Annotated in this window: 53 protein-coding genes (1 of these 53 cut by a window edge); 35 read left to right on the top strand and 18 right to left on the bottom strand. The window is 58.4% G+C overall.

The annotated features are described in order from the left end of the window. The 3 genes in view from ctaD to CWI66_RS09390 are tightly spaced (at most 27 nt apart) and all read left to right on the top strand, a layout consistent with a single transcriptional unit that may run on beyond the window. Positions 1-1,183, top strand: the 3' portion of a protein-coding gene (ctaD, locus tag CWI66_RS09400) for a cytochrome c oxidase subunit I (protein WP_081194352.1). 476 nt of this gene lie to the left of the window's left edge; 1,183 of the gene's 1,659 nt are visible here — the last part of the coding sequence; its start codon lies off the left edge, out of view; its stop codon occupies positions 1,181-1,183. Positions 1,184-1,210: 27 nt separating this feature from the next. Continuing rightward, the gene (locus CWI66_RS09395; protein ID WP_100731523.1) at positions 1,211-1,795 is read left to right on the top strand and encodes a cytochrome c oxidase assembly protein; all 585 of its coding nucleotides are present in this window, start codon (positions 1,211-1,213) and stop codon (positions 1,793-1,795) included. Further along, positions 1,792-2,652, top strand: coding sequence for a cytochrome c oxidase subunit 3 (locus CWI66_RS09390; RefSeq protein WP_016913953.1), 861 nt, complete (start codon positions 1,792-1,794; stop codon positions 2,650-2,652). The genes CWI66_RS09395 and CWI66_RS09390 overlap by 4 nt, the downstream gene beginning before the upstream one ends. A gap of 4 nt (positions 2,653-2,656) precedes the next feature. Here CWI66_RS09390 and CWI66_RS09385 read toward each other — a convergent pair whose 3' ends face one another. Next, complete coding sequence (locus CWI66_RS09385; protein WP_016913952.1) at positions 2,657-2,848, bottom strand: DUF2909 domain-containing protein; 192 nt, start codon at positions 2,846-2,848, stop codon at positions 2,657-2,659. Here CWI66_RS09385 and CWI66_RS09380 point away from each other — a divergent pair. From CWI66_RS09380 to CWI66_RS09320, 13 genes are all read left to right on the top strand, one after another. After that, positions 2,808-3,551, top strand: coding sequence for an SURF1 family protein (locus CWI66_RS09380; RefSeq protein ID WP_332868313.1), 744 nt, complete (start codon positions 2,808-2,810; stop codon positions 3,549-3,551). The two genes, CWI66_RS09385 and CWI66_RS09380, sit on opposite strands and share 41 nt — an antisense overlap. Positions 3,552-3,555: 4 nt before the next feature. Beyond that, positions 3,556-4,059: a hypothetical protein gene (locus CWI66_RS09375; RefSeq protein ID WP_016913950.1), complete on the top strand. Its 504-nt coding sequence runs from the start codon at positions 3,556-3,558 to the stop codon at positions 4,057-4,059. A gap of 37 nt (positions 4,060-4,096) precedes the next feature. Continuing rightward, entirely contained in the window at positions 4,097-5,149 is a 1,053-nt protein-coding gene (locus tag CWI66_RS09370) for a COX15/CtaA family protein (RefSeq protein WP_100731522.1), read from the top strand. A gap of 47 nt (positions 5,150-5,196) precedes the next feature. Next, positions 5,197-6,120: a heme o synthase gene (cyoE, locus tag CWI66_RS09365; protein ID WP_100731521.1), complete on the top strand. Its 924-nt coding sequence runs from the start codon at positions 5,197-5,199 to the stop codon at positions 6,118-6,120. 91 nt (positions 6,121-6,211) lie between these two features. Then, on the top strand, positions 6,212-6,679 hold the full coding sequence (locus CWI66_RS09360; protein WP_100731520.1) for a DUF2489 domain-containing protein: 468 nt from the start codon (positions 6,212-6,214) through the stop codon (positions 6,677-6,679). A gap of 244 nt (positions 6,680-6,923) precedes the next feature. Then, positions 6,924-7,793: an OmpA family protein gene (locus CWI66_RS09355; protein WP_100731519.1), complete on the top strand. Its 870-nt coding sequence runs from the start codon at positions 6,924-6,926 to the stop codon at positions 7,791-7,793. 206 nt (positions 7,794-7,999) lie between these two features. Continuing rightward, positions 8,000-9,922 (top strand): threonine--tRNA ligase, encoded by a 1,923-nt coding sequence (thrS, locus tag CWI66_RS09350; protein ID WP_100731518.1) that lies wholly within the window; start codon positions 8,000-8,002, stop codon positions 9,920-9,922. A gap of 12 nt (positions 9,923-9,934) precedes the next feature. After that, positions 9,935-10,474, top strand: coding sequence for a translation initiation factor IF-3 (infC, locus tag CWI66_RS09345; RefSeq protein ID WP_081135803.1), 540 nt, complete (start codon positions 9,935-9,937; stop codon positions 10,472-10,474). Positions 10,475-10,555: 81 nt separating this feature from the next. After that, on the top strand, positions 10,556-10,750 hold the full coding sequence (gene rpmI / locus CWI66_RS09340) for a 50S ribosomal protein L35 (protein WP_016913943.1): 195 nt from the start codon (positions 10,556-10,558) through the stop codon (positions 10,748-10,750). 53 nt (positions 10,751-10,803) lie between these two features. Next, the gene (gene rplT, locus CWI66_RS09335) at positions 10,804-11,157 is read left to right on the top strand and encodes a 50S ribosomal protein L20 (RefSeq protein WP_009097607.1); all 354 of its coding nucleotides are present in this window, start codon (positions 10,804-10,806) and stop codon (positions 11,155-11,157) included. Between the two features lie 157 nt (positions 11,158-11,314). Beyond that, on the top strand, positions 11,315-12,334 hold the full coding sequence (gene pheS, locus CWI66_RS09330; RefSeq protein ID WP_081135800.1) for a phenylalanine--tRNA ligase subunit alpha: 1,020 nt from the start codon (positions 11,315-11,317) through the stop codon (positions 12,332-12,334). Between the two features lie 26 nt (positions 12,335-12,360). Beyond that, complete coding sequence (pheT, locus tag CWI66_RS09325; protein WP_100731517.1) at positions 12,361-14,742, top strand: phenylalanine--tRNA ligase subunit beta; 2,382 nt, start codon at positions 12,361-12,363, stop codon at positions 14,740-14,742. Between the two features lie 79 nt (positions 14,743-14,821). Further along, positions 14,822-15,139, top strand: coding sequence for an integration host factor subunit alpha (locus tag CWI66_RS09320; RefSeq protein WP_081135795.1), 318 nt, complete (start codon positions 14,822-14,824; stop codon positions 15,137-15,139). Between the two features lie 69 nt (positions 15,140-15,208). On the opposite strand, the gene CWI66_RS09315 is transcribed toward CWI66_RS09320, so the two are convergent. Next, positions 15,209-15,415: a DUF2788 domain-containing protein gene (locus tag CWI66_RS09315; RefSeq protein ID WP_039181829.1), complete on the bottom strand. Its 207-nt coding sequence runs from the start codon at positions 15,413-15,415 to the stop codon at positions 15,209-15,211. Positions 15,416-15,555: 140 nt separating this feature from the next. On the opposite strand from CWI66_RS09315, the gene CWI66_RS09310 reads away from it, so the two are divergent. The 8 genes from CWI66_RS09310 to CWI66_RS09275 all read left to right on the top strand — a co-directional run bounded on the left by CWI66_RS09310 (position 15,556) and on the right by CWI66_RS09275 (position 24,941). Continuing rightward, entirely contained in the window at positions 15,556-16,017 is a 462-nt protein-coding gene (locus CWI66_RS09310) for a flavodoxin (protein ID WP_100731516.1), read from the top strand. Between the two features lie 2 nt (positions 16,018-16,019). After that, positions 16,020-16,388 (top strand): hypothetical protein, encoded by a 369-nt coding sequence (locus CWI66_RS09305; protein ID WP_016913937.1) that lies wholly within the window; start codon positions 16,020-16,022, stop codon positions 16,386-16,388. A 176-nt stretch (positions 16,389-16,564) separates the two neighbouring features. Further along, a complete protein-coding gene (tig, locus tag CWI66_RS09300) occupies positions 16,565-17,917 on the top strand; it encodes a trigger factor (protein WP_100731515.1) in 1,353 nt (450 codons plus the stop codon). 67 nt (positions 17,918-17,984) lie between these two features. After that, positions 17,985-18,602, top strand: a complete 618-nt coding sequence (gene clpP, locus CWI66_RS09295) for an ATP-dependent Clp endopeptidase proteolytic subunit ClpP (RefSeq protein WP_016913935.1) — start codon at positions 17,985-17,987, stop codon at positions 18,600-18,602. A gap of 73 nt (positions 18,603-18,675) precedes the next feature. After that, the gene (gene clpX, locus CWI66_RS09290) at positions 18,676-19,956 is read left to right on the top strand and encodes an ATP-dependent Clp protease ATP-binding subunit ClpX (RefSeq protein WP_016913934.1); all 1,281 of its coding nucleotides are present in this window, start codon (positions 18,676-18,678) and stop codon (positions 19,954-19,956) included. A gap of 164 nt (positions 19,957-20,120) precedes the next feature. Beyond that, positions 20,121-22,547 carry an endopeptidase La gene (gene lon, locus CWI66_RS09285; RefSeq protein WP_016913933.1) on the top strand — a complete coding sequence of 809 codons (2,427 nt, stop codon included), beginning with the start codon at positions 20,121-20,123 and terminating at the stop codon, positions 22,545-22,547. Positions 22,548-22,739: 192 nt separating this feature from the next. Then, the gene (locus CWI66_RS09280) at positions 22,740-23,012 is read left to right on the top strand and encodes an HU family DNA-binding protein (RefSeq protein WP_009724302.1); all 273 of its coding nucleotides are present in this window, start codon (positions 22,740-22,742) and stop codon (positions 23,010-23,012) included. Between the two features lie 111 nt (positions 23,013-23,123). Further along, the gene (locus CWI66_RS09275) at positions 23,124-24,941 is read left to right on the top strand and encodes a SurA N-terminal domain-containing protein (RefSeq protein ID WP_100731514.1); all 1,818 of its coding nucleotides are present in this window, start codon (positions 23,124-23,126) and stop codon (positions 24,939-24,941) included. A 50-nt stretch (positions 24,942-24,991) separates the two neighbouring features. Here CWI66_RS09275 and CWI66_RS09270 read toward each other — a convergent pair whose 3' ends face one another. After that, the gene (locus tag CWI66_RS09270) at positions 24,992-25,783 is read right to left on the bottom strand and encodes a UDP-2,3-diacylglucosamine diphosphatase (protein ID WP_100731513.1); all 792 of its coding nucleotides are present in this window, start codon (positions 25,781-25,783) and stop codon (positions 24,992-24,994) included. Positions 25,784-25,797: 14 nt separating this feature from the next. Then, positions 25,798-26,298 (bottom strand): peptidylprolyl isomerase, encoded by a 501-nt coding sequence (locus CWI66_RS09265; protein ID WP_016913930.1) that lies wholly within the window; start codon positions 26,296-26,298, stop codon positions 25,798-25,800. 156 nt (positions 26,299-26,454) lie between these two features. On the opposite strand from CWI66_RS09265, the gene CWI66_RS09260 reads away from it, so the two are divergent. The 9 genes from CWI66_RS09260 to CWI66_RS09220 all read left to right on the top strand — a co-directional run bounded on the left by CWI66_RS09260 (position 26,455) and on the right by CWI66_RS09220 (position 38,221). Beyond that, complete coding sequence (locus CWI66_RS09260) at positions 26,455-28,134, top strand: glutamine--tRNA ligase/YqeY domain fusion protein (protein ID WP_100731512.1); 1,680 nt, start codon at positions 26,455-26,457, stop codon at positions 28,132-28,134. 11 nt (positions 28,135-28,145) lie between these two features. Beyond that, a complete protein-coding gene (gene cysS / locus CWI66_RS09255) occupies positions 28,146-29,531 on the top strand; it encodes a cysteine--tRNA ligase (protein ID WP_016913928.1) in 1,386 nt (461 codons plus the stop codon). A 209-nt stretch (positions 29,532-29,740) separates the two neighbouring features. Then, on the top strand, positions 29,741-30,940 hold the full coding sequence (locus CWI66_RS09250; protein WP_016913926.1) for an ABC transporter permease: 1,200 nt from the start codon (positions 29,741-29,743) through the stop codon (positions 30,938-30,940). After that, complete coding sequence (locus tag CWI66_RS09245; protein ID WP_016913925.1) at positions 30,937-31,896, top strand: ABC transporter ATP-binding protein; 960 nt, start codon at positions 30,937-30,939, stop codon at positions 31,894-31,896. The genes CWI66_RS09250 and CWI66_RS09245 overlap by 4 nt, the downstream gene beginning before the upstream one ends. Further along, positions 31,896-32,705 (top strand): ABC transporter permease, encoded by an 810-nt coding sequence (locus CWI66_RS09240; protein WP_100731511.1) that lies wholly within the window; start codon positions 31,896-31,898, stop codon positions 32,703-32,705. The genes CWI66_RS09245 and CWI66_RS09240 overlap by 1 nt, the downstream gene beginning before the upstream one ends. Before the next feature lie 134 nt (positions 32,706-32,839). Next, positions 32,840-34,042: a thiamine pyrophosphate-dependent dehydrogenase E1 component subunit alpha gene (locus tag CWI66_RS09235; protein ID WP_100731510.1), complete on the top strand. Its 1,203-nt coding sequence runs from the start codon at positions 32,840-32,842 to the stop codon at positions 34,040-34,042. Between the two features lies 1 nt (position 34,043). Continuing rightward, on the top strand, positions 34,044-35,021 hold the full coding sequence (locus tag CWI66_RS09230) for an alpha-ketoacid dehydrogenase subunit beta (RefSeq protein ID WP_100731509.1): 978 nt from the start codon (positions 34,044-34,046) through the stop codon (positions 35,019-35,021). Positions 35,022-35,038: 17 nt separating this feature from the next. After that, the gene (locus CWI66_RS09225) at positions 35,039-36,340 is read left to right on the top strand and encodes a 2-oxo acid dehydrogenase subunit E2 (protein WP_100731508.1); all 1,302 of its coding nucleotides are present in this window, start codon (positions 35,039-35,041) and stop codon (positions 36,338-36,340) included. 18 nt (positions 36,341-36,358) lie between these two features. Continuing rightward, positions 36,359-38,221 carry a protein kinase domain-containing protein gene (locus CWI66_RS09220; RefSeq protein WP_100731507.1) on the top strand — a complete coding sequence of 621 codons (1,863 nt, stop codon included), beginning with the start codon at positions 36,359-36,361 and terminating at the stop codon, positions 38,219-38,221. On the opposite strand, the gene CWI66_RS09215 is transcribed toward CWI66_RS09220, so the two are convergent. From CWI66_RS09215 to CWI66_RS09200, 4 genes are read right to left on the bottom strand one after another with little or no spacing between them, the layout of a single operon-like run. Continuing rightward, positions 38,218-38,883, bottom strand: coding sequence for an ABC-type transport auxiliary lipoprotein family protein (locus CWI66_RS09215; protein ID WP_016913918.1), 666 nt, complete (start codon positions 38,881-38,883; stop codon positions 38,218-38,220). The two genes, CWI66_RS09220 and CWI66_RS09215, sit on opposite strands and share 4 nt — an antisense overlap. Further along, positions 38,880-39,821, bottom strand: coding sequence for an MlaD family protein (locus CWI66_RS09210; protein ID WP_100731506.1), 942 nt, complete (start codon positions 39,819-39,821; stop codon positions 38,880-38,882). Before CWI66_RS09210 ends, CWI66_RS09215 begins: the two co-directional genes overlap by 4 nt. Before the next feature lie 5 nt (positions 39,822-39,826). After that, the gene (locus tag CWI66_RS09205; protein ID WP_081194312.1) at positions 39,827-40,648 is read right to left on the bottom strand and encodes an ABC transporter ATP-binding protein; all 822 of its coding nucleotides are present in this window, start codon (positions 40,646-40,648) and stop codon (positions 39,827-39,829) included. Then, a complete protein-coding gene (locus CWI66_RS09200; RefSeq protein ID WP_100731505.1) occupies positions 40,642-41,754 on the bottom strand; it encodes an MlaE family ABC transporter permease in 1,113 nt (370 codons plus the stop codon). The genes CWI66_RS09205 and CWI66_RS09200 overlap by 7 nt, the downstream gene beginning before the upstream one ends. A 153-nt stretch (positions 41,755-41,907) precedes the next feature. On the opposite strand from CWI66_RS09200, the gene CWI66_RS09195 reads away from it, so the two are divergent. Beyond that, positions 41,908-42,906, top strand: coding sequence for an IS5 family transposase (locus tag CWI66_RS09195; protein ID WP_081193889.1), 999 nt, complete (start codon positions 41,908-41,910; stop codon positions 42,904-42,906). 125 nt (positions 42,907-43,031) lie between these two features. Here CWI66_RS09195 and CWI66_RS09190 read toward each other — a convergent pair whose 3' ends face one another. The 10 genes from CWI66_RS09190 to CWI66_RS09145 form a co-directional block, all read right to left on the bottom strand. Next, positions 43,032-44,381 carry an esterase/lipase family protein gene (locus CWI66_RS09190; protein WP_157808964.1) on the bottom strand — a complete coding sequence of 450 codons (1,350 nt, stop codon included), beginning with the start codon at positions 44,379-44,381 and terminating at the stop codon, positions 43,032-43,034. A 101-nt stretch (positions 44,382-44,482) separates the two neighbouring features. Continuing rightward, on the bottom strand, positions 44,483-45,700 hold the full coding sequence (gltS, locus tag CWI66_RS09185; RefSeq protein ID WP_100731503.1) for a sodium/glutamate symporter: 1,218 nt from the start codon (positions 45,698-45,700) through the stop codon (positions 44,483-44,485). Positions 45,701-45,743: 43 nt separating this feature from the next. Beyond that, positions 45,744-46,391 carry a TetR/AcrR family transcriptional regulator gene (locus CWI66_RS09180; RefSeq protein WP_100731502.1) on the bottom strand — a complete coding sequence of 216 codons (648 nt, stop codon included), beginning with the start codon at positions 46,389-46,391 and terminating at the stop codon, positions 45,744-45,746. Further along, positions 46,384-46,905: a universal stress protein gene (locus tag CWI66_RS09175; RefSeq protein WP_022521708.1), complete on the bottom strand. Its 522-nt coding sequence runs from the start codon at positions 46,903-46,905 to the stop codon at positions 46,384-46,386. Before CWI66_RS09175 ends, CWI66_RS09180 begins: the two co-directional genes overlap by 8 nt. Before the next feature lie 65 nt (positions 46,906-46,970). Next, the gene (locus CWI66_RS09170) at positions 46,971-49,181 is read right to left on the bottom strand and encodes a DUF3141 domain-containing protein (protein WP_100731501.1); all 2,211 of its coding nucleotides are present in this window, start codon (positions 49,179-49,181) and stop codon (positions 46,971-46,973) included. Positions 49,182-49,253: 72 nt separating this feature from the next. Then, positions 49,254-50,000, bottom strand: coding sequence for an acetoacetyl-CoA reductase (gene phbB / locus CWI66_RS09165; protein ID WP_100731500.1), 747 nt, complete (start codon positions 49,998-50,000; stop codon positions 49,254-49,256). 4 nt (positions 50,001-50,004) lie between these two features. Next, positions 50,005-50,322 (bottom strand): hypothetical protein, encoded by a 318-nt coding sequence (locus CWI66_RS09160; protein WP_100731499.1) that lies wholly within the window; start codon positions 50,320-50,322, stop codon positions 50,005-50,007. 44 nt (positions 50,323-50,366) lie between these two features. After that, positions 50,367-51,491 (bottom strand): ABC transporter permease, encoded by a 1,125-nt coding sequence (locus CWI66_RS09155; protein ID WP_100731498.1) that lies wholly within the window; start codon positions 51,489-51,491, stop codon positions 50,367-50,369. 1 nt (position 51,492) lies between these two features. Continuing rightward, a complete protein-coding gene (gene rbbA / locus CWI66_RS09150; protein WP_100731497.1) occupies positions 51,493-54,264 on the bottom strand; it encodes a ribosome-associated ATPase/putative transporter RbbA in 2,772 nt (923 codons plus the stop codon). Continuing rightward, positions 54,261-55,337: an HlyD family secretion protein gene (locus CWI66_RS09145; RefSeq protein WP_100731496.1), complete on the bottom strand. Its 1,077-nt coding sequence runs from the start codon at positions 55,335-55,337 to the stop codon at positions 54,261-54,263. The genes rbbA and CWI66_RS09145 overlap by 4 nt, the downstream gene beginning before the upstream one ends. Before the next feature lie 389 nt (positions 55,338-55,726). Between CWI66_RS09145 and CWI66_RS09140 the strand changes: the two genes are divergently transcribed. Next, positions 55,727-56,725, top strand: coding sequence for an IS5 family transposase (locus CWI66_RS09140; RefSeq protein ID WP_100731495.1), 999 nt, complete (start codon positions 55,727-55,729; stop codon positions 56,723-56,725). Positions 56,726-56,830 lie beyond the last annotated feature (105 nt).

Below are 56,830 nucleotides of genomic sequence, written 5' to 3'. Positions count from 1 at the left end.
TTTTGGCTGGACCTTCTATGCGCCCTTGTCCACCACCTATGCGCCGCCCTCCACGACCTTTTTCATTCTGGCGCTGCACATTGCCGGTATCAGCTCCATTCTGGGGGCGATCAACATCATCGCCACCATCCTCAACATGCGTGCCCCGGGGATGCGCATGATGGACATGCCGCTGTTCGTCTGGACATGGCTCATTACCGCTTTCCTGCTGATTGCCGTCATGCCCGTGCTGGCGGGGGTGATTACCATGATGCTCATGGATATCAACTTTGGGACCAGCTTCTTTGATGCTTCGGGGGGCGGTGATCCGGTGCTGTTCCAACACCTGTTCTGGTTCTTTGGGCACCCCGAGGTCTACATCATGATTCTGCCGGCCTTCGGTATCGTGTCGGCGATCATTCCTACCTTTGCGCGCAAACGTCTGTTTGGCTACGCCTCTATGGTGTATGCCACGGGGGCCATTGCACTGCTGTCGTTTTTGGTCTGGGCGCACCACATGTTCGTGGTGGGCTTGCCGCTGGCAGCCGAACTCTTCTTCATGTACACCACCATGCTGATCGCCGTGCCAACCGGCGTGAAGGTATTTAACTGGGTTACGACGCTATTTCGAGGCTCCATCAGCTTCGAACCCCCTATGCTGTTTGCCTTGGCATTCGTGGTGCTGTTCACCATCGGTGGTTTTTCCGGGCTGATGCTGGCCATTGCTCCTGCCGACTTTCAATACCATGACACGTATTTCGTGGTCGCTCATTTTCACTATGTGCTCGTGCCGGGGGCCATCTTTGCCATCATGGCAGGCGTGTACTACTGGCTGCCCAAATGGACCGGCCACTATCCCAACGAGCGTTTGGCTCAGTGCCATTTCTGGTGCTCGATCATTGGGGTCAACCTGACCTTTTTCCCCATGCATTTTGCCGGGTTGGCGGGCATGCCCAGACGGATTCCCGACTATGCGCTGCAGTTCGCCGACTTCAATCTTCTGTCTAGTATCGGCGCGTTCTTCTTCGGTTTCTCTCAACTGCTGTTCGTGCTGGTCGTCGTGCTGTGTGTCAGAGGCGGCAAAAAAGCACCGGCCAAGGCCTGGGAGGGGGCCGAGGATCTAGAGTGGAGCGTGCCCAGCCCAGCGCCACTGCATACCTTCGAAACGCCGCCTGTTTTCCATCGGCAACAGGCCCATGACTAATGGTTTGACAGGCGGGAGGGCTCGCGTATGGCGACCAGTAGTGAAAAGCAGGCGGTAGCGGTGAGGCGTACGGTCATTCGCAGCGTAGCGGCGCTGGTGGGGATGTTCGCCTTCGCCTTTGCGCTGGTGCCGCTTTACGACGTTTTCTGCCGTATCACCGGGCTGAATGGCAAGGTGGATACGACCGCCCAGGCCATCGTTCATGAGGAGGTGGATACGTCGCGCTTTATTACGGTGCAGTTCATCACCCGGGGGAGTGCGGGCTTGCCCTGGCAAATGAGCGTAGCCACGCGTCAAATGCGCGTACATCCCGGTCAAACCGCCGAGGTCGATTTTACCTTCACCAACAATAGCCAGTCCCAGAATTGGGGGCGGGCAGTGCCCAGCGTGTCGCCTTCCAATGCCACCACACACTTGCGCAAGGTCAGCTGTTTCTGTTTTCAAGAGCAGCAGTTGCAGGGGCAGGAGCGGTTGACCATCCCGTTGGTATTTCAACTGGCTCGGGACCTGCCGCCGGATATCAATACCATCACGCTGGTATATACCCTCTATCCCGTTCATCGCGTCGCACTGAGTGACGCCTATGAAAGCGTTCCAGGAGGCAGCATATGAGCAGTGGCAGCTATTACGTACCTGCGACCAGCCGATGGCCCGTATTGGGCTCGATTGCGCTAGGTGTGATGATGATCGGTGCCGGTATTCAACTGGTCTATGGCACCGGTATGCCGGTCTTGGCGGTTGGATTGGTGGCCGTAGTGGCGGTCATGGGGCTCTGGTTCCGCGATGTCGTACATGAGTCCATGGGCGGTTTGTACGACGCCCAGATGGACCGCTCGTTTCGCTGGGGCATGGGGTGGTTCATCTTTTCGGAAGTGATGTTCTTTGCAGCCTTTTTCGGCGCGCTTTTCTACATCCGCACCTTCGCGCTCCCCTGGCTGGGCGGCGAGGGCGCCAAAGGGGTATCGGCGCTGCTATGGCCGGGCTTCATTCCCGAGTGGCCGTTATTGAATCCTCCTGATGCTGCCGTGGCAGGGCCCCATAGCGTGCTGAGCCCGTGGCAGTTGCCGCTGGTCAATACCCTGCTGCTGATCACCTCTAGCATTACCCTGACCGTCGCTCATGAAGCGCTCAAGATGGGCTATCGATCAACATGCCGGAATTGGCTGGCGGCTACGGTGGGGTTGGGCATTTGCTTCATCGTCATCCAAGGGGTCGAGTATTACGAGGCCTACCATCATTACGGGATTACCCTGGAAGCCGGTATTTTCGGGGCGACCTTTTTTATTCTGACGGGCTTTCATGGCATCCACGTGATCATTGGCACGCTGATTCTGGCTATCATGCTGGTCAGAATCATCAAGGGCCATTTCGCCAATGAGCAGCATTTTGCTTTCGAGGCCTCCTGCTGGTACTGGCATTTTGTCGATGTCGTATGGGTGGGGCTGTTCATCTTTGTCTATGTACTGTAGGGCGTCAGCCCAGTTCGCCTGACCAGAAGCCAAAAATGAGCAATGCCATGAGCAGACAGCCCAGGCCGACACGCCACTTCAGCGAGGTCAGAAGGCGCCGTGAAGCGCCGTGGTCTCGCAATAGAAAGCCAGCACCTGCGGCTAGGCTGACCAACATGCCTATGAACACCAATGCGATCAGTAATTTGAGTGCCATGCGCCGACGCTCCCGTGTAACCTTGCGGTTGTTGGTATGGGGGTGTTTTTGGACCGTGGTGGTCGTTGCTGGTGTGCTATTAGGACTATGGCAGTGGGAGCGTGCTGCTGACAAGCAGCGATCGCTTGATCAGCGTGCCGCCGCGCCCTCCCTGATAGCACCGGTCAGTGAGCCGGCTGAGGGTGCCATGCTACGCTTGCAGGGCGAGTATCTGGCGGAGCATACGCTCTATCTCGATAACCGAATCGTCAATGGACGGCTGGGCGTTGCCGTGCTGACGCCTTTGCGTGACGAGCATGGTCAGCTCTGGCTGATTCAGCGGGGGTTTATGGAAACCGGCAGTAGTCGCGAGCCGCCGGTCTCCTCGACGCCAGCAGGCCAGGTGCAGGTCGTCGGAGAGTGGCAGAGAGCGCATTCGGATGGCCTCCTTTACGGCAACAACCTGGAAGGGGTGAGGCTGCAACGGTTAGATCTGGCTCCCTGGGCCTCGGCGCTTGGGGCGTTCCGTTTTGCCGGATGGGTGCATGCTCACGAGGGGGAGGGTGTCCTGATCCCCTGGTGGGAAGCCAATGTGGTGCCACCGGCGCGTCATCAGGCCTATGCGTTTCAGTGGTGGGGCCTAACGCTGGCGGCTCTGGTGGTGATGCTGATCGGCGGTCGCCGCCTCATGAACGACCCAAGGGTCGAGAGAATCAGGAGTTAACCCGATGTCATCCAGCGCAAAGCGTTTCCCTCGCTTTATCCTGGTGCTACTGTTCGTGGCGTTTGCCGCGCCGGTGGTGATCGCATGGATCATGGTGACATGGCGAATCGGTATACCCACCCACTACACCGCCTACGGGGATGTTTCCGTGACCGCGCCGCCGCTGGAAGAGTGGCCACTAACGTCTAGACTTGAGCCTGGTGAGCAGTGGATGCTGGTGTTCGAATGCGTGGAGCCCTGTGACGCAAGGCAGGATGAGCTATGGCGTCTGCACCGGGCTCTTGGGCGAGAAGCGGGTCGCCTGCAGCGCCTCAGGATCGGCGGTGACCTGCAGATGTTGCCTGGCGAGACCGCCACGGCCTGGCACCGCTTGCCCAACTGGCGTGGCGAACAGCGTGTCTGGGTGCTGGACCCCGCAGGCCGCCCTGCGCTGGCCTACCACGCAACGGCCCCCGCGTCGGATATGCTGAAAGATATTAGACACTTGTTCAAAGTGAACGCTTTGTAATTCTCTCCCGGCGACTGATCAGCCGTAAGGACACGTGATGATTCATTCCGATAAGCACCGTTTGCGCCTGCTGGTAGCGCTGAGCCTGGCCGGTACGCTGTTGACGGTGCTGGTCATTCTGGTGGGGGCCTGGACTCGGCTGGTGGATGCGGGGCTAGGGTGCCCCGACTGGCCTGGTTGCTACGGGCGGTTGTTGGTGCCGGATAGCGAACATGCCGCACTGCGCCATCCGGACGTGCCGCTTGACCCCTTCAAGGCCTGGGTCGAGATGGGGCACCGCTATGTCGCCAGCTTTCTCGGGCTGCTGGTGATCGGAACGCTACTCCTGGGGTGGCCATTGAGGCGCCGAGAAGGCTATCCCTGGAAGGTCAGCGTCGCGCTGCTGATCGTGATTCTCATACAAGGTGCGTTTGGCGCTTTTACCGTGACGTTGAAGCTCTGGCCGCAGGTGGTCACGCTACACTTGCTGGGCGGGCTCAGTGTGTTGATGCTGTTTTTTTGGCTTCATCTGCGCATTCGTCGGTCGGCGAAAGGGGTGTTGGTGCCCCCCAGAAAGTCAGGCCCGCTCTGGCTTCTGGCAGGCGCGGCGCTGGTACTGCAGCTGGCGCTGGGTGGCTGGGTCACCAGCAATTATGCCGGTATTGCTTGCCAGGGATTTCCCACCTGTAACACCCAGTGGTGGCCGGATATGGACCTGAGCGAAGGGTTTCATCTGACCCAGACCGTGGGCCCCAATTATTTACATGGTCAGCTGCATGCCGATGCGCGCACCGCCATTCATGTGGTGCACCGCTTGGGTGCCTTGCTGCTGGGTGTCGTGCTGCTGGCGCTCTGGTGGCGCTATCGCCGCCAAAGTGAGGTCGTGGGTGCCTTGTCCATGGTCGTGTTGCTGTACCTGCTACAGGCAGGGTTGGGCGTTGCCAATGTGCTGCTCTGGCTGCCGTTATGGCTAGCGCTGCTGCATACCGCGGGCGCCGTGCTGTTGTGCCTGGGGCTGGGGTGGGCCTGGTGGCGCTACCGTTATATGCCTGAACGATCACACGCAGTGCAGGCGCTCGACGGGAAAGCGTTATACGTGCAGGCCCGATAGTCCAATGATTGACCTTGAAAACAATAACAATCCATCAGGTGATCACTATGCGATACGCAACGCTGGATACCACGTTACCCACCATCCGTTGGGGAGTGTTGAAAGAGCTGGTGTTACTGTGCAAGCTCAACGTGGTGGTCGTCATGCTGGTATGCACGGCCGTTGGTATGGCCTTGGCTACGCCGGGGTTGCCGCCGTTGAAAGCCATGGTGTTCGGTCTGCTGGGCGTCGGATTGGCCTCCAGTGGGGCCGCCGCTTTCAACCATATCATCGACCGCCATCTGGACGCTGTGATGACGCGCACGTCACGCCGACCGTTAGCGGCGCACCGCCTGCCTGTCTGGATGGCCATGCTATGGGCCGTAGGGCTGTCGGTGGTGGGCGTGGGGCTACTGGCCTGGCAGGTGAACACGCTAGTGGCATTTTTGACACTGGCATCGCTGGTGGGCTACGCCGTGCTGTATACCGCGTACCTGAAACGTGCCACCCCACAGAATATCGTGATTGGAGGCGTCGCGGGGGCGGCGCCACCGCTGCTGGGCTGGGTGGCCGTAACGGGCAGCATTGCGACGGAGCCTTTGCTGCTGATGCTGATCATCTTCGTCTGGACGCCGCCGCATTTCTGGTCGCTGGCTATTCACAAGCGTGAAGACTACGCCTGCGCGGGTATTCCCATGTTGCCGGTCACCCATGGCGTGGCGTTTACGCGACTGCAGATTTGGCTTTACAGCTGGCTGACCGTGGCGGCGTCGCTTTTGCCGGTGGTGGTAGGCATGAGTGGCTGGGTGTATCTGGTGATCGTCATGGCGCTCAATGCACGATTCATCTACTGGGGCTGGCGCGTCTGGAGGGGCGATGATCAGGCAGTGCCACTGCTGGCCTTCTGGTTTTCCATTCGTTACCTACTGGGGCTGTTTGGTGCACTGCTACTGGACCATTATACTTTTCTGGCACCAGCAGTGTTTGGCTAGCGTGAGCGGATTAACGACAAAGTTGGTCTATGTTGTAGAAAGCAGTGTACAATTTCCGTTAAACTATTCTGGCTTGATATAAAGAGGCTTCATGAGCACTACCGTCGCACTATTGTTACTGGCCGTCGCGCTGGTGGTCATTGCCGGTTTGGGGGGGTATGCGTACTCCCTGCGCCAAGAGGTGAAACGTCGTGAAGCTTTTCGCCTTGAGGAGGAGCAGCGAGCCCAGCAGAACAGTCTGGAAAACCTGGATTACGTGGTGAGCGCGCTGGTGCAGGAGCAGGTGGATATCACCGAAGGCTCTTGGCGGTGTAAGGTATTGCTGGAGATCGTTGATCCCAGCCTTGCGGAGAGACCAGAGTTTCAGGCATTTGCAGAAGTCTATAACCGCACTCGGCACCTCAAGACCCACTCTGCACGCAAGCAATTGACCCCTCGGGAGCGAATGCGTGAAGACAAGGAGCGCCTCGAAGTCGAGGCGGAAATGCGTCCTGCCGTACTCGCCGCTGCCGCGGCTGTGATCCAGTGGCGCGCCAAAGGTTCCAAAGCGTTACACTGATTTTTAGTGTCATTGGTGTCAGCTTTGCTATGCTAAACACGTCGGTATTGGCAAGAAGTTGATATCACGGCATTGTTGCCTTCTAGCGCTGAAACGTTAATGATAGGCACCTCGTTCGATTTCATGATGCGCCAAGGCGCCCATCCTGAAGAAGAACAGCGAAAAATGGATGCTCTCGCTAAAAGAAGCATTAGATAGATTTGGTCACTGACCATATCAGCATTGGATCAAGAAGGAGTCTTGCATGAAAAAGTCAACAACTGGCTTGCTAATCGGTTCTGCCCTCGTAGTAGGCCTCTCTGGCTGTGCCAGCTCTGCCTCCCAGTCTTCTGGTCAGGCGAGTGCAAGCAGCGACCGTAGCTGGTACCAGCACCCCGCCGTATGTGGTATCGCCGGTGGCCTGATCGGTGGCAGCATTGGTTATGCTACTAGCGGCAGCTCGGACGAAGACGCTGGCGCGGCTACTGGCTTCGCGGCAGGCGCTGCCATTGGCGGTCTGCTGTGTGCCGATCATACTCCTGAGCCGGTTGCGCCGCAGTGCCCGAGCTACGGTGAAGTGCCTGCTGGCGTCGCGGTAGATGCTGAAGGCTGCCCGCTGGACTCCGACGGTGACGGCGTGCCGGACTACCGTGACCAGTGCCCGGGAACGCCTGCTGGTGTGGCGGTAGATGCCAATGGCTGCCCGCTGGACTCCGACGGTGACGGCGTGCCGGATTACCGTGACCAGTGCCCTGACACCCCGGCTGGCGTTGCCGTGAATGCTCTGGGTTGCCCGGAAAGCATGGTGCTGCGTGACGTCAACTTCGAGTTCGACTCCGCACAGCTCACTACCAATGCACAGCAAGTGCTGAATGGCGTTGCCGAGCGTCTGGTGAACAATCCTGACGTGCGTGTCAGCATCGAAGGTCACACCGATTCACGTGGTTCTGCTGAATACAACCAGAACCTGTCTCAGCGTCGTGCCGAATCCGTGGCTGCCTACCTTGCCCAGCGTGGCGTAGAAGCTAACCGCATGCGCGCGGTAGGTTACGGCGAAGAGCGTCCTGTTGCCACCAACGAGACTGACGAAGGTCGTGCACAGAACCGTCGCGTAGAACTGGATGAGTGGAATTAATCACTTGCCATCATGATGCTCCTTGACAGGCTGTACGCCTGACGCTGAAAGAGAGCAAAAGAACGGGAGGCCATGGGCCTCCCGTTTTATTTTACGAGATGCCAAAGTCTGTTAGGCTGTCGGCCGGTTTTGAGTCCGTTTTTCTACCGTTGATAGCGAAATGTGATCCCTGGTATGGATCACCACTGCGCTCAAGGAATATTTGAATGCCCATAGTGACACTGCCTGACGGCAGCCAGAGAACATTTGATAGCCCCCTTTCCATCATGCAGCTGGCAGAGTCCATTGGCCCTGGTTTGGCCAAGGCCTGCGTGGCGGGCAAGATTGATGGGGTGCTGGTGGATGCAGCGGATGTCATCGAGCAGGATGCCGATGTCTCCATCATCACGGCGCGTGACGACGAGGGGCTGGAGATCATTCGCCACTCGTGTGCACACCTGATTGGTCATGCCGTGAAGCAGCTCTACCCCAATGCCAAAATGGCGATTGGCCCGGTCATCGATGATGGGTTTTACTACGATATCGATTTTGGCCAATCCGTGACGCCCGAAGATCTGGAAGCGATCGAGAAGCGTATGCAGGCGTTGATCGATCAGGAGTACGACGTAGTGCGTGAATACGTCGATAGCGCCAAGGCCATGGCCACTTTCGAGCAGCGTGACGAGCCCTATAAGCAGGAAATCATCCGTGACATTCCTGACGGTGCCGCTATCCGCCTGTATCACCATGAAGAGTATACGGACATGTGTCGGGGGCCTCACGTCCCGAACACCCGGCATCTGAAAGCTTTCAAATTGACCAAGCTGGCAGGTGCCTACTGGCGGGGGGACGCTTCCAACCCGATGCTTACGCGTATTTACGGTACGGCCTGGGGTGATAAAAAGCAGCTCAAGGCTTACCTGAAGCGGCTGGAGGAAGCTGAGAAGCGTGACCACCGTAAATTGGCGCGTAAAATGGACCTCTTCCATCTCCAGGAAGAAGCCCCGGGCATGGTGTTCTGGCACCCCAATGGCTGGACCATGTATCAGGCGCTTGAAGAGTACATGCGTAATGTGCAGCGGGCGCATGGCTATCAGGAGATCAAGACACCCCAGGTGGTCGATCTTTCGCTGTGGAAAAAATCTGGCCACTGGGGGCACTACAGTGAGCTGATGTTCACCACCGAGTCCGAGAAGCGTGAGTACGCGGTCAAGCCGATGAACTGTCCTTGCCATGTGCAGGTGTTCAATCAGGGCCTGAAGAGCTACCGCGACCTGCCTTTGCGCCTGGCCGAGTTTGGCAGCTGCCATCGTAATGAACCCTCTGGGTCACTGCATGGTCTGATGCGCGTGCGCGGGTTTACCCAGGACGATGCACACATCTTCTGCACCGAGAAGCAGATTCAGGCAGAAGCCGAAGCGTTCATTGCGTTGACGTTGCAAGTCTACAAGACGCTGGGGTTCGATGACGTCGAGTTGAAGCTGTCCACGCGCCCTGAAGATTTCCTTGGTGAAGCAGAGATGTGGGATCGCGCCGAGCAGGGCCTGGAAGCTGCCTTGAATGCCACGGGGCTTGAGTGGGAGTTGCAGCCGGGTGAGGGGGCTTTTTATGGTCCCAAAATCGAGTTTGCGCTGCGCGACTGTCTGAACCGAGTATGGCAGTGCGGCACCCTGCAGCTGGACTTCAACCTGCCGGGCCGTTTGGGCGCCCAGTACGTGGATGAAGACGGGGCGCGCAAGACGCCGGTCATGCTGCACCGTGCCATTCTGGGCTCTTTCGAACGTTTCCTGGGTATTTTGATTGAGCACTACGCAGGTGCTATGCCATTATGGTTGGCCCCGCAGCAAGCGGTGTTGATGACGATTACCGATGCACAGCGCGATTTTGCTCTGGAAGTGGAGCGTCGGCTGCAAAAAAATGGCTTACGGGTCAAGGCGGACTTGAGGAACGAGAAGATCGGCTTTAAAATCCGTGAGCATACATTACAGAAAGTTCCCTATCTTCTGGTGGTAGGAGATAAGGAAGTAGAAGCTGACTCAGTGGCCGTGCGTACTCGCAGCGGCGAAAATCTCGGCACCATGACCATCGATGAGTTCATCGAAAAGTTCAGTGCAGAGAGAGCAGCCCTGGCGACATCGTCAATTGCCTAAGGAGACAGAGCAATCAAGCGAAGCAATCAGCGCGGGCGTCCACAAGATAAACGCCCACCAATGAACGAGCGGATCACCGAAGAAGAAGTACGTTTAATCGATGCCGAAGGCGAGCAGTTGGGTGTTGTGCCCACCTCCGAGGCTCTTGAGCGTGCAGAAGCGGCAGGTCTGGATCTAGTGCAAATTTCGAATGCCGACCCCATCGTCTGTAAGATCATGGATTACGGTAAATTCGTTTTTGAGACCAAGAAGCAGAAAGCGGCTCAAAAGAAAAAGCAGAAGCAAATCCAGGTCAAGGAAGTCAAATTCCGTCCTGGCACCGACGAGGGCGATTATCAGGTCAAGCTTAAAAACCTGATTCGCTTCCTGGAAGGTGGTGACAAAGGCAAGGTCACATTGCGCTTCCGTGGTCGTGAAATGGCGCATCAGGACATCGGCCGCAAGCTGATGGAGCGAATCGCGGCAGACCTGGAAGAGATCGGAGCGGTGGAGTCTTTCCCGAAAATGGAAGGCCGCCAGATGATCATGATCCTTGCCCCGAAAAAGAAGTGATCCAACGGCGTTGTTAACGGGCCAGCGCGTGTGCGCTGGTCGGCCCTGGGTTTTCTAAAAAATATCGAGCGGAGTTATCTCATGCCGAAAATCAAAAGCAACAGCGGCGCTGCCAAGCGCTTCAAAAAGACCGCTAACGGCTTCAAGCACAAGCAGTCTTTCCGTAGCCACATCTTGACCAAGAAGTCGACCAAGCGTAAGCGTCAGCTGCGTGGCATGAAGCAAGTACATGCTGCCGACAAAGCGCTGATTCAGCGCATGCTGCCGAACCTGTAAGGTCGAATTTTCTTATCTGAGCATTGCCTCAGTCATAAAGTCAGGAGTGTGTTATGACCCGTGTTAAGCGTGGCGTAGTTGCCCGTCGTCGCCATAAAAAAGTTCTGAAGCAGGCCAAAGGTTACTACGGTGCCCGTTCGCGTGTTTTCCGCGTAGCCAAGCAGGCTGTCATCAAGGCCGGTCAGTATGCCTACCGTGACCGTCGCAACCGCAAGCGCCAATTCCGCGCTCTGTGGATTCAGCGTATCAACGCTGGTGCACGTATCAACGGCATGTCTTACAGCCGCTTCGTCGGTGGCCTGAAGAAAGCCGGTATTGAAATTGACCGTAAAGTATTGGCCGACCTGGCTGTACACGAGAAAGCCGCTTTTGCTGCTATCGTGGAAAAAGCCAAGGCTGCCCAATAAGGCACTTCTCGCTGGGCTAGCCTGGCGTGAAATGCCCGTGGTCATTTCAGTGTGACCCATGCAGGGGAAGAGCAGCCGCTCTTCCCCTGTTTTTTTGTCACCTTCTACATGCCAGCCATCCCCGTGGATGGAGCCGCTTAATTCGGAGTGAAATCGGATGGACCACCTTCCTACTCTGGTGTCAGAGGCCCGCGAAGCTATCCAGGCTGCGCAGAGTGTCTCGGCGCTGGATGAGCTACGCGTTCGTTACCTGGGCAAGAAAGGCGAAGTAACCACCTTGCTAAAAGGGTTGGGTAAACTGTCGGCGGAAGAGCGCCCTGCCGCAGGTGAGCAGATCAATCAGGCCAAGCAGACCCTGTCGGCGGAAATCGACGCCAAACGCCAGCAGCTGGAAAATGCCGCCCTTGATGCGCGCCTGGCAGCAGAGCGCATCGATGTCACTCTGCCAGGGCGTGGGCAAGCCAGCGGGGGGCTGCATCCCGTGACGCGAACCCTGGAGCGTATCGAAGGGCTGTTTACCAGGATTGGCTACGATGTGGCGGTAGGGCCTGAAATCGAGGACGACTACCACAATTTCGAAGCGCTCAATATTCCTGCTCACCATCCTGCGCGGGGCATGGCGGATACGTTTTATTTCGATGCCACTCGGTTGTTGCGTACTCACACGTCGCCCGTGCAAGTGCGTACCATGAAGAGTAGCGAGCCGCCCATCCGGATCGTTTGTCCGGGGCGCGTTTATCGCAGCGATTCTGATCTGACCCACACGCCCATGTTCCACCAGGTAGAAGGGCTGCTGGTGGATGAAGGCGTCAGTTTTGCCGACTTGAAAGGCACCATCGAAGATTTTCTACAGGCGTTTTTCGAGCGTGACGACCTGTCGGTGCGCTTCCGTCCTTCCTATTTCCCTTTTACCGAGCCCTCGGCGGAAGTCGATATTCAGTGTGTGATGTGCAGCGGTGAAGGGTGTCGTGTCTGCTCTCACAGTGGCTGGCTGGAAGTCATGGGTTGCGGCATGGTGCATCCTGAGGTCTTTCGCCATTCGGGAATCGATACCGAGCGCTATACCGGATTTGCGTTCGGCATGGGCGCCGAGCGTCTGGCCATGTTGCGCTATGGGGTCAATGACCTACGCCTATTCTTCGAGAACGATTTGCGCTTCCTGCGCCAATTCACCTGATACTGCTGCTTACGACGGGAAAAATTATGAAGTTTTCAGAACAGTGGCTGCGTGAATGGGTCTCTCCGCAGTTGGATGCGCAAGCCATTGCCGATCAGATCACCATGGCAGGGCTTGAAGTCGACGCGGTCGAGGCCGTTGCTGCTGCTTTCAGTGGTGTCGTCGTTGCCGAAGTGCTGAGTAAAAAGAAGCACCCGGATGCCGATAAGCTGAATGTGTGCAGCGTGAATGATGGCACCGGTGCGCCTGTCCAGGTGGTGTGTGGTGCCGCCAACGTGGCAGTCGGTCAGAAAATTCCTTTTGCCCAGGTGGGCGGAGTGCTGCCGGGCGACTTCAAGATCAAGAAGGCCAAGCTGCGTGGTGTCGAATCCAACGGCATGATCTGCTCGGCGTCCGAGCTGGGGTTGGAGGAAGAGACCTCGCCAGGCATTCTGGTGCTCTCCGAGGCCGCGCCGGTCGGCGTCAGCTTCCGCGAGTACATGCAGCTGGACGACATGACCATCGAGGTCGATCTGACGCCTAACCGCGGTGACTGCCTGAGTATCAAAGGATTGGCGCGCGAGGTAGGGGTGTTGAATCGACTGCCTGTCAGCGGTCCGCAGATGACGCCGGTGCCCGCCACGATCGACGATACTTTCCCGGTGCGCGTGGATGCCGTAGAGCAGTGCCCCTGCTATCTGGGGCGTGTTATCAAGGGTGTCGATGTTCAGGTGGAGACGCCGCTATGGATGGTAGAGCGACTGCGTCGCAGTGGCGTGCGCTCGATCGATCCGGTCGTCGATGTCACCAACTACGTTATGCTAGAGCTGGGCCAGCCGCTGCATGCCTTTGACCGCGACAACCTTCATGGCGGGATTTGCGTGCGCATGGCGCAGCCATCCGAGCGACTGACCTTACTGGACGGGCAGGACGTAGCGCTGCGTCAGGATACGCTGTTGATTGCTGATGAGCGTGGGCCTCTGGCCATGGCCGGCGTCATGGGTGGGGAGAACTCTGGCGTCAACGAGCAGACGCACACTATTTTCCTGGAGTCGGCGTTTTTCGCGCCGTTGGCGATTGCTGGCAAGGCACGCTCTTATGGCCTCCATACGGATGCCTCGCACCGCTATGAGCGTGGGGTGGACCCTGAGCTGGCCAGCGTGGCCATCGAGCGGGCGACCCAGCTACTGCTGGAAATTTGCGGTGGCCAGGCAGGTCCGGTAACGGAGGCGGTTCACCAGCAGGCGTTGCCTGCAGCGAAGACCATCATGCTGCGTGAAGCGCGGCTCGAAGCGGCGCTTTCCAAGCAGCTGCCGGGCGATGAAGTGAGCGATATTCTCGAGCGCCTGGGGCTGCAAGTGGAGCGCTTGGCCGAGGGTTGGAAGGTCAAGGCAGCCAGCTGGCGTTTCGACATTGCCATCGAAGAAGACCTCATCGAAGAGGTCGCCCGTGTGCATGGTTACAACAATCTGCCCGTCCGCCGACCAGTCGCTCGCCTGGCGCTGCGTCCTGCCAGCGAGTCGACCCTGACGCTGGCGCGTCTGCGTAACCAGCTGGTGGCTCGTGGTTACCAGGAAGCGGTGACGTATAGCTTCGTGGCGCCAGACCTTCAGGCGGCACTGCTGCCCGACGCCGTATCACCCGTATTGGCCAACCCGATTTCGGCGGATCTTTCCGTCATGCGAGCCAGCCTGTTTCCGGGGCTGGTGAGGGCGCTGGAGCACAACCTCAATCGCCAGCAGTCGCGCGTTCGTCTCTTCGAGACGGGGCTGGTGTTCAATGGCCCGCTGGACGATCTTTCTCAAGTGCCCATGATGGGGGCGCTGGTGTGCGGTGGTCGTGAAGCAGAAGGCTGGAGTGGCGGTAAGGAAGCCGTCGACTTCTATGATCTCAAGGGTGACCTTGAGAGTGTGCTGGCACTCGGGGGGGCGGCAGAAGATTGGCGCTTCGAACCTGGCGAGCACTCGGCTTTGCATCCGGGGCAGACGGCCAGGGTGCTGCATAAAGGGAAGCCGGTTGGGTGGATTGGAACGCTGCATCCTCAGGTGCGTGCCAAATTGGGCCTGAAAGTGGATGCCGTGCTGTTTGAAGTACGGCTGGACGCCTTGAGTCAAGGTGCGATTCCCACCTTCGAACCGCTCTCCCGCTACCCGGAAGTTCGTCGCGACCTGGCGTTCACGGTCAAGGAAGAGACGCCCGTTCAGGCGCTGCTCGACTGTGCAAAGTCACAGGCGGGGGAAAGCTTGAAAGACATCAAGCTGTTTGATGTCTATGCTGGTAAGGGCGTTGCCGAAGGTTACAAGAGCATTGCGTTGGGCTTGACCTGGCAACACGCATCGCGCACGCTAAATGATGAAGAAATCAACCAGTTGGTTGATGCCATTGTGACTACCGTGCGTACCGAGCTGAACGCTGATCTGCGCGGTTGATGACGCCATGCCATGATATGACGCTTACCACGATCCTGGCAGTGCGTTTGCTACACCGTTTGCTACATGGAGGAGCCTTATGGGTGCGTTGACCAAAGCAGAGCTAGCAGAGCATTTACATAGCGAGCTGGCGCTGTCAAAACGAGAAGCAAAAGCGATGGTCGAAGCTTTTTTCGAAGAGATTCGCGCTTGCTTACGTGAAAACGAGCAAGTGAAGCTGTCAGGATTTGGTAATTTTGACCTGCGCGACAAGCGTGAGCGGCCGGGCCGTAACCCCAAGACCGGAGAGGAAATTCCGATTTCGGCGCGCCGGGTAGTGACCTTCAGGCCTGGTCAGAAGCTCAAGCAGCAGGTAGAGCGCTATGCGAGCGAAGGTGGTCTTGGTAGGCAGGATTAGCCTTCGCGACCCATGTCAAAAAGGAGTGCCGAGAAGCACTCCTTTTTTATGGCTGAACGATCATGGAGGCTACAGGCCTCGCCCTTCGATCAACCAGGTGATGATGACCTTGATGATGTAACCCATCATGCCTGCGCCGAGTACGACGAACAGCATGATCGTGCCGAATTTGCCTGCATTCGACTTTTTGGCCAAATCCCAAATGATGAAGCACATGAACACGATCAAGCCGCCGATCATGATAGGGGTGATCCATGTCTCAAAGGCTTGCTGCATAAGCGCTCCCGCAGATAGAAGATGTAAGAGTAGAAGGAAGAAGGGCGTGCGCAACGTGCGCGGCTTTTGCCAGTCGTGTTAATATTTGACCAAATTCATCAGGTATTTGTCGACTGAACATTGTGAACCGGGAGTAAGCAATGCCAAAGATGACGATTGTGGTGGGCACCATGTACGGCGGTGCCCTCGATGTGGCCGAACAGGTAAAGCCACTGTTCGAGCAGGCGGGATATGCCGTGACCGTGTCTGAACAGCCCTCGCTGTCCGACGTGAGTGGCGATGATGATCTGACGCTGTTTTGCCTGTCGACCACCGGTAGTGGCGACTTTCCTGGCAACATCGTACCGTTCGTGCGCAGCCTGAAAGACCAGTCACCTTCGCTCACCGGTCTTCGTTACGGACTGATCGCGCTCGGCGACAGCTCCTATGGAGATACGTTCTGCGGTGCTGGCCGTGTACTGGACGAGCTGCTGACATCGTTGGGCGCTCAGCGTCTCGGGGAGCGGTTGGAAGTCGATGCCATGGAGACCTTCATGGCCGATGATGCTGCAGTGCCGTGGGTAGAAGAGTGGATTGTGGCTCAGCAGTTGAAGGTAGTATAGCCATGCAGCCAGCGGTTCACTCTCCTGAACGAGTCAGTATTGCCTTGGGTCTATGCGTGGTCATGCTGTCTGCACTGCCGCGCTATCTGGCGGGCGGTCATGAGACTCGTCAAACGCTCATCGTCATGGCTTTGGTGCTGGTGGCAGGGGCAGCGGCGGTGCAGTGGAAGATGCTGCCTGTAGAGGCACGCCAGCGGCTGCCCGGGCTGCTCAAACGTCTGAGCGTCATGATGGTGTTGGGTGCCATCCTCATGGGAAGCTGGCACGCCCTGTTCACTGCGTGGATAAGCTGGCAAGAGTTCATTTCCCATGCGACCACCTGTGGCTTATTGCTGCACGCTGTCACGCTTTGGTGGCGCGCGCGGGATTGAGAGCCGTGAAAGGACCGGGTAATCGTCGGTTTTTGGCGCTCGAACCCTTGAAATTGCAGGGCTAGCCCCCATCTTGCGAGCATGGCGCTTGCCACCTTGCGTCAGGGTTCTTAAAATCGCCCTCTTGAATCAATGTTACATAATCAACCCAACGCCCAGCCGCTAGAGGACAATTCATGCAAGTTTCCGTCGAGACGACCTCCCAGATCGAACGCCGCATCACTATTCAAGTGCCGGCAGCAGAAATCGATGGGGCCGTCAGCGCTCGCTTGAAAGAGACGGCGAAAAACGTTCGCTTGAACGGTTTCCGCCAAGGCCGGGTGCCGATGGCCGTTGTTAACCAGCGTTACGGCGACAGCGTGCGCAACGAAGTGGTTGGCGAAGTCATGCGCGAGCGTTACGTGCGCGCCATTACCGAAGAAGGACTCAACCCTGCCGGTTTCCCGCAGATCGAGCCGAAGGTAAACCAGGCAGGCAAGGATCTAGAGTTCGTTGCCATCATGGAAATCTACCCGCAGGTCGAGCTGGCCTCCATCGAAGGCGCCGAGGTAGAGCGTCCGGTCGTTGCCGTCAATGACGCCGATGTCGACGAAATGATCGACACCCTGCGCAAGCAAAACGCTGCCTGGGAAGAAGTCGACGCCGCTGCTGCCTCTGGCGATCAGGTCACCATCGACTTCCAGGGCTTCCTGGGCGATGAGCCTTTCGAAGGCGGCAGTGCAGAAGGCCACGCGTTGGTCATCGGATCGAACAGCTTCATTCCTGGTTTCGAAGATCAGCTGATCGGTGCCAAGGCGGGTGACGAGAAGACGATTTCCGTGACTTTCCCTGCGGATTACCAGGCCGAGCATCTGGCTGGCCAGGAAGCGACTTTCAAGGTCACCGTCCACAAGGTCAGTAGCCAGAAGCTGCCGGAAGTGGATGCGGAGTTCATCGAGCGTTTTGGCGTTGAAGGCGGTGACGAAAGCCAGTTCCGCGCTGAAATCAAGAAGAATATGACCCGTGAAGCGGCACAGGCCGTGGATAACCGTGTCAAGCAGCAGGTGCTGGATGCGCTGAAGAAAGCCAACGACATCCCCGTGCCGAGCGCACTGGTGCAGCAGGAAACCGACGCCATGAAGCGTCAGGCAGCACAGCAGTTTGGTCTGGGTGAAGATTTCGACGTCAGCCAGCTGCCCAATGAACTGTTTGCCGATCAGGCCAAGAGCCGCGTGCAGGTTGGTTTGTTGCTGGCGGAAGTCATCAAGGTCAACGAGCTGGATGCCGATGATGATGCCATCAAGGCGAAGGTGGAAGAGCTGGCCGAGCAGTATCAGGACCCCTCTGAAGTCGTCGAGTACTACATGGGTAACGAGCAGCTCAAGACCCAGGTGAAATCGGCCATCCTCGAAGAGAAAGCGGTCGAGAAACTGCTGGAACAAGCGAACGTCAAAGACGTGGAAATGTCTTATCAGCAGGCACTGGCAGCTGCCCAGCAGCAGGCTGAGCAAGATGAGACCGCTGAAGAAGGCGAGCAGGCGGGCGCCTGATCTCATCGAGTCGCGCACCTGTTTTACAGGTGCGCTTTTCCCTTAACGGACGCAAGGAATCACCCGAATGAGTGAGTTTGATATTCAAAACGCCGGCGGTTTAGTGCCCATGGTGGTGGAGCAAAGCGCCAAAGGGGAAAGAGCCTACGACATCTACTCGCGCCTGTTGAAAGAGCGCGTCATTTTTCTGGTGGGTCCTGTGGAAGACTACATGGCCAACCTGGTGGTCGCTCAGCTGCTGTTTCTGGAGTCTGAGAACCCCGACAAGGATATTCATCTTTACATCAATTCCCCGGGTGGCTCGGTGACGGCAGGCATGTCGATTTATGACACCATGCAGTTCATCAAGCCCGACGTATCCACGGTGTGTATTGGCCAGGCGGCCAGCATGGGAGCGTTACTGCTGACGGCGGGCGCCGCAGGCAAGCGCTACTGCCTGCCTAACTCACGTGTCATGATTCACCAGCCGTTGGGCGGCTATCAGGGGCAGGCCTCGGATATCGAAATCCATACCCGTGAAATTCTCGGTATTCGTGAGAAGCTGAACCAGATTCTGGCCCATCATACGGGTCAGGATATCGAAACGGTGGCCCGTGATACCGACCGTGATAATTTCATGAGCGCCAATAAAGCAAAAGAGTATGGCTTGATTGACGCAGTGCTGGATAAGCGTCCTACATCCTGATAGCGTAGTAGGATTCTGCTTTTCTAAGAGCTTTTCAGGCGGCTCTGGCCGCCTTAGTGACAGAGGTACGCGAATGGCCGACGGCAAAGGCAAGGACGAAGGTGGCAAGCTGCTGTACTGCTCGTTTTGCGGTAAAAACCAGAACGAAGTACGCAAGCTGATTGCCGGCCCGTCCGTTTATATCTGCGATGAGTGTGTCGACTTATGTAATGACATCATTCGCGAGGAAGTTCTCGAAGCCGATGCCGAGAGCGATGAGGAGCGGTTACCCACGCCCCGCGAAATACGTCATACGTTGGACGACTACGTCATCGGACAAGACCGCGCCAAAATGGTGCTGTCCGTAGCGGTGTACAACCACTACAAGCGTCTCAAATCAGAGGTGCGTGAAGGCGATGTGGAGCTGGGTAAATCCAACATTCTCCTGATTGGTCCTACCGGTAGCGGCAAAACGCTGCTGGCTGAAACCATGGCTCGGCTACTGAATGTACCCTTCACCATTGCGGATGCCACCACGCTGACCGAAGCGGGTTATGTGGGTGAGGATGTCGAGAACATCATCCAGAAACTGCTTCAAAAGTGCGATTACGACGTAGAAAAGGCCGAGCGCGGCATTGTCTATATCGATGAAATCGACAAGATTTCTCGTAAGTCGGACAACCCTTCGATTACCCGTGACGTATCGGGTGAGGGTGTTCAGCAGGCGCTGCTCAAGCTCATCGAAGGGACCACGGCCTCCGTGCCTCCTCAGGGTGGGCGCAAGCACCCCCAACAGGAGTTCGTACAGGTCAATACGGCCAATATCCTGTTCATCGTCGGTGGCGCTTTTGCCGGTCTGGACAAGGTCATTCGTGATCGTGCTGAGAAAGGCGGTATCGGCTTCAATGCCAGCGTGAAAAGCAAAGAGTCCAGCCGTGGCGTTGGCGAGCTGTTGGCCGACGTCGAGCCCGAAGATCTGGTCAAGTTCGGCCTGATTCCCGAGTTCGTGGGTCGTTTGCCTGTCATTGCTACCCTGACCGAGCTGACCGAAGATGCCCTGGTACAGATCCTCACGGAGCCCAGGAATTCGCTGGTCAAGCAGTACGCTAAGCTGTTCGAGATGGAAGACGTGGAACTGGAGTTCAGGGATGAGGCACTGCGTGCCGTGGCTGCCAAGGCCATGGAGCGCAAGACCGGGGCGCGGGGCTTACGCTCGATCCTGGAGTCGGTGCTGCTGGATACCATGTATGAAATCCCTTCTCTGGAAGGCGTCAGCAAAGTGGTCATCGAAGCGTCTGTCATTGCCGGCGAGAGTGAGCCGCTGCTGGTCTATTCCCAGCAAGAGGCTGCCCGCGTTGACGGCACCGATGGCTAACCGCCCGAGGTTCCGCGCGGTCTGATGACCACCGCGTGCCAATCCAAGGGGTCGCCTAGGCGGCCCCTTGTTGTTCACACGTCTTGTATCATGAGCTGCTGGGCAAGGTATCTGGCTTGTTGAAAGCCGCTCGAGTACTCATCCGAAATTGAGGAACGTCTGCGATGCAGCAGAACGCCGATCAGACACAATGTCTACCCCTGTTGCCGTTGCGGGATGTGGTCGTGTACCCGCAGATGGTCATTCCGCTTTTCGTTGGTCGTGAGAAATCCATCCAGGCGCTTGAAGCGGCGATGGAAGCCGACAAACGCGTACTGTTGGTGGCTCAGCGTGAAGCCTCTCAAGATGAGCCGGACAATGCGGATCTGTATGCCATGGGAACCGTGGCAGACATCATGCAGCTTCTCAAACTGCCAGACGGTACGGTAAAAGTGTTGATCGAAGGCAGCTTTCGTGCCGATGTGGTCAGTATCGAGGAGAGTGACGCCGGTTATACCCAGGCGCATCTTTTGCCCCGGGACAGTGAGCCACTAACCAGTCGTGAACAAGAGGCGCTGGTGCGCGTGCTGCTCAATCAGTTCGAGCAGTACGTCAAGCTGTCCAAGAAAGTACCCAACGAGGTACTCAATTCATTATCAGGCATTGAAGATCCTAGCCGTTTGGTGGACACCATTTGTGCGCACTTGTCGCTGAAGATTGGCGACAAGCAGGATCTGCTCGAAATGGACCGCGTGCGTGATCGCATCGAGCACCTGATGGCGCTGATCGAGTCTGAAATCGACCTTCTGCAGGTCGAGAAGCGCATCCGCTCCCGGGTCAAGGAGCAAATGGAAAAGACCCAGCGCGAGTACTACCTGAACGAGCAGATGAAGGCCATCCAGAAAGAAATGGGTGAGCTGGATAACGTGCCCAACGAGGCCGATAAGTACGAGCGTGCCATCAAAGAGTCGGGCATGCCCAAGGAAGCCTCCGATAAGGCAACCCAAGAGCTGAACAAGCTCAAGATGATGTCGTCGAATTCTGCCGAAGCCACTGTGGTGCGCTCCTACCTGGATTGGCTGATTGCCGTTCCCTGGAAAAAGCGTACTCGCGTCAAGCATGACCTGGTGAAAGCCCAGGAAGTGCTGGATCAGGATCACCACGGTCTTGAAGAGGTCAAGGCGCGCATCCTCGAATACCTGGCGGTGCAAAAGCGGGTGCGCAAGATGCGTGGCCCGGTGCTGTGTCTGGTCGGCCCACCCGGGGTGGGCAAGACCTCGCTGGGTCAGTCCATCGCCAAGGCGACCAATCGCAAGTACGTGCGTCTGGCGCTGGGCGGCGTGAGAGACGAGTCTGAAATTCGCGGCCATCGCCGGACGTACATTGGCTCCTTGCCCGGAAAACTGATTCAGCGCATGAGCCGGGCAGGGGTCAAAAACCCGCTGTTCCTGCTGGACGAAGTAGACAAGCTGGGCATGGACCATCGCGGTGACCCGGCTTCCGCGCTGCTGGAGGTGCTGGACCCGGAGCAGAACAACAGCTTCAGTGATCACTATCTGGAGCTGGACTACGATCTTTCCGAGACGCTGTTCATCTGTACGGCCAACTCGATGAACATTCCTGGCCCGCTGCTGGATCGTATGGAGATCATTCGCCTGCCGGGCTACACGGAAGACGAGAAGCTGGCCATTGCCAAACGCTACCTGCTGCCCAAGCAGCTGGAGGCCAATGGCCTGAAGGACGAAGAGCTGGCGTTGGAAGATGATGCCTTGCTAGAGCTGGTGCGCTACTACACCCGCGAGGCGGGAGTGCGCGAGCTGGAGCGCCAAATCGCCAAGGTGTGCCGTAAAGTGCTACGTGAAAGGTTGGAAGCAGAGCGTACCTCGGGCGCCAAAGCGGGCAGCCAGCTGCAGGCGAAGCAGGTGCTTCTGGCTGACGATATCGAGACTTACGCTGGCGTGCGCCGCTACAGCTACGGCCTGGCAGAGCAAGAGGATCAGGTAGGTCGCGTCACTGGACTTGCCTGGACCTCGGTCGGTGGTGAGCTGCTCAATATCGAGTCCGTGGTGACCCCTGGTAAAGGGCGTCTGCACAAGACCGGCTCGCTGGGCGATGTCATGAAAGAGTCGGTCAGCGCAGCACAGACCGTGGTCAAATCACGGGCCGTTGCCTATGGCATCGACCCACAGCGCTTTGAAAATGAAGACCTGCATATCCATGTGCCAGAAGGTGCGACGCCCAAGGATGGACCTAGCGCAGGTATTGCCATGGTGACGGCCATCGTGTCGGCCTATTCCTTGCGTCCGGTTCGTTGCGACGTAGCCATGACCGGCGAGGTCAATCTGCGGGGTGAAGTGTTACCCATCGGTGGTCTGAAGGAGAAATTGCTGGCAGCCCGCCGCGGTGGTATAAAGACCGTCCTGATCCCTGAGGAAAATCGTCGAGATCTCAAGGAGGTGCCGGACAATATCAAGGGAGCGCTTGATATTCGTCCCGTACGATGGATAGATGACGTGCTGGCCGTCGCGTTAGCCGAAGCGGTGGAAGACAAGGCTGCGTTGAAAGCAGCAGATAAGTCGTTTAGTACCAATGCTGTTGCAAGCACCCATTAAGCGTTAAAGCAGCTGCTGCTTTAATTAACTTAATAAGTTTGCCCAATGCCTTGAGCGATGGGCATTTCACGGTGCGGTTGCTTGACAGGTGTTTCAAGGCATTGCTATAAAACGCAGCTATGCTTTGAGGTTGTTGCACTCGGTGACCGTGCCGTTCAGAGCCATTTTTTTGAAACAGTCAAGGGGTGAAGTGTGAATAAGTCCGAGCTGATTGAAGCTATTGCCGCATCTGCTGATATTCCGAAAGCAGCGGCAACCCGCGCATTGGATGCCATGGTGGAGTCTGTCACCGATAGCCTCAAAAAAGGCGAAAGCGTTTCTTTAGTAGGTTTTGGTACTTTCGCTATCAAAGAGCGTGCCGCACGTACGGGTCGCAACCCTCAGACGGGTCAGCCGATCGAAATCAGCGCTGCCAAGGTGCCCAGCTTCAAAGCCGGTAAAGCGCTGAAAGACGCCGTCAACTAATTGGCTCGCGTTTGCTGTAAGCTAATGGGCGCATCGCATCCGCGATGCGCCCATGTTCTTTTCTGGCCCATTGGTTTGGGCGATAAATGGCTTTGATGATCTGAGGCTAGCATGCTGCAAAGTATTCGAGATGGCTCCAGAAGCTGGGGTGCCAAGATAATCATTGGTGTCATGGTCGCGGCCATGGCGCTTTTTGGTGTGGAGTCGCTGTTCAGTGTCTTTGGTAGCGACCCCAATGAAGTGGCGAGCGTCAACGGCGAGCCCATCGTGCGGCAGCAGGTAGAGCTTGAGGTGCAGCGTGCGCTGCGCTCTGGGCAAGTGCCTCCTGAGCAGGAGCGGGCACTACGCAACGATATGCTCGACCAGCTCATCACCCAGTCCTTGCTGCGTCAGTATGCTGAGGAGGGCGGCTTTTATGTCTCCGATGCTCAGCTTGACCAGATGATCGTGACGCTGCCTGAGTTCCACGATCAGGATGGACGCTTCTCTGCAGAGGTATTCCGTAACCGCCTGGCAGGCGCGGGTTACACCCCGCTATCGTTCCGTGAAGAGCTGCGGGTGGATATCAAGCGTCAGCAACTGCAGCAGGGTCTAGCCTTCAGTGACTTCAGTCTGGCCAATGAAGAGCAGCGCCTGGCAGACCTGCAGGGCCAGCAGCGTGATTTCCGTTACGTGATGCTGGATGCCGATGATGCTGCTTTTGAGGTAGAGGTTACCGAAGAGCAGATGCAGGACTACTATGACGCCAATCAGCAACGTTTCGAGCGTCCTGAGCAGGTGCGCGTCGAGTATGTGATCATCGACCGTCAGGCCATGGCCGAAGATGTCGACGTGGACGAGAGCGAACTCCGCGCTGCCTGGAGTGAGCAGAATCGCGATGCCGACCGTCGTGTCTCCCATATCATGGTGACCTTTGGCTCCGAGCGTAGCCGTGATGAGGCCCAGCAGCTGGCCAGTGAGGCGCTGGCTGACCTGAACAGTGGTGAGAGTTTTGCCGACACTGCCGTGCGCTTTTCGGACGATACCGCCAGTGCCGAGCAGGGCGGTGACCTTGGGGTGATCAGTCGCGGCTTCTTTGGCGATGCTTTCGACGACGCTGCGTTTGCCCTTGGGGTCGGTGAAACGTCCCAGGTCGTCGAAATGGACGGTGCCTTCCATATTCTGCAGGTCACCGAGCTGGACGCCCCCTCTTTCGAAGAGCAGCGTGACCGTTTGGCCCAGGAAGTGGCGCTGCGCGAGGTCAACGATGACTTCAATCGCCAGGTACAGCGTCTGATCGATGAAAGCTTTGCCGCAGAAGATCTGCAATCCGTTGCGGACGATCTCGGCCTGACGCTTAACGAAAGTGACTGGCTGGCCCGTGGGGAAGGAGAGGGTGCGCTTTCCGAGCCGGGCGTACTGGATGAAGCGTTCAGTGCTGACGTGCTGGGTGAAGGTTACAACAGCGAAGTCATCGAGCTGGACAACGATCGTCGACTGGTGCTTCGCGTGGCCGAGCATCGTGACGCGACGCTCTTGCCGCTGGACGACGTGCGTGATCAGGTAGAGCAGGCTGTGGCAGCTCAGCAGCGTCAGCAGGCGTTGCAGGAAGAGGCCAATGAGATGATTGCGGCTCTGCGCGACGGTCAAGCCTTGGAGCTGGACTGGATGAGTGCGTCCAACATCACCCGTCAATCGGACAGCACTTTGCCACAAACGCTGATCCGTGAAGTGTTCCGTATGCCACACCCTGAAGAGGGCGACAGCGTTTACCGTGCCGTGGCCTTGCCTCAGGGCGTTGCCGTCGTTGCTCTGGACAGCGTCAGTGAAGGGCAGGCCGACGAACAGATGAATGCTTTCGTCGCGCAAATGGCCGAACAGCTGCGGGCTCAGGCGATCATTCAAGGGTTGATCGATGACCTGCGCAGTGATGCCAGGATAGAGCGCTAAAACGAAAAAGCCGATCCATGTGATCGGCTTTTTCATGACGGGGCCTGTGCTTAGTGCGATTCGCCGTCGAACCCGGGCGGGTTGGTCAGCGAGAACTGGCGCAGTACGGGCTCCGGGTGGCGCTCGCTCGAGTGCTCCACGACAATGTCCCAGCCGTGCGTCTCGTCCCAGTCGCCCAGCACGAAGCGCTTGGCAGGCACGTCTTCCACGGTGAGGTCATGGACCCTGGGGCGATGGGTGTGGCCATGGATCATGATGTTCACCCCATGGCGCTGCATCGTGGCCACGACTTCCTCGTGGGTCACATCCATGATGGCCTCGGCCTTGTTGGCGTTGGCATCCCCGGACTGCATGCGCAGGCTCTTGGCCAACTCGAGCCTCTGCTCCAGCGGCATGGCCAGGATCTGCGCCTGCCACTCAGGGTGGCGAGACTGGGCGCGAAACGCCATATAAGCTTCATCCCTGGTGCATAGGCTGTCGCCATGCAGAATGACCGCAGCCACGCCTTGTAGCTCCACTTGCTCACTGTCGGGCAGCAGGGTGGCCTGACAGGCGTTGATGAAGCGTTCGCCGATCAGGAAGTCTCGGTTACCGTGGATGAAAAAGATGGACGTGCCCGCATCGCTCAGTGCCCGCAGGCGCTTGATCACCTCATGGGCCACCCCGCTGAGGGGGTGAGGCGTATCCAGCAAATCGTCTCCGATCCAGGCGTCGAACAGGTCGCCCAGAATGTAAAGATCCTCGGCCCCTTTGGCGGTATGCTCCAGGTAACGATAAAACCCCTGATTGAGCTCAGGGGTGTCGTTACTCAAATGCATGTCAGCGTTCAGCAGCGTACGCATAAGACTCCCGACGGTTATTCCGCATCCTTCAGGTAGGCGCGCTCGATGACCACGTCCTCGGCGGGCACGTCTGCGTGCATGCCACGGCGCGTGGTGCTCACGGCCTTGATGGCGTTGACCACGTCCATGCCGTCCACTACTTCACCAAATACCGCGTAACCCCAGCCTTGCAGGCTTTTGCCGCTGTGGTTCAGGAAGCTGTTGTTACCGACATTGATGAAAAACTGGGCGGTGGCCGAGTGGGGGTCTTGGGTACGGGCCATGGCCAGCGTGCCGATGGTGTTCTGCAGACCGTTGTCGGCTTCGTTTTCGATGGGGTCGCGTGTCGGCTTCTGGTTGAACTCCTGGTCGAAGCCACCCCCTTGAATCATGAAACCATCGATGACCCGGTGGAACAGCGTGCCGTCGTAAAAGCCATCGCGCACGTACTGCTCGAAATTAGCTGCGGTGGCGGGCGCTTTTTCGTGATTGAGCGCAATAGTGATGTCACCGTGGTTCGTCTGTAATACGATCATGGATAAATTCCTGTTCAATAAAGGCGTTCGCCTTGGCGCTGTGCATCGGCGTCACGTTATAATAACGGTTTTGCTCGGCACCGCGAAGCGCTAACCCGTTTAGCATAGGCATCGGTTGCCCGGCACGCCATCCACGATGAGGTTATCAACACCACCATGACCAACGAGACCACCCCAGCGCCAAACTTCATTCGCAACCAAATACGCGACGAGATAGCGGGCGGCCAGGTCACCAAAATTGTGACGCGCTTCCCTCCGGAGCCCAACGGCTTCCTGCATATCGGCCATGCCAAGTCGATCTGCCTGAATTTCGGGCTCGCCGAGCAGTTGGGTGGTGAGTGTCATCTGCGGTTCGACGACACCAACCCGGCGAAGGAAGAGCAGGCGTATATCGATGCCATCAAGGAAGACGTCAGTTGGCTGGGCTTCGAGTGGGCAGGCCCCGTGCGCTTTGCCTCCGATTATTTCGAGCAGCTCTATGCCTGGGCGCAGCACCTGATCCGCGAAGGGAAAGCCTATGTCGACGACCTCTCTCCCGATGAGATTCGCGAGTATCGCGGCACCTTGACCGAACCCGGCAAACCCAGCCCTTACCGGGAGCGCAGTGTCGAAGAGAATCTCGATCTGCTGGAGCGTATGCGCCACGGCGAGTTTGCCGAAGGCGAGAAAGTGCTGCGCGCCAAAATCGACATGGCGTCGCCCAACATCAATCTTCGCGACCCCATTCTGTACCGTATTCGTCACGCCCATCATCACCAGACCGGTGACGCCTGGAAGATCTACCCTTCCTACGACTTCACCCACGGTCAGTCGGATGCCATCGAAGGGATCACCCACTCCATCTGTACCCTGGAGTTCGAAGACCATCGTCCGCTGTACGAATGGTTCCTGAACAATCTGCCGGTGCCCGCCAAACCCCGCCAGATCGAGTTTGCGCGGCTGAACCTTGACTACACGCTGACTTCCAAGCGCAAGCTCAAGCTGCTGGTGGATGAGCAGATCGTGGATGGCTGGGACGATCCGCGTATGCCGACCATCTCGGGCATGCGCCGCCGCGGCTATACCCCGGCTTCGATCCGCAAATTCTGTGAAATGATCGGCGTGACCCGTTCGGATGGCGGCCTGGTGGACATTGCCATGCTGACCCATGCCATTCGTTCGGATCTGGAAGACAACGCCCCCCGCGCCATGTGTGTGCTGAAGCCGTTGAAAGTGGTGTTGACCAACGTGCCGGAAGGCCACGAAGAGGTCTACGAAGTGCCGGGCCACCCCGCCCGTGACGACATGCCGATGCGCAAGGTGCCGTTTGGTCGCGAGCTGTATATCGACCAGGACGACTTCATGGAGGATGCGCCGAAGAAGTTCTTCCGCTTGGCCCCTGGCAAGGAAGTACGTCTGCGCAATAGCTACGTGATTCGCTGCGATGAAGTGGTCAAGAACGACGCGGGCGAGATCCAGGAGCTGCACTGCTCGGTGGACTTCGACACCTTGGGCAAAAATCCGGAAGGCCGCAAGGTCAAGGGTGTCATCCACTGGGTCAGCGCCACCCACGGTGTGCCGATGGAGGTGCGCCTCTACGACAACCTGTTCATGGTCGAGCAGCCGGATCGCGACAAGGATGTGGATTTCCTCGAGCACCTGAATCCCGAGTCGCTGGTCACCTGCCAGGCCATTGGTGAGCCAAGCCTGGCCAGCGCCGCGCCGGAAGATCGCTTCCAGTTCGAGCGGATGGGCTATTTCTGCGCCGACCGCCACGCCTCCAGTGCAGAGCACCTGGTGTTCAACCGCACCGTGGGTTTGAAAGATAGCTGGGCGAAAATCAAACAGAAGGGTTAAGGAAACGTCATATGCACATTTACAATACGCTGACACGCCGCAAAGAGCCTTTTAAGCCCCTTGTCGATGGCAAGGTAAGCATGTACGTCTGCGGCATGACGGTGTATGACTACTGTCACCTTGGCCACGCCAGGGTGATGGTGGCCTTTGACGTGATTACCCGCTACCTGCGTCACCGTGGCTACGACGTCACCTACGTGCGCAACATCACGGATATCGACGACAAGATCCTCAAGCGTGCCGAGGAGAACGGTGAGGCCATCAGCGCGCTCACCGAGCGCATGATCGCGGCGATGCATGAAGACGAGGCGCGGCTGAATGTGCTGCCCCCCAGCCAGGAGCCCCGTGCCACGGGACATATTGGCGACATCATCAGCATGATCGAAACGCTGGTGGAAAAAGGCTTTGCCTACGCCGCGGAAAACGGCGACGTCTACTATCGGGTGCGCAAGTTTGCCGATTACGGCAAGCTCAACAATCGCCAGCTGGATGACATGCGCTCTGGCGCGCGCGTGGAAGTGGACGTGCACAAGGAAGACCCGCTGGACTTCGTGCTCTGGAAAGCGGCCAAACCGGGAGAGGCCCATTGGCACTCCCCCTGGGGAGACGGCCGCCCAGGCTGGCATATCGAATGTTCGGCCATGTCCACCTGCTGCCTGGGGGATACCTTCGATATTCATGGCGGTGGGCCGGACCTGACCTTCCCCCATCACGAAAACGAGATTGCCCAGTCGGAAGCGGCTACGGGTAAGACCTACGTGAACACCTGGATGCATGCCGGTGCCGTGCGCGTCAATCAGGAAAAGATGTCGAAGTCGCTGGGCAACTTTTTCACCATTCGTGATGTGCTGGCGGAGCATGACCCGGAGGTCGTGCGCTATCTGCTGGTGGCCAGCCACTATCGCAGCCCGATCAACTACTCCGTGGATTCGCTGGTCGAGGCGCGCAAGTCGTTGACGCGCCTGTATACTGCCCTTGAAGGTGTCGAGGTGGCATCTGAGGGTGAGCAGGGGGCTTACGCCGAGCGTTTCACTGCTTCCATGGATGATGATTTCAATACCCCGGAAGCGCTGGCCGTACTGTTCGACCTGGCAAGAGATCTCAATCGTGCCAAGAGCGATCAGCCGGAAGCTGCGCCCCGCCTGGCCGCAGAGCTGCAGCGCCTGGCGGGAGTGCTGGGGCTATTGCAGCAGACGCCGCAGGCCTTCCTGAAAGGGGCGCAGCATTCGATGGCGCTGGGCGAAGACGAGATCGAAGCCAGAATTGCCGAGCGTCAGGCGGCCAAGGCCAACAAGGACTTCGCCCGCGCCGATGCCATTCGTGACGAGCTGGCAGCGCTAGGCATCGTGCTGAAAGACTCACGAGAAGGCACGACCTGGGTCATCGAAGCGCCTTGAGGATGCAGGAGATCAGACGCCGTTGAGGCGGCGTCTGACTTCAACGCAGTTGCCTCGTATACTGAAGCGACACCCTCAGGATGCTCACTCAAAGGATGACCCCATGCGCCTATTGCTAAACCCCCTGCTGACCGCCTGCCTGTCCACGGTAGTCGTTATCTGCCGACCCAGTGGCCCGCGAATATCTCGATAGCCTGGATGACTGATGAATGTCGTTGATCGACGCACTGCCATCGCCAGCGGCCATTCGGCGCCGCTGGCAACCTAATGTCGTACTGCTGTGCCTGAGTGCCGTCATGCTGGTGGCCGCCTGGTCTTTCCATCTGGTGACCGTGGCGCCCAATCGGATCGTCACGGGAACGGGGTTTGGGATGGTGGCAGCCATTGGCTGGCCCGGTGGCGCACTGGTATCGCTTCTGTTCATCGCCATGGCCGCCCTGGCCTGGCTGCCCAGCACGCGCCATTATCGGGCGCTGCTGGGGGTGATTACCCTGACGCTGCTGCTGATGCCGTTTGGCCTGATGGTCGCCGGGCACTGGCTGATACCCCCGGATGCGCCTCAGGCCAGGCTGGGCATCGGGACTGCCTACTGGACGGTGCTGTTCGTGCTGTTGCTGTGTCTGGTGGAAGTACGCCTGCGGCTTGGGCTATCCCGCTGGTGGACAGCGCTGCTGCTGCTCGGCATCGGCACCTTGTGGTGGCTGTGCGCTGCCTTCGGATTGCAGTCGCTGGCCCTGGTGCAGGAGTTTCAGGCCCGGGAGCGGCAGTTCTATCGTGCGTTGAGCCAGCATATCGTGCTGGTCAGCAGTGCCGTGAGCGTCAGCGTCGTGCTGGGCATGCTGCTGGCCATGCTGATGCGCCGCTACCGGCGCCTGCAAACCGTCGCCTTTGGGCTGCTCAATTTTCTGCAGACGATTCCCAGCCTGGCGCTGTTCGGTTTGCTGTTGGCCCCTCTGGCGTGGCTGGCGGCCAACGTGCCTGCCTTGGCAGCCATGGGCGTCAGTGGAATTGGCAATGCCCCGGCACTGATCGCCTTGATTGCTTACAGTCTGCTGCCCATGGTGCGTAATACTTACGTTGCCCTGGAGGAGGTCAGTGCAGAAACCCTGGAAGCGGCTAAGGCCATGGGAATGCGAAGCCCGCAGCGGTTCTGGCAGGTGCGACTACCGCTGGCGCTGCCGGTGTTGCTGGAAGGGGTAAGAGTCACCGCCGTGCAAGCCATCGGGCTTACGGCGGTGGCGGCGCTGATTGGTGCCGGAGGACTTGGCACCTTCATTTTTCAAGGGTTGGGGCAGGCGGCCATGGACATGGTGCTGCTGGGTGCGCTGCCAATCCTGGTGCTGGCGCTGATCGTGGATGCAGCATTAGGGGCGCTGGCGGAAGCGCTACGCCCCGGAGGACAGCAATGATCGAGCTTTCCCATGTCTCCAAGCAGTTTGGCGACGAAACGGCGGTGGATGATATTTCACTACGGGTGGCCAAGGGCAAGTTCTGTGCCCTGGTGGGCACCTCCGGATGCGGTAAGTCCACCACTCTGCGCATGATCAATCGGCTGATCGAGCACACCCGTGGCGACATCATTCTGGATGGCCAGGCGATAGAGCACTACGACCCGGTCAAACTTCGCCGCCGTATTGGCTACGTCATCCAGAGCACCGGCCTGTTCCCGCACTGGACCGTCGCGCGCAATATTGGCCTGGTGCCGCGGCTGTTGAAGTGGGCTCCTGCCGAGGTCAGCCGCCGTGTCGAAGAGCTGATGGGTTTGCTGGGGCTGCCGGTGGGCGAGTTTGCACACAAATACCCGCATCAGCTTTCCGGCGGGCAGGCGCAGCGTGTGGGGGTGGCCCGCGCGCTGGCCGCAGACCCCGATATCCTGCTGATGGACGAGCCGTTTGGAGCCCTGGATCCGATCACCCGAGACAAGCTGCAGGATGAGCTGGCCCGCCTGCAGGCTCGGCTGCACAAGACCGTGGTGCTGGTGACTCATGATATGGATGAAGCCCTGAAGCTGGCCGACCACCTGGTCGTCATGCGCGAGGGGCGTATCGTCCAGCAGGGCACGCCTTTGGCGCTGTTGCAGCATCCCGCCGACCCCTTCGTCGATTCCTTGCTGGGCGGGCTGGAGCGGGGGCTCAAGCAGGCGGGGCTGACGCGCGTCAAGGATCACATGGCGTCTCTGGGCCCCACGCTGCCAGCCCAGTCGCGTATTCCCGCTGACTTTTCGTTGCGGCAGGGGCTTTCCATGATGCTGCGTGACCACAGCGACCGCTTGACCGTGGTGGACCAAAACGATGTGCCCATAGGCGAGCTGTCGCTGCGTAGAATCGTCAAGGAAGCCCAGTTGGACAGGGGCACCCTAACGTGATGCCGGATCCATCTCGCTCTGCGTCTTCGACCTCAGCCACCTCGAGCGCTGTCCCCGCGAGTTCCACCGCTTCGCGCTATGCCGCGTGGGGCTGGCCACTGGCCTGGGTGGCCTTGCTGCTGGTGCTGGTGTTGGCCATGCCCACTCTGGAACCGCTGTTTCGCTGGGTAGAGCCCAATGCGCGGCAGGTCATCTACGGACGTGCCGATTTTGTCGATTTGCTGGCCCGGCATCTGCTGGTGGTGAGCGTGGCCGCGCTGGTCACGCTTCTGGTGGGCGTCTCGGCAGGCATTGCCGTCACCCGGGCCAAGGGGCAGGATTTCCTGCCGCTGGTCGCTCAGCTGTCGTCGCTGGGCCAGACGTTCCCGCCCGTGGCGGTGCTGGCGCTGGCCGTGCCGGTACTGGGGTTTGGCACGCTGCCGATCATCGTGGCGCTGATGCTGTATGGGCTGCTGCCCATCGTGCGCAATACCTTGACGGGCATCAACGAAGTAGACCCCAACGTCAAACAGGCGGCCATCGCCATGGGCATGACGCCCTGGCAGCTGCTGCGTCATGTTGAGCTGCCGCTGGCCCTGCCGGTCATTCTGGCGGGCGTTCGCACCTCGGTCACCATCAACATTGCCACGGCGGCGCTGGGCGCGACCGTGGGGGCCAGTAATCTGGGTGACCCGATCATCGCGGGAATCGTCAATGGCAACATGGCGTACATCGTCCAGGGGGCGCTAGCGATTGCCCTGCTGGCGCTCACTGTCGATAGTGCCTTCAATGCCCTCCAACAACGCCTTGCACGCCGATCTGCGTCTTAAGTTGAATCCCTAACGGCGGGAGACTGCGTTACTGTCCAGGTGTTGCGTTGACATGTGTCGGATAAATCCACTGGCACAAACGGTCATCACCAACAACACTGCCCTCAAAAGGGGTAAAAACAAGGACAATAACGATGACTCAGTTCGTACATCAGCCGACCTTCATGACCGGCGACGAATTCTCCATAGACACCTTCAGCGTGCTCAGCCCCGAGGGCGAGCTTTATGAAGGTGCCGATGAACCCACCTTGAGCCGCGATCACGCCCGTAGGCTCTACCAGGCCATGCTGGCCACGCGTATTCTCGATGAGCGCATGATGGCCGCGCAGCGCCAGGGCAGGCTCAGCTTCTACATGCAGTGTACCGGTGAGGAGGCCGCGGTGGTGGGAGCCACCGCCGCTCTGGACGATGCCGACATGATCATGGCCCAGTACCGCGAACAGGGCGCACTCATGTATCGCGGGTTCTCCATCGACGAGTTCATGAATCAGCTGTTTGGCAACGAGCTGGACTATGGCAAGGGGCGGCAGATGCCGATCCACTATGGTTCCCGCAAGCTGCATTACATGACCATCTCTTCGCCGCTGGCCACTCAGATTCCCCAGGCAGCCGGCTATGCCTATGGCCAGAAGCTCGCAGGTGAAGGCCACTGTACCCTGACCTTCTTCGGTGAAGGGGCTGCCTCGGAAGGCGATTTCCACGCCGCCCTGAACATGGCCTCGGTGCATCAGGTGCCGGTCATTTTCTTCTGTCGCAACAATGGCTATGCCATCTCGACTCCCGCCACCGAACAGTTTGCCGCCGATGGCATTGCCCCGCGTGCGTTCGGCTATCACATGCATGTCATTCGCGTGGATGGCAACGACGCCCTGGCCGTCTTCGAAGCCACCCGCCAGGCGCGCAAGATAGCCGTGGAGCAGCATCAGCCGGTGCTGATCGAAGCCATGTCGTACCGCTTGGCGGCGCACTCCTCCTCGGACGACCCGTCGGGCTACCGTGCCAAGAGCGAAGAGGAGGCGTGGCGAGTCAAGGACCCGCTATTGCGCCTGCAGCGCTGGCTGGCGAGTAAAGGGTGGTGGAGCGACGACGAAGAGTCCTGCCAGCAGGAGAGCCTGCGGCGGGAAGTGCTGGAGACCATGAAGCGCGCCGAAAAGCGTCCGCCGCCGCCGCTGGACTCCTTGATCACCGATGTCTATGCCGACGTGACGCCTGCCTTGCAGCGCCAGTTGGATCAGTTGAAACGGCACATTCGTCGCTATCCCGATGCCTACCCGCGCGGCGCTCAGTCGCTGGACCCCAGCGTATCGACGGCCCACGACGCACAGGGAGATGCCTAGTATGAGTACCATGAACATGCTGCAGGCCATCAATAACGCCCTGGACATCGCCATGGCGGAGGATGACAAGGTCCTCTGCTTTGGTGAAGACGTGGGGGTTTTTGGCGGGGTATTCCGAGCGACCAGCCATTTGCAGGAGAAGTATGGCAAGGCGCGCTGTTTCAACACGCCGCTGGTGGAGCAGGGCATCATCGGCTTTGCCAACGGTCTGGCTGCCCAGGGCTCGGTGCCCGTGGCGGAGATTCAGTTCGCCGACTACATCTTTCCCGCCTTCGACCAGATCGTCAACGAAACCGCCAAGTTTCGCTACCGCTCTGGCGATCTGTTCAACGTGGGTGGCCTGACCATCCGCACGCCGTATGGCGGCGGCATCTCGGGTGGCTTGTATCACTCTCAGTCGCCGGAAGCCTACTTTACCCACACGCCGGGCCTGAAGGTAGTGGTGCCGCGCAACCCCTATCAGGCCAAGGGGCTGCTGTTGGGGGCGATCCGTGACCCCGACCCGGTCCTGTTTCTGGAGCCCAAGCGCCTCTACCGGGCCGCCGTGGGCGAAGTACCCGAAAACGACTATCAGCTGCCCATTGGTGAGGCCGAGGTCGTCAGGGAAGGTAGCGATATCACCCTGGTGGGTTGGGGCGCGCAAATGGAGGTGATCGGCAAGGCCGCCGAGCTGGCCGAAGAGCAGGGCATTGCCTGCGAGGTCATCGATCTGCGTTCACTGCTGCCCTGGGATGTGGATGCCGTTGCCGAGTCGGTCTTCAAGACCGGTCGTATGATCGTCAGCCACGAAGCGCCGCTGACCGGAGGTTTTGCCGGTGAGATCGCCGCCACGATACAGGAGCGCTGTTTTCTCTATCTGGAGTCGCCGATTACTCGGGTGACCGGCCTGGATACACCTTTTCCGCTGATCCTGGAGAAAGAGTACCTGCCGGACCATCTGAAAATTTTTGAAGCGATTCGCGAAAACGTGAATTTTTGACGCAAGGGAGAGCGGTCATGAGTGATTTTTTACTACCGGATATCGGTGAAGGCATCGTCGAGTGTGAAGTGGTGGAGTGGCGAGTGGCCGAAGGCGACACCATCGAAGAAGACCAACCCATCGTCGAGGTCATGACCGACAAGGCGCTGGTGGAGATCACTGCGCCCGAAGCGGGCACGGTGACCAAACTGTATGTGCCCCAGGGGAAAATCGCCAAGGTGCATGCGCCGCTTTACGCGTATCAGGGTGCAGAAGAGGGTGCCAAAGAGAGTGCAGAAGAGGTTGCAGAAAAGAGTTCAGAGAACACCCGTTCCCCTGCCAGCGACGCTGCTGATATCAGCAAAGCGCCACCTTCTACGCCATCGCCCAGCGTCGAACAGTCAACGCCACAGTGCCCGACGGAAGGGCCAGCCTGCGCGGTGAAAACCCCGGCTAGCCCGGCCGTCAGGCGGCTGGTGCGCGAACATTGGCTGGTGCTGGCGGACATTGCCGGTAGCGGCAAGGATGGCCGCGTATTGAAGGAAGACGTGCTGGCGCATGTGAAGTCCAGCCACGCTGCGCCCAGCGACACGAGCCCTCACACCCAAGGGAAACTGGCGGCGGGCCAGTCAGGCCCCGCCCGGGTCGAGCCCCTGCGCGGCGTGCGCGCCGTCATGGCTCGGCGCATGGTGGAAGCCGCGACGACCATACCGCACTTCCATTATGGGGAAGAGGTGGATGTCACTGAACTGCTGGCGCTGCGCGAGCGCCTCAAGCCCCGGGTAGAAGCGCTGGGGGAGCGGCTGACGCTGATGCCCTTCTTCATGAAGGCGCTGGCGCTGGCCGTGGCCGAGCACCCCATCCTCAATGCGCAGCTCAATGCCGAGGGGGACGAGCTGCACTATTTTACCCAGTGCAATATCGGCATGGCGGTGGACAGCAAGGCGGGCTTGCTGGTGCCTAACGTTAAGGCGGTGGAGCAGTTGAGTCTACTGGACATTGCCAGGGAGGTAAGCCGATTGACTCAGGCGGCGCGGGAAGGCCGTGTGGATCAGGCGGACCTCAAGGGTGGCACCATCAGCATTTCCAATATTGGCGCTCTGGGCGGCACCTACGCCGCTCCCATCATCAACGCCCCGGAAGCGGCCATCGTGGCCATCGGCAAGACCCAGTGGCTGCCGCGTTTCGATGCCGAGGGTGCCGTGCAGCGACGCGCCATCATGACCGTGACCTGGGCGGGAGACCATCGATTCATCGACGGCGGCACCATTGCGCGCTTCTGCAACCACTGGAAAGCGTCTCTGGAAGCGCCAGAGACCATGCTGCTGCATTTGGCCTGACCCAAGGCCATTGCCCCCATGAGCCAGGCAGCGCTACAGCAGTTCTATATTCCAGAGGAGCAGTCGGTCTATCTGCTAAGCCATCACGATGCGCGCAAGCTGAAAGACTGGGTAGCGCTGTGCCAGGCTCAGCTGGTGCAGCTGGGGTACCGGGACATCGAGCTGATTGGCAAGGGGGCCTATGGTTTCGTGTTTGCGGGCAGCGCTCAGCAGCAGGGGCAGCCCACCCACTATGTGTTCAAGTTCTCGCGCATCACGCTGCCTACCCACTTGCAAGAGCGCCTCGAAGAAGAGGCGTTCATGCTCGATCAGGTCAGCCACCCTCTGATTCCCGGGCTGATCGCCTATCAGCGCGTGCGCGGCCAGTCCATTCTGGTCATGGAGCGCGCGCCCGGCTGGAATCTCGAGCAAGTATCGCTGCGCCAGGGGCGGCTCTCGCCGCGCCTGGTGGTGCATATTGCCGCGCAGTTGGCAGAGATTCTGGTCACCCTGCGCCGGGAAACCGGCCCCCATGCCCGCCCCGTGGTGCATGGCGACATCAAGCCTTCCAACCTGGTGTTCGACGCCAGCAGGGAAAACATCGCCCTGATCGATTGGGGGGCGTCGGTCTTTGCCCAGCTGGATGCGGCGCTGCAGTTCGTCGGTGCCAACGTGATGGAGCTGATGTCGGATAACCTGCAGCAGACCAACGCGCGGTTGGGCGACGTCTACTTCATCGGCGAAGAGCAGCTCAACGGCGCGCTGTCATCGCCGCGTTTCGACGAACAGGGGGTGGCGGGAACCCTGTATGCCCTGGCATCGGCGCAGTCCTGCCGTTTTGGCTGCCGAGCGATTCCGGCCAGTGCGTTGGGCCTGCCCATCGAGTTTGCCCGCACGCTGGATGGGCTGCTGGATGCCGACCCGGCCATTCGCCGCCGCGCGGGGGATCACTTCATTCGTGAAATGCCGCGTATGGCCAGAACCGTGATGATCGACTTGCCTGCCGTGCCGCCGCCGCCCCTGGTGCCGATCTGGGGGCATCGCCAGCGCCGGGAGATCGACACCGTGGTGTACAGCTCTCGCAAGGCCTTTCTGCGCGAGGCCAGCGTCGAAGAAACCCTCAATGACGTCAATGACGTGCAGCTGGACCGCTACTACAAACAGTTCATGCAGGGCATGGGCGACACCGAGAAAGCCTTTCTGGCGTCGGTGAGCCGGTTGGGCAAATACCCCGTGGTGGGCGGGCTGGCCGTGCGCTGGGAGCGGGAGGGTGTCTATATCGACTCGTCGCTCAATCTGCACGACCCCGACCTGAAGCCTGCCTTTACCGAAGCGGTAAATAACATGGTGCATCTGGCGCGGGCCATCCACCGCCAGGGTATTTTCAAGAGTTGCCTGTTCAATGCGCGGCAGACGCTGCACCTGGAGCGGGAAAGCGCCGATGCATCGTTCGCTGCGCAGTCGGGCATGACCATCGGGTATGAGGTGAGCGCCGTGCCGGAGATGGAGGATCGCACCCGCCAGCACAGTTATTTCGAAGATGGTCCGGATCCCGAGGAGCTGCTGGTGTTGCCCGACAGCATCATGGCCCTGCTGGAGCAGCTCAATGACATCCACCATACCGGCATGATCATCTTCGAGGCGCTGCCCAGACACCTGAAGATTCATAGCTACTACCGCCTGCTGGACCCGCGCCGAGAGCAGGCGTTCTCTGCGCTGCTGGCGCACATGCTGGACAGCGTCAATCAGATCGAAGGGCTGGGGGTATCGGGCTTCATGAAAATGCCCTACAAGGACACTCGGTTCTTTACCCACCTGGCGTGCCAGCCTGCCCACTACTACCCCAGAGACCCGCGCGACTATCTGCGCAAGCTGAGCGGTGGGGCAATCGATCCGCGTTAGCGGGTTACCTCGCGGGTCAGCCACTCGCCCAACTGCTGATTCAAGTCATCGGACGCTGCGCCGAAGGCATCGACCACGTCGGCAATGGCGACGCTGCTGGCACGCTTGCGTATGGCGAAGCTGCTGGTCGCCAAGGGCGCGCGGTTGCTGTCAACCAGCTGTACATCCAGCTGCACGTTGACGCTGGGCGGCGTATCGTCGTATTCGCTCTGGAAGTGGCGCAGCTCGCTGAGCAGGGTCAGGTCGTGGGGCAGGCGATCACTGCCGACGCTCGCAAACCGCTGCTGGGCCTGCAGGCCTTCGATGAGCCGGGCCTTGAGCATGTCCGGAGCGTCCTCGTGCCAGCGTGCGCCTTCGTAGACGTTCACCACGTTGCCTTCCGGAAATACCACCATGCGGTTGCTGCCCAGCAAGTGCCCCGTTTCTGGCGTGGCGATGCCCAGCGTCATGGCGTGGGTGGCCGCTGCATTCGGCTGCCCTGAGGTGTCTACGGCCGGCAGCCGATAAAGCGTGGCCGGTTCGTTGTCGGGCAGGATCGAACAGGCCGTCAGGGTGGCCAGAATGATCAGCAGGGCGCCTGTACGCAGGGGGCTGATTCGCAGGGCCCCGGTTCGAAGGGGCCTGATTTGCAGGGCTTTAGCTCGCAGGGTCTTGAACATCATGGGCGGAACTCCTCTATCTGGTCACGGCCCAGCAAAAAGTTGGTGGGGTTCTCTTCGAGCTGGCGGGTAATGCGATCCAGGGTGGTCAGGGTGGCGCGCAGCGCCGCCAGGGCCGGGGCAATATCGCGGGTGCTTTGCAGCGTGCTTTCCACGGCACCGGCATTGTCATCCACCAGCTGTTCGATGCGCTGGGCAGCGTTGGCCACGTCGCGGCTGGCATTCTTGGCGCTCTGCATGACCTCTCGACCTTCGCGGCTGAGCAGCGAATGCGCTTCCTGGCTTAGGGTCTCGATGCTTTCCAGAGTGGCGGTGGCCTGACGCGAGACCTCCCCGAACAGGACCATGTTCTCGTCCAGAGCAGACTGCTGGGAGGCAATCATGTCGGTGATCTGGGCAACGTTGGTGAGAATGTTGCCTGCTTCCTGGCGATTGTCGTCGCTGAACAGCTCGTTGACGTTTTTCAGAATGGCGTTGATGTTGTTAATCATCTCTTCGCCCTCTTCGAAGAGCGTGGCAATCGGCGACGGGTCGGCGCGAATGAACGGCATGTCGTCATCGCTCTGGTCCAGCAGGCGCGGGCTCTCCGGCGTGCCGCCATGCAGCTGAACGGACATGCTGCCAGTAATGCTGGCAAAGGCCAGACGTGCCCGGGTATCGGTCTTGACCGGGGTGTCTTCGTACACACGGATACTGGCCAGCACCTGGCGGGGGTCATCCGGATTGAGGCTCAATTCGGTGACATCACCTACCTCGATGCCGTTGTACTGCACCTTGCTGCCCACCGCCAGGCCGCTGACGCTGCGCTCGAACAGGATGCGGTAGGGCTGGTAGTCGCGCTCGCCCGCCGCGTGGCTCATCCATAGGGCAAAGAGCAGGGCAGCGGCTGCCGTGAGCACGGTGAACAAGCCGATCATGATATGGTGCGCGCGGGTTTCCATGTGTCTCACTCCTCGCGGGAAGTCGGTTCAGCAGAGCGCTGCGCGGCGCGTCCACGGGGGCCATTGAAATAGTCCTGTATCCACTCGTCGTCGGTCTGGGCGACTTTCTCCAGGGTGTCGGCCACCAGCACGCGCTTCTGGGATAACACCGCGACGCGGTCGCAGGCGGCGTAGAGCGTGTCCAGGTCGTGGGTGACCAGAAAGACGCTGAACCCCAGGGCGTCTCTCAAGGTGACCAGCAGCTGATCGAAGGCGGCGGCCCCAATCGGGTCCAGCCCGGCGGTGGGTTCGTCGAGAAACAGAATGTCAGGGTCCAGGGCCAGGGCGCGAGCCAGCGCGGCGCGCTTGACCATGCCCCCCGACAGCGACTCGGGGAACTGTCGCGCCGCCTGCGGGGGCAGGCCGACCAGCGCCAGCTTGATGCGCGCCAGGTACTCGGCTTCTTCTCGGGACAGTTTAGCGTGCTCGATGAGGGGGAGCGCGACGTTTTCCTGTAGCGTCAACGAGCTGAACAGGGCGCCACGCTGGAAAAGCACGCCAAACCGCCGTTCGACCTGGCTGCGCTCGGCATCGCTCAGCTCGTCGAGCCGGTTGCCTAGCACGTCGATGTGACCTCCATCGGGCTTCTTGAGACCGACGATACTGCGTAGCAGTACGGATTTGCCGGTGCCCGACCCGCCGACCACGCCGAGAATTTCACCGCGCTGCAGCGTCAGGTCGAGGTCTTCATGGACCACGTGGCTTCCAAAGCGGTTGACCAGCCCCTCGACGGTGATGGCCGCGTGGTCGTCGCTGGCATCGGGTGTCTTGTGGTGTTCCTTTACCATCCCATCTCCATGAAAAAGAGTGCCGCCAGGGCGTCCAGTAGAATCACCATGAAAATGGATTGTACGACGCTGGAGGTCGTATGGGTACCCACAGACTGGGCACTGCCGCTGACCTTGAAGCCTTCCAGGCAGCCAATCACGGCAATCACGAAAGCAAACACCGGGGCCTTGCTCATGCCCACCAGAAAATGCGTCACCGAAACATCGTTCTGGAGCGTGTTCATGAATTGGGTCAGGGAGATATCCAGCGAGAGGGTGGCGACCATGGCGCCACCGACCAGGCCACTGAGCATGCCGACGAAGGCCAGCAGGGGCAGGCTGATCAGCATGGCCATGACCCGGGGCAGCACCAGCAGCTCGATGGGGTCCAGCCCCTGGGTTTTGAGGGCATCGATCTCCTCGTTGGATTTCATGGCCCCCAACTGCGCCGTGAAGGCGCTGGCGGTACGCCCCGCCAGCAGAATGGCCGCCAGCAGCACGCCGAATTCGCGCAGGAAGGAAAACGCCACCAGGTCGATGGTGTACACCGTGGCCCCAAAGTCTTCCAGCACCGTGGCCCCGAGAAATGCCACCACGGCCCCCACCATGAAGGTCAATAGGGCCACGATGGGCACGGCATTCAGGCCACTTTGCTGCACATGGGCCACCGTAGCGGTGATGCGCCAACGGCTAGGCCGAAACAATAGTGGGACGAAGGCCGCCAGTACCAGACCGATGAACCCCAGCAGTTGACGCTGCTGAGACCACAAACCGCTCATCTGCTGACCGATGGAAGCCAGCGCTTCGCTGACGCGAGAGGCGCGCGGTTGGTCATTTTCCAGCGGGGATGCCATGGCCTCGGCCAGACGCATCAGCAGAGCTTGCTGCGCGTCCGGTAGCTCGCTGGCCCACTCATTTACCTGCTTGGCGTTGTCAACGCCTACCAGCTCGATGACCAGCGCGGCGCCCGCCGTGTCCAGTTTGTCGAAGCCGGGCAGCTGGATAGACGCTTCAGAGACCTCCTGATGTCGATTCAGCGTGTCTCTCAAGGCCGAATAGTGGCGAAGCGTCCATTCCCCGTGCAGCGCTATGTGATCATCGTGTTGCGTGACCCACTCGTTTGGCATCCTTGCTCCCTATGTGTCGACAAGGCGATTAATGCTCCATGATACATTCAAACGAGCGTTAGGGAAACACTGCACAAATCCCGCCGTAGCTGCCGGATCGACACCGGCGGGGTAGAATCTGATCATCCCGCCACCGTCTGACAGAGCCGTCCTATGAAGCAGATCTCGTTCGCCCAGGCAGAGCACCAGAACAAGAAGAAGGTCACCCGCCGCGAGCGGTTTCTGGCCCAGATGGAGTCGCTAGTGCCTTGGCAACGGTTGATCGATGCGTTGTCGCCATCCTACTTCCCGAACGCGGCGGGCAAGCGGGGCCGGCCGCCCATCGGCCTTGAGCGCATGCTGCGGATCTACTTCCTGCAACAGTGGTATGCGCTTGCTGACGAGGCGCTCGAAGATGCCATCTACGACAGCCAGGCGATGCGCGACTTCGTGGGGATCGACCTGGCCATCGAAAGCGTGCCGGATGCGACCACACTACTGCGCTTCCGCCATCTGCTGGAAAAGCATGCCCTGACGCAGCGGATCTTCGAGGAAATCAATGCTCACCTGGCCGAGAAGGGGCTGTTTATGCGTGAGGGCACCATTGTCGACGCCACCATCGTCGCGGCCGCGCCCTCCACCAAGAACAAGGCCAAGCAGCGCGACCCCGAGATGAAACAGACCCGCAAGGGCAACCAATGGTACTTCGGCATGAAGGCTCACATTGGCGTCGACGCGGTGACCGGGCTGACGCATACCGTGGTTGCCACCTCGGCTAACGTGGCAGATGTCACCATGGCAGACCACTTGGTGCGGGATGATGACAAGCGAGTCCACGCTGATGCCGGCTACATCGGTATGGGCAAGCGCCTGGGTGAAGAGAAGGACGCGGAGGATTCCCGTTGCTGTATCGCGGCAAAACGGGGCGGCATCAAGAAGATGGAAGAGAGCCCGATGAAAGAACTGTTGCTGAAGATCGAGAGAACCAAGGCCAGCATCCGCGCCAAGGTTGAGCATCCGTTCCACGTCATCAAGAACCTCTTCGGCTACCGCAAGGTGCGCTACAAGGGGCTGGCCAAGAACCAGGCGCAGCTATTCAGCCTGTTCGGGCTGGCCAACCTGGTGCTGGCGACGAGATGCGAAGGACGAGTTGACGGGGCCAGTGCGCCTTGAATCTGCCCTGCCAGCCGAATAATCCGGCTGGCAGGGGAAATAGGCCATCTTTACTGGTCAGAAAGCGACCGCTGATGCGGTGAAAGTACCATTCTGAGCGCTTCAGCCGCTTAGAACCGAATTGATCAGCGGTTCCCTAGGTGTTCCTGGACGAGCGTCAGCTGCTCCTGGGAAAGGTCGTGACTTTCCACTAATCTCCACAGACTGTCTCCGCTGGAGGAGACCATCAAGCGCGCCAAAACGCCTCCCATACTGTGTCCAATCAAAACGATACCTTGTGAAGCAAGCGTTTCGGAGGTTGGGTCAAACTGCTGCAGGGTCTCGGCAACGGTACTACGGATCCTCGCATGATTCAGGGCGAGTGGCATATTGGTGGGATAGTAGACTTGCCATATTTGAAAATTTTGCCGCAAGGTTTCATCGCCCAGAACTTCATTGTCAACATTAACCCAGGCTTCGGGGCTGCTGCCAAGACCATGCAGCATAAGTATGACACGCCGTTCAGGATCGAAAGGCTGCATCATATAGAGATGCGGTCGACTGATACCTTGACGTTGGCCGAGTAGTGAGCGGAGGGCCTGACGTGAGAATCCAGATTTTGCTAACCACAAGCCATAACCTGCGGTGAAATTCGCGGCTAAAGGAACCTGCTGCCCATGTAGTTCAATGCTATCATCTTGATAGGGATTGCGTATTATCACATCAAGTGCATCGGTGGATAGCACCTGAGCGAGGTCTTCACCAGGAAAATGGAGCAGTGCGGTAAGTGCCGGAAAAGGCATCTCGCTGTAGACTCTAGCACGATGAAGCGCAAGACTATCGTCCATTACTGCTACCAGTTCGGCACCAAAGCCGTCACGTCGATACGTGCTGCGCAAACCGGAAAATACCAGTGAAGATGCTGGGATAAGCTCCTCGGGTACATCGTTATCATCGGCGAAGTGGAGCCCGGCTATGTCGGTGGTAATATTCCAACCCGCAAGAGTAGGCGTGTCATAAGCAGAGAGGCCAGCACTGGTTTCTGTAGCAGCGATATTCTGTTGAAACAGCCCGGAAATAACTTGTTGAACTGCATAATTATAGTAGTCCCGTACCTGCATCTGACGATCTTCGAAGGCGCGCTCCCCGGGCGATCGTTCAGTGAAGAATAGGTAAGCATAGGCATGTCTGGCAACCTCTACCCACGCGTTAATGTCAGTCTCAGAGCGAGGAATATTGCTTGATGATCCTGCGCGCGACATCGCCACTTGAAGCCACAGCTCTGCAAGTGCTGAAAGCCGCCGTTCATCATCTATGCCAAGCGCATTGGCTAAAGCAACGACACAGTTTTGGGAGGGCTCACGGCATGGGCCTTCGTCCAGACCGATAACATGAATAGTTTCCTGCGTGGCAGCGCTCAGCTCGCCCGTGGTAAGTAGATCCCCTCGCTTAAGAGCGATGTACTCACCAGGAGTGAGCGAAGAGACGCCGACCATGGCGCAACCGCTCGATAGCATGGTAAACAGTAGGATTATGATGGAAAGCCTAGCTGGGTTCACAATGACACCTTATTAATTTTAAGTGTATGGGTTTCTCTTTATCCTGCCATGGTGCCGATGATTAGCGCATTGACTAGATCGATGAAGAACCCACACACTAGCGGCACAACGATGAAGGCATTCGGTGCCGCACCGTACTGACGTGTGACTGCGGTCATATTTGCGATAGCCGTGGCGGTGGAACCGAGTACGATGCCGCCGAAACCGGCGCACATTACGGAGGCCTCGTAGTCTTTCCCCATGACACGGTGCACGACAAAGATCACGAACGTGATAGTTAGCAATATCTGTATGGCCAGGGAGGTAGCGATGAAGCCCAAAACGCCTTGTAGCTCCCAGAGTTGCAGCCCCATTAGCGCCATGGTCAGGAACAGTCCAAGGCTCATGTCTGAGATCAGGGCGATGCCGGGCTGCATACTCGGCCAGTTCCACAATCGACCTCTGCCTTCATGGGTGATTAAATCGCATAAGCTACGCAACATGATGCCAGCCAGCAGGCAGCCCACGAAGTTTGGTAGCTTCAGGCCACTCATGCTGATAAGTGCAGTCAATCCTTGACCTAGCATTAGGGTCAGATTGAGCCAGAAGAGGGCTAGCAGCACGCCATGATAATCGAGTCGCAGTAATGGCTCATCTTTGTGTAGAGTGCTGATTTCAAGCTCAGCGTCGCCGGAAGGGCGGGTGTTATGTCTGCGTATAAGGAATCCGGCAATTGGGCCGCCAATCAGGCAGGCCGCTATCAACCCAATCATATTGGCGGCCAAGCCAAGCTCGCCGGCATTGATGATGCCGAGTTCCTCAACGAAATGAGGTGTCCAAGCCATAGTGGTGCCAACGCCGCCAGTCAGTGAGATTGAGCCAACCATTAGTCCCGCACGGGCATCCATACCAAAGCCGGTAGCGATGGCCATGCCAGTGAAGTTCTGCAGCACGATGAAACCACTGGCTAATGCCAGCAGTATCATCAATGGGCGCCCACCCTTGATCAAGTTACTGATCTGGGAGTTCAAGCCGATGGCGGCGAAGAAATACAGCAAGAGCATGTCACGCGCACCCAGCTCAAAGAAAACACTAATATCGAAAACGTAATATAAAAGACAGACGATAGCCGCGCATAACGCACCGCCGACCACCGGTTCGGGAATGCTGTAGCGGCGTAGTAAGGACCAACGCTGGGTGAGCCCTTTGCCGATGAACAGCAATAGGATAGCCAGAGTGAAACTGAGAAAGGCGTTGATCTCTAACGATGGCGGCATAGGGTGTCTTTATTGTCGTTGATTAGAAAAAAATGCTAGATGGTCATGGTGCTAAAAGTTCATGCAGCATCCGCGTGTGAGCATGTCGCAGAGAGTCAACGGTGGCAGTAGCGGTGGTTTCGTCAAAAATCATTTGCCAGACAGCACCGTACAGCGCTGGAGCCATCAATAGTGCAGCGTCATCAAGGAAGGCACTATGGCGGAGGTGGCCATTATTGGCAGCTGCTTTCAAAATGGCCTGCTGCTCGGCGAGATACTTGTCGATAATCTCCCTGCGCCAAAAGTCAACAAGGTGGGGAATACGTCGGCTTTCCGTCAGCAGCAGTTTTAAGGTAGCAATGACGTCTGGGTCACTCAGTTGGCCATAGAGATGGTCAATAAAGGATTTTATCGCTTCATTCAGCGACTCACCGCCAGTTAGTGCCCATTGCTGATTGTTGAAGCTTGGTGTCAGGCGCTTTAACAGCAGTGCTTCAAATATCGACTCTTTACTCTTAAAGTGGGCATAAAGGCCACCTTTCGAAAGCTCCGCTCGCTGGGCGATATCCTCCATACGGGCAGAGGAGAAGCCATGTTGTGAAAATTCCACCAGGGCCGCACGGAGTATTTGTTCTATACGAACGTCAGAAGGAAGACGGCGATGTTTGCGAATAGAGTTAATAGCAGGATAAGACAAAGCGAAGTTACTCATCAGTGGGCGTATGAAAGGCGTTATTTTTTATCACTTCTTGTTCTCCAGTGCGAGAAATTGCATGCCCGAGAGTATCCCTGACCAGCATAACGGGTACGGGAGCGATACGTGCAACTTGCTCGGCATCGCTGCCGAGTAGTAAGCGTTGCACTCCGCGCCGACCATGGGTGCCCAGAATAATGAGATCGGCCAAGGATGTCGTTGCATGGTCAGCGATGAGTTCCGATACCCGCTTTCCATCGGCCTCTAGAAGTACTGTAGTGACGATGACCCCCTGTGCCTCTAGCTGGCCGCGTGACCTGTCGAGAAGAGTATTGCCCACTTTCAGAAAATAGGGCCTGACTTTTTCGATATAGGCCCGTGGGCTTTCGAAGCCATTGGAGTACTCCAGTGCATTAACGATATGAAGTAGCTCGATGCTGGCGCCGGTCAACTTGGCCAGGGAACTTGCCTGAGCCAAGGCCAAAAGGGAGGTTCGGCTGCCGTCGATGGGTACAAGCAATTTTTTGTACATAGTTGATTCCTGAAAATTTCTTTCTTAGAGGATCGGGTTGTTGTGAAACCTTGCGGCTACGACTCTCAATCCTGTTCGTGGGCCGCTGCGGCGAATAACGCCAGCATCTGCTCCAAGCTGGCTTGCTCTTCCGGCAGGAGTGGTTCGGTAGCGGTCAGCATCTGCTCGATAAGTCTCGCCATATCCCGTATCTCGTGGGGGCGGCTACCCGCCAATAATGCGGGTATGGCAGCGATCGTCGCATCGAGGTCGAGGCGCATCAGCTTGGCTTGGCGTCGAAACAGTGCGCGGAAGGTGGTCATGTTGAAAGTAGCCAGGTAGTCCGGCTGTTGCATCTGGGCCGCGAGATTAGCCCGTCGCTCATCGGCTTCACCTTGAAAACGTCGGACAAAGAGCAGTGCACGAATAGCGGCTTCCAGCAGGCCGCCCTGATCGATCTCTGCGCGTAGGCGTTTGCTCTCCTCCGCGACGAAGGCACGATGCTCCGGTGAGACACCGGGATGCGGACGTGAGGGCTGGTCATCGGCGGCTAGCCCAACTACGGCCTGTATCCAGGGGGATCCGTAGATCAGGTTGAATGTGCGCTCGTAAGTGTTATCACGCTGTATGCGCCAATGATCCAGCGCCGACACCAGGGCATCGGAGTAAGCTTGCTGCCATTGCACAAAGGGATTGTCACTGGCGACGGGGAGACGCGCTTCACGAATATGGCGTGCCTGCTCGGCCACCGTCGAGGCCAAGGGGTGCCGGCTCGACCAGCGTTCGTAGGCGATACGCAGTGGATGTACGCTCTGCAGCCAGTGGGCTAATGCAGGCGTGGAACGGGAGCGTACCCAGGGCTGAACGAACTGACGATAAAGCCCCAGGTTAATTCGTGATACCTGGTTGACAGCTGCAAATTTTCGGTCGTTTTCCTCGTCTGGCTGAACGATTGCGCGGACGTCTTCGACACGGCGAGCCTTGAACGACAATACGAAGTCGCCCTCGACCAGCTCGGCTTGTGGCATGTCCTCGGTCTTATCCTGAATCTCTGCTTGGTAGATACCGGCGGGCAGCACGTCGATTAAGTCTATGTTACTGGCGAATTTTTGGTGCTCCTTGCGGGCTACGCTGCCGGAAACAAAGATCCCCAGGTGGCCGATGTTGTCGTGTACTGCGTAGACAATGGTCTGGTCGTGACTGATCACTTCATCATCATCGCGGTAGAGGTCGGTGATCCAGCCAAGTGCCTGCGGAGGAGGGGAGATATTGTCGCCATTGGAACAGAACACCACGATCGGTGAGCGGATATTGCGTAAGTCCAGGCGGATTCCATCCGAGGTGACCAGCTCGGCGCTCGACAGACGGTTACCGATAAACAGGTTGTCAACGATATACTGCATTTCGACGGCGTTGAGGAAGACGTGGCCACCCCAGTATTTCTCAAAGCCCAGGTAGCGCGGCGCCTCGGTATCGATATTGGCGTACAGGTTGTACTGTTTGCCCCACAGGGTGTTGGCGGGGTTGAGACTTTCAAAGTTTTGCACCAAGTGGGCACCGTCGAAGCGACCGTTGCCCAGATCGCTGGCCAGCGCAGTTGCCCAACTGCCGCCGAGCAGACCACCCGCGTAGCGCATGGGGTTCTTACCCGGCCCGCCGGCCCAGTACGATACTGGGGTGCCAGCGACAATGATGGGGCCAAACAGCTCGGGACGCAGAGCCGCGGCCATCAGTATCTGCCACCCGGCCTGGCAGTTGGCGACCACCGCAGGCTTGCCTTCGCTGTGTGGATGCAGCTCGGTGACCTTCTCAAGGAAGGCGACTTCTGCGCGCATTACGTCTTCGACGGTTTGACCCGGCTCGGGGTCGGGGCCGAAGCCGATAAAATAGCAGGGATGCCCGGCAGAAAGTGCGACACCGACCTCACTCTCAGCCTTGAAACCGCCAATCCCAGGGCCATGGCCAGCACGCGGATCGACCACCACGAAGGGCCGCTTGTGAGGTTCTACGGGAACATCTTCCAGTGCTTGAATTCGCGCCAGCCCATAGTTCACTGGGCGCGGTAGATCGCGACCTGAGACGACGACGTCATAGGCGAAGTCGAGCACATGTGGGGCGTCATCTTCCAGATGCTCCCGGTACTGGTCACCACGCTGACGCATCACATCAGCATAGAGTACGGCACGTTGCCAAGCATCGGTCGAGTAATCCAGTGCGGCAGCCGCATACCCCTGAGTCATGTCCAGTAGTGGCCACCCAGCAGGGCGCTGGGTGGGTTCATTAAGCGCTTTTACCATGGGATCTTCTCCTTTGTAAGAGAATAGTGCCGAGTGGGAGGGGCGATGTCCCCCTCCCGTTACGCGGGCCGCTTAGTACATATGCTGCCCGCCGTTCATCGCCACATTACTGCCGGTCATGAAACCAGCTTGTTCGCTACAGATGAAGGCGATCAATGTGGCTATCTCGTCCGGTTTGCCGAGCCGCCCAACCGGAATCTGGGAGATCACCTTCGACTCCAATACCTCCTTGGGTACCGCCATCACCATGTTGGTCTCTAGGTAGCCAGGAGAGACGGTGTTGACGGTAACGCCACGCTTCGCCACTTCCATGGCCAGCGACTTGGTGAAGCCATGAATGCCAGCCTTGGCAGCGGCGTAGTTGGTCTGGCCGAACTGGCCCTTGGAGCCGTTGATCGAGGAGATATTGACGATACGACCCCAGCCGCGCTCGACCATTGCGTCGCAAAACGGCTGGGTCATATGGAACATCGAGTCCAGATTGGTACGCATCACCGCATCCCAGTCGACCTTTGTCAGTTTGCGGAAGGTGGCATCGCGGGTGATGCCAGCGTTATTGATCAGAATGTCGACAACGGTGCCTTCGGCCTCGATATTGCTTGCCAGTCGCTGACAATCGTCAAAGTTGGCCACATCGACGGCGTAGGCGGAGAAGTGGTAGCCCTTACTGGCCTGCTGCTGCAGCCACGTTTGGACATGGTCATTGTTGGGCGAGTGAGTGACCAGGACGTGATGTCCCGCATCGTGGAGTGTCCGCGCGATAGCTTCACCGAGGCCGCCCATGCCACCAGTTACAAGTGCTGTGTGTTGAGCTGTCATCCGTTCACTCTCCTTTTTTTGCTGTGTCTTGGGCGTCTGGTGTGCAGGTGTATAGCCAGTAGAGCGCTGGAGAGTTAGCACAGGTAGTGTCAAGCAAGGCTTTTGTCGTTTGAACCTGCCAACTTAATAGAGCTTCATACAGGCCCATTAGCAGAGCATTCTGTTTATCAAAGGACTGCTGTATGTATGTGCCCTTAGCGTAGGGTTGAGTGTCGAATATGTGCCACGCTTGCTGACTTTTCTGTGTCAGTTCCATCGTTTGATAACAAAGATCCTGATTGGCTTGAAAAAGCGCTAGAGGTAGGTTGATGTTGTGGTTCATTGTGTGCTCCTTCTGGTTTGTTGCGCGAATGGGCGCTGCTTTCCTCAGGCCATCTGGCTGATGGTCTTGCGAAAGCGAGTCAATGAGATGGTGAATAGCACGCTGCCAATTATCAGCAGCATCAGAAACTGACCCCAGACGACATCAATGCCGGCCCCACGGAATAGAATGGCCTGGCTCAGCTCGACGAAGTGTGTAGTGGGGGCGATGAGCATTATATTCTGGACAAATTCGGGCATGCTTTCGCGTGGTGTAGCACTGCCCGAGAGCATTTGAAGCGGCATTAGAAATAAGATCATCAGCATGCCAAATTGCGGCATGCTGCGTGCCAGGGTGGCCAGGAAGATACCCATCGAGGTGGTGGCGAACAGGTGCAGGGCGGCTCCTGCCAAAAACAGGGCGACCGACCCTTCTACCGGTACTTGCAGCAGGCCCCGTACGACGAAGGTTAGCGAGAGTGTCACGGCGATCAAGACGACCGCCCCCATCGACCACACCTTGGCCAGCATGATCTCCGTTGGGGTGACTGGCATGACCAGCAAGTGTTCGATGGTGCCGTGCTCACGCTCGCGGATCAGTGCCGCACCAGTGAGAATGATGGAGAGCATCGTGACGTTATCGATGATTGACATTAGCGAGCCAAACCAGAACTGTTCCAACCCAGGGTTGAAGCGTGCGCGCAGGGCCAGGTCGACAGGCGGTACGGCTCTAGCGCGATACCGCTGGACGAAGCCATTGATCTCGCCCATGACGATCTGCTGTACATAGTTATTGCCCGAGAAGGCCTGACTCATGCGGGTGGCGTCGATATTGAGCTGGAGGTCGGGCGTGCGTCCGGCCAGTACGTCACGCTGGAAGTTGGCGGGAATAACCAGCACAAAGGTGAAGTGCCCGGCATCCAGTCCCGCGTCCATTTCTGGAAATGAGATGATTTTCGGATGGACGAACTGTGGGGGATAGAAGGCTGAAACAATACGCGCGGAGAGCGGTGAGTCGTCTTCGTCGACGATCGCAATAGGCGCGTTGTTCAGCGTCTCGGGCATCGCCGTGGCGGAGGTATAAACGGCGATACTGAATACGTAAACGATGAGCACCAGCATTGTCGGGTCGCGCAACAGGCTCCAGAACTCCTTGATGCCGAGGCGAAAAATAGTGGCGATTTGGCGCATCTTAACGCTCCTGCTTTTTGAGGAGGATGATCGCCAGCCCCATGATCACGGGAACCGACAACAGCATCGGTAAGAACGAACCGATGAGGTCGCGAAGGTCGAGTGCCTTGCTAAATACGCCGCGGCTGATGGTGAACATATGGCTTGCCGGGTAGATATTGCCGATGAATCGCCCGACACCGTCTAGTGACGAGACCGGGTCGGTCAGGCCTGAGAACTGAGTAGCGGGGATGAGGGTGCCGATCATGGCGAAAAACATGGCGGCGATCTGACTTTTGGTGATAGTGGATGCCAACAAACCCATCCCCGTAGCAATGATCGAGAACACTAGCGCCGAAAGTGCCAGCGTAGGGAAACTGCCGGTGATCGGCACACCGAACAGCGTGACCGCAAGCCCTGTCATCAACAGAAAGTTGATCATTGCCAAGCCAATGTAGGGAATCTGCTTGCCGATTAGGAATTCGGCTCGGGTGACCGGGGTGACATAGAGGTTGATGATCGACCCCATCTCTTTTTCACGTACTACCGAGAGCGCAGTAAGCATGGCCGGGAGCATCAGTAACAGCAGTGGAATCACGGCAGGTACCATGGCTGGAAGGCTCTGTATATCGGGGTTGTAGCGGTAGCGGTTCTCGATGCTGGCCGCCATCGCGATGGCCGCTATTCCAGACTGCCTTGCCTGCTCCTGTAGCCACTGCTGATGCATGCCCTGGACATAGCCCTGCACTGTTTCAGCGCGCAGGGGCATGGCGCCATCGATCCAGGCCCCGATCGCCACGTTGCGACCGCGCATCACGTCACGTGCAAATCCCGGAGGAATCTCGATCGCCAGGGCCAGTTCCCCGCTGCGCATGCGGCGATCGAGCTCTGCATAGTCAGTCAGGGGCGGGCGCTCAATGAAATAGTGAGGGGCTCCAGAGAGGTTCAGCGCGTAATTGTGACTAAGCGAGGTTTGGTCGCGGTCGAGGATGGCGTAGGGGAGATCCTCGACATCCATGCTGATACCGAAACCAATCACAAACATCAGGATCAGCGAGCCGACCAGAGCCAGGGCCGCACGCACCGGGTCTCGGCGTAACTCCAGTGTTTCACGCCACATATAGCTAAGCATGCGCTGCAGGCTGAAATGCTGGTGGCGCGGTGGGCCAAGATGACACTCTTCGGCGATAGGGGGTGATTCTGAGGCGCTGCCGACTTCCTGTGGTGTGGTTGGCGGTTCTGAGCTCTCCTGATCCGCGCCCGCCTCGAGCAGGTAGCCTATAAAGGCTTCCTCCAGTGTTGCCGCGCCACGCTTCTCGACCAGCGCCGCTGGCGTGTCGCTGTCGAGTACACGGCCGGCGTGCATCATCGACATGCGGTCGCAGCGCTCGGCCTCATTCATGAAGTGAGTAGAGATAAAGATAGTTACCCGATCCCGTCGCGACAGCTCGACCAGGAGGCGCCAGAAGTTGTCACGGGCGATCGGGTCGACACCTGAGGTAGGCTCGTCGAGTATCAATAGTTCGGGCTTGTGGACCATCGCGACTGCCAGCGATAGCCGCTGACGCACCCCCAGCGGTAAACTCTCCGGCAGGTCGTCGAGGACATGATCGAGCTCGAAGCGCTTGACCATCTCGGTGACCCGGTCGGGGATGTCGTGCTTTGCAATCTGGAATAGACGCGCGTGCAGCAACAAGTTCTGGCGCACGGTGAGTTCGCCATACAATGAGAATGCTTGGGACATGTAGCCCACTCGTCGGCGGGTATCGATATCCCGTGGATCGACCTCCTGACCGAACAGCCAAGCCCGGCCTTCGCTGGCAGGCAGTAGACCGGTGAGCATTTTCATGGTGGTTGACTTGCCGCAGCCGTTGGAACCGAGGAAACCAAAGATTTCGCCGCGCCGGATACGAAAGCTGACATGGTCGACGGCCACAAAATCGCCGAAACGCATGGTCAAGCCCTTGGCTTCGATGGCGATGTCGGTCTCGGTATCGACTTCCAGCGGAGGGATATGCACAGGTTGATAGCCGCGTTTCTTCTCTTCCGGTAGCAGCTCAATATAGGCGCCATCCAGTGAGTCGCTGGCGGTACGCTCAAGCAGCTCCTTGGCGGTGCCGGTGGCGAGTATGCGTCCTGCATCCATCACTACCAGCCAGTCAAAACGCTGGGCTTCGTCCATGTAGGCGGTGGCAACTATCACGCTCATCTGTGGTCGATCGACGCGGATGCGGGTGATCAAGTCCCAGAACTGGGCGCGGGCCAGCGGGTCGACGCCGGTGGTGGGTTCGTCAAGAATCAGCAGGTCGGGGTCATGAATCAGCGCACAACACAACCCGAGCTTCTGCTTCATGCCGCCTGAGAGTTTTCCAGCAGGGCGCGACAAGAACGAGTGTAGCCCGGTGCTGCGAGTCAGGTCGTCGATACGTCGGCGACGCTCACTGGCTCCGTGGCCGAACAGCCGGGCGAAGAACTGCAGATTCTCCTCAACGGAGAGGGTGGGATAGAGGTTTTTACCTAGCCCTTGGGGCATGTAGGCAATACGTGGCCCTACGCGGCTCCGGTGCCGCTTGTCACGCATGTCACCGCCTAGTACGGTAACCTCGCCCTCTTGCACTTTGCGAGCGCCAGCGAGTAACGCCAGCAGGCTGGATTTTCCGACACCATCTGGGCCGATCAACCCGATCATGCAGCCAGCTGGCAGTTCCAGATCCAGTGCGTCAAGTGCTGTGATGCTGCCGAAGCGCAATGTTAGCGCGCTGACGTGGGCGACAGAGTGTGTATCTTGGATCATGGTGAAACATTGACCTGGAGATGGTCGGGCCAGGTCGCTTCTTTCTCGATTTTTAGATAGGCCATGCCGGGCAGTCCTGTCTTGACCTGCTCAATATGTTCGAGAAGCAGTGCTGGATCTATCTGAGCGCGAATTCGGAACATCAATTTTTCCCGTTCGCTCTCCGTTTCTACGGTTTTGGGGGTGAACTGTGCAATGCTGGCTACGAAGCTGACCCGGGCAGGAATCACATAGTCCGGGGCAGCATCTAGCACTAGGCGAACCTCGTCGCCGATGGCAACCCGGCCTGCCTCGCTGGTGGGTAAGAAGAACGTCATATAGACTTTGGTGAGGTCGACTAGGTTGAGTACCTTGCCCCCGGCACCCAACACCTCGCCTGGTTCGGTCACCCGGTACTGTACTCGGGCCAAGCGGTCAGTTTTCAGCTCGCTGTCCTCCAGGTCGGCCTCGATGCGCTGGATCGAGGCCTGGGTGGCTTCCACCTCTGATTCGGCTTCGATTACCTGGGATTCGGAAGCGCGGATAGCGGCTTGGGCTGAGAGCACCTGGGAATTGGCCGAAGCCAGGGCGGCTTGCTGGCTTTGGTAGTCGGCTAGGGTATCGTCGAATTGCTGACGAGAGATGGCGTTTCGCTCCACCAATTCAGCCGAACGCTCGTAGCGCTTTCGAGAGGCATTTAGTTCAGCTTGTCGCTGGTTGACTACAGCGCGTGCGGTTTCCAGCTCGCTCTGGCGCATGGCAACCATGGCTCGGGCTGTCTCTAGGGCGTTCTCGGCTCGGCGAGTCTGTGCTCTGGCCTGGGCCAGGTCGGCCTCCAGGGTGGCGGTATCCATGCGGGCGACCACTTGGCCGTCCTCAACGAACTCTCCCTCCTCAACCAATACCTCGGCGAGGCGGCCGGCGACGCGGGTGGCAATATCGATCTCAGTGGCTTCAATGCGCCCGTTGCCGCTAGTGATACCCCAGTCTGGGCCATCTGGCTGCAGTTCCCGCCAGACCAACCAAGCCACAATGCCGATAATGGAAATAGCCGCCAAGCTTTTGATCCACTTGCTTTTACTGCTTGACTTCATGGTGTTGTACTCTTTGTTGGCAGTCGATTAATGGGTTAACGTGACTTACTCAGTCACCGTGTCGATGTTTTGGCTGTCAAGGCAAGGTTGACTTGATTTCAGACGGTGCGCTCACCGCTACTCGCTCGACAGATGTGAAGAGCTAGCGCTGAGAAAACTTTTGTGGCGTACGCTTGGATTAAAAAGTTAAATTTGTCGTTACTATTATCTAATTATTTATAGACAAGGTTTTGACCTTGATCAATTAAAAACCGTCTAGTCGGTTTTTAATTTTTAAAATTTACTCTCGTGCTGCTAAGGAAACGCTGCACAAATCCCGCCGTAGCTGCCGGATCGACACCGGCGGGGTAGAATCTGATCATCCCGCCACCGTCTGACAGAGCCGTCCTATGAAGCAGATCTCGTTCGCCCAGGCAGAGCACCAGAACAAGAAGAAGGTCACCCGCCGCGAGCGGTTTCTGGCCCAGATGGAGTCGCTAGTGCCTTGGCAACGGTTGATCGATGCGTTGTCGCCATCCTACTTCCCGAACGCGGCGGGCAAGCGGGGCCGGCCGCCCATCGGCCTTGAGCGCATGCTGCGGATCTACTTCCTGCAACAGTGGTATGCGCTTGCTGACGAGGCGCTCGAAGATGCCATCTACGACAGCCAGGCGATGCGCGACTTCGTGGGGATCGACCTGGCCATCGAAAGCGTGCCGGATGCGACCAAACTACTGCGCTTCCGCCATCTGCTGGAAAAGCATGCCCTGACGCAGCGGATCTTAGAGGAAATCAATGCTCACCTGGCCGAGAAGGGGCTGTTTATGCGTGAGGGCACCATTGTCGACGCCACCATCGTCGCGGCCGCGCCCTCCACCAAGAACAAGGCCAAGCAGCGCGACCCCGAGATGAAACAGACCCGCAAGGGCAACCAATGGTACTTCGGCATGAAGGCTCACATTGGCGTCGACGCGGTGACCGGGCTGACGCATACCGTGGTTGCCACCTCGGCTAACGTGGCAGATGTCACCATGGCAGACCACTTGGTGCGGGATGATGACAAGCGAGTCCACGCTGATGCCGGCTACATCGGTATGGGCAAGCGCCTGGGTGAAGAGAAGGACGCGGAGGATTCCCGTTGCTGTATCGCGGCCAAACGGGGCGGCATCAAGAAGATGGAAGAGAGCCCGATGAAAGAACTGCTGCTGAAGATCGAGAGAACCAAGGCCAGCATCCGCGCCAAGGTTGAGCATCCGTTCCACGTCATCAAGAACCTCTTCGGCTACCGCAAGGTGCGCTACAAGGGGCTGGCCAAGAACCAGGCGCAGCTATTCAGCCTGTTCGGGCTGGCCAACCTGGTGCTGGCGACGAGATGCGAAGGACGAGTTGACGGGGCCAGTGCGCCTTGAATCTGCCCTGCCAGCCGAATAATCCGGCTGGCAGGGGAAATAGGCCATCTTTACTGGTCAGAAAGCGACCGCTGATGCGGTGAAAGTACCATTCTGAGCGCTTCA

The organism is Halomonas sp. 141 (assembly GCF_002810305.1).
In the GTDB taxonomy this organism is placed as follows: domain Bacteria; phylum Pseudomonadota; class Gammaproteobacteria; order Pseudomonadales; family Halomonadaceae; genus Vreelandella; species Vreelandella stevensii.
The sequence above is the reverse complement of the archived record's forward strand: the minus strand, read 5'-3'. Positions and strand labels throughout refer to the sequence as shown.

Excerpts from the sequence above, each read along its gene's own strand:
- CWI66_RS09305 (WP_016913937.1), top strand. The coding sequence starts at position 16,020 with ATGCAGCCAGCGGTTCACTCTCCTGAACGAGTCAGTATTGCCTTGGGT.
- rplT (WP_009097607.1), top strand. The coding sequence starts at position 10,804 with ATGACCCGTGTTAAGCGTGGCGTAGTTGCCCGTCGTCGCCATAAAAAA.
- CWI66_RS09260 (WP_100731512.1), top strand. The coding sequence starts at position 26,455 with ATGACCAACGAGACCACCCCAGCGCCAAACTTCATTCGCAACCAAATA.
- pheS (WP_081135800.1), top strand. The coding sequence starts at position 11,315 with ATGGACCACCTTCCTACTCTGGTGTCAGAGGCCCGCGAAGCTATCCAG.
- CWI66_RS09390 (WP_016913953.1), top strand. The coding sequence starts at position 1,792 with ATGAGCAGTGGCAGCTATTACGTACCTGCGACCAGCCGATGGCCCGTA.
- pheT (WP_100731517.1), top strand. The coding sequence starts at position 12,361 with ATGAAGTTTTCAGAACAGTGGCTGCGTGAATGGGTCTCTCCGCAGTTG.
- clpX (WP_016913934.1), top strand. The coding sequence starts at position 18,676 with ATGGCCGACGGCAAAGGCAAGGACGAAGGTGGCAAGCTGCTGTACTGC.
- rpmI (WP_016913943.1), top strand. The coding sequence starts at position 10,556 with ATGCCGAAAATCAAAAGCAACAGCGGCGCTGCCAAGCGCTTCAAAAAG.
- thrS (WP_100731518.1), top strand. The coding sequence starts at position 8,000 with ATGCCCATAGTGACACTGCCTGACGGCAGCCAGAGAACATTTGATAGC.
- CWI66_RS09375 (WP_016913950.1), top strand. The coding sequence starts at position 3,556 with ATGTCATCCAGCGCAAAGCGTTTCCCTCGCTTTATCCTGGTGCTACTG.
- CWI66_RS09270 (WP_100731513.1), bottom strand. The coding sequence starts at position 25,783 with ATGCGTACGCTGCTGAACGCTGACATGCATTTGAGTAACGACACCCCT.
- CWI66_RS09275 (WP_100731514.1), top strand. The coding sequence starts at position 23,124 with ATGCTGCAAAGTATTCGAGATGGCTCCAGAAGCTGGGGTGCCAAGATA.
- CWI66_RS09315 (WP_039181829.1), bottom strand. The coding sequence starts at position 15,415 with ATGCAGCAAGCCTTTGAGACATGGATCACCCCTATCATGATCGGCGGC.
- CWI66_RS09170 (WP_100731501.1), bottom strand. The coding sequence starts at position 49,181 with ATGGTAAAAGCGCTTAATGAACCCACCCAGCGCCCTGCTGGGTGGCCA.
- lon (WP_016913933.1), top strand. The coding sequence starts at position 20,121 with ATGCAGCAGAACGCCGATCAGACACAATGTCTACCCCTGTTGCCGTTG.
- gltS (WP_100731503.1), bottom strand. The coding sequence starts at position 45,700 with ATGCCGCCATCGTTAGAGATCAACGCCTTTCTCAGTTTCACTCTGGCT.
- cysS (WP_016913928.1), top strand. The coding sequence starts at position 28,146 with ATGCACATTTACAATACGCTGACACGCCGCAAAGAGCCTTTTAAGCCC.
- CWI66_RS09235 (WP_100731510.1), top strand. The coding sequence starts at position 32,840 with ATGACTCAGTTCGTACATCAGCCGACCTTCATGACCGGCGACGAATTC.
- CWI66_RS09320 (WP_081135795.1), top strand. The coding sequence starts at position 14,822 with ATGGGTGCGTTGACCAAAGCAGAGCTAGCAGAGCATTTACATAGCGAG.
- CWI66_RS09385 (WP_016913952.1), bottom strand. The coding sequence starts at position 2,848 with ATGGCACTCAAATTACTGATCGCATTGGTGTTCATAGGCATGTTGGTC.
- phbB (WP_100731500.1), bottom strand. The coding sequence starts at position 50,000 with ATGACAGCTCAACACACAGCACTTGTAACTGGTGGCATGGGCGGCCTC.
- clpP (WP_016913935.1), top strand. The coding sequence starts at position 17,985 with ATGAGTGAGTTTGATATTCAAAACGCCGGCGGTTTAGTGCCCATGGTG.
- CWI66_RS09145 (WP_100731496.1), bottom strand. The coding sequence starts at position 55,337 with ATGAAGTCAAGCAGTAAAAGCAAGTGGATCAAAAGCTTGGCGGCTATT.
- CWI66_RS09380 (WP_332868313.1), top strand. The coding sequence starts at position 2,808 with ATGCCTATGAACACCAATGCGATCAGTAATTTGAGTGCCATGCGCCGA.
- CWI66_RS09245 (WP_016913925.1), top strand. The coding sequence starts at position 30,937 with ATGATCGAGCTTTCCCATGTCTCCAAGCAGTTTGGCGACGAAACGGCG.
- CWI66_RS09310 (WP_100731516.1), top strand. The coding sequence starts at position 15,556 with ATGCCAAAGATGACGATTGTGGTGGGCACCATGTACGGCGGTGCCCTC.
- CWI66_RS09195 (WP_081193889.1), top strand. The coding sequence starts at position 41,908 with ATGAAGCAGATCTCGTTCGCCCAGGCAGAGCACCAGAACAAGAAGAAG.
- tig (WP_100731515.1), top strand. The coding sequence starts at position 16,565 with ATGCAAGTTTCCGTCGAGACGACCTCCCAGATCGAACGCCGCATCACT.
- CWI66_RS09355 (WP_100731519.1), top strand. The coding sequence starts at position 6,924 with ATGAAAAAGTCAACAACTGGCTTGCTAATCGGTTCTGCCCTCGTAGTA.
- CWI66_RS09250 (WP_016913926.1), top strand. The coding sequence starts at position 29,741 with ATGTCGTTGATCGACGCACTGCCATCGCCAGCGGCCATTCGGCGCCGC.
- CWI66_RS09215 (WP_016913918.1), bottom strand. The coding sequence starts at position 38,883 with ATGATGTTCAAGACCCTGCGAGCTAAAGCCCTGCAAATCAGGCCCCTT.
- CWI66_RS09175 (WP_022521708.1), bottom strand. The coding sequence starts at position 46,905 with ATGTACAAAAAATTGCTTGTACCCATCGACGGCAGCCGAACCTCCCTT.
- CWI66_RS09225 (WP_100731508.1), top strand. The coding sequence starts at position 35,039 with ATGAGTGATTTTTTACTACCGGATATCGGTGAAGGCATCGTCGAGTGT.
- CWI66_RS09265 (WP_016913930.1), bottom strand. The coding sequence starts at position 26,298 with ATGATCGTATTACAGACGAACCACGGTGACATCACTATTGCGCTCAAT.
- CWI66_RS09240 (WP_100731511.1), top strand. The coding sequence starts at position 31,896 with ATGCCGGATCCATCTCGCTCTGCGTCTTCGACCTCAGCCACCTCGAGC.
- CWI66_RS09220 (WP_100731507.1), top strand. The coding sequence starts at position 36,359 with ATGAGCCAGGCAGCGCTACAGCAGTTCTATATTCCAGAGGAGCAGTCG.
- CWI66_RS09205 (WP_081194312.1), bottom strand. The coding sequence starts at position 40,648 with ATGGTAAAGGAACACCACAAGACACCCGATGCCAGCGACGACCACGCG.
- CWI66_RS09190 (WP_157808964.1), bottom strand. The coding sequence starts at position 44,381 with ATGGTCGGCGTCTCTTCGCTCACTCCTGGTGAGTACATCGCTCTTAAG.
- cyoE (WP_100731521.1), top strand. The coding sequence starts at position 5,197 with ATGCGATACGCAACGCTGGATACCACGTTACCCACCATCCGTTGGGGA.
- CWI66_RS09230 (WP_100731509.1), top strand. The coding sequence starts at position 34,044 with ATGAGTACCATGAACATGCTGCAGGCCATCAATAACGCCCTGGACATC.
- CWI66_RS09395 (WP_100731523.1), top strand. The coding sequence starts at position 1,211 with ATGGCGACCAGTAGTGAAAAGCAGGCGGTAGCGGTGAGGCGTACGGTC.
- CWI66_RS09200 (WP_100731505.1), bottom strand. The coding sequence starts at position 41,754 with ATGCCAAACGAGTGGGTCACGCAACACGATGATCACATAGCGCTGCAC.
- CWI66_RS09155 (WP_100731498.1), bottom strand. The coding sequence starts at position 51,491 with ATGCGCCAAATCGCCACTATTTTTCGCCTCGGCATCAAGGAGTTCTGG.
- CWI66_RS09160 (WP_100731499.1), bottom strand. The coding sequence starts at position 50,322 with ATGAACCACAACATCAACCTACCTCTAGCGCTTTTTCAAGCCAATCAG.
- CWI66_RS09140 (WP_100731495.1), top strand. The coding sequence starts at position 55,727 with ATGAAGCAGATCTCGTTCGCCCAGGCAGAGCACCAGAACAAGAAGAAG.
- CWI66_RS09180 (WP_100731502.1), bottom strand. The coding sequence starts at position 46,391 with ATGAGTAACTTCGCTTTGTCTTATCCTGCTATTAACTCTATTCGCAAA.
- CWI66_RS09370 (WP_100731522.1), top strand. The coding sequence starts at position 4,097 with ATGATTCATTCCGATAAGCACCGTTTGCGCCTGCTGGTAGCGCTGAGC.
- rbbA (WP_100731497.1), bottom strand. The coding sequence starts at position 54,264 with ATGATCCAAGATACACACTCTGTCGCCCACGTCAGCGCGCTAACATTG.
- CWI66_RS09210 (WP_100731506.1), bottom strand. The coding sequence starts at position 39,821 with ATGGAAACCCGCGCGCACCATATCATGATCGGCTTGTTCACCGTGCTC.
- CWI66_RS09360 (WP_100731520.1), top strand. The coding sequence starts at position 6,212 with ATGAGCACTACCGTCGCACTATTGTTACTGGCCGTCGCGCTGGTGGTC.